Source organism: Pseudoalteromonas sp. Of7M-16 (genome assembly GCF_022347805.1).
Lineage (GTDB): Bacteria > Pseudomonadota > Gammaproteobacteria > Enterobacterales > Alteromonadaceae > Pseudoalteromonas > Pseudoalteromonas luteoviolacea_F.
Window position 1 is genome coordinate 230,685 of the sequence record NZ_JAKRFY010000004.1, and the last position, 57,671, is coordinate 288,355.

Annotated in this window: 52 protein-coding genes (2 of these 52 cut by a window edge); 32 read left to right on the forward strand and 20 right to left on the reverse strand. The window is 40.5% G+C overall.

The window, feature by feature from the left end; all coding sequences use genetic code 11:
* The 6 genes from MHN81_RS06190 to MHN81_RS06215 form a co-directional block, all read left to right on the forward strand.
* Positions 1–309 carry the 3' portion of an alpha/beta fold hydrolase gene (locus tag MHN81_RS06190; protein ID WP_023398024.1) on the forward strand. The gene continues 519 nt to the left of window position 1, outside the view, so the window shows 309 of its 828 coding nt (coding positions 520–828); the start codon falls outside the window, past its left edge; it ends in the stop codon at positions 307–309.
* A gap of 66 nt (positions 310–375) precedes the next feature.
* Positions 376–759, forward strand: coding sequence for a hypothetical protein (locus MHN81_RS06195; protein WP_239425298.1), 384 nt, complete (start codon positions 376–378; stop codon positions 757–759).
* A gap of 24 nt (positions 760–783) precedes the next feature.
* Positions 784–1,218 (forward strand): hypothetical protein, encoded by a 435-nt coding sequence (locus MHN81_RS06200; RefSeq protein WP_239425299.1) that lies wholly within the window; start codon positions 784–786, stop codon positions 1,216–1,218.
* Positions 1,219–1,455: 237 nt separating this feature from the next.
* Positions 1,456–1,698, forward strand: a complete 243-nt coding sequence (locus MHN81_RS06205; RefSeq protein WP_023398021.1) for a hypothetical protein — start codon at positions 1,456–1,458, stop codon at positions 1,696–1,698.
* A gap of 503 nt (positions 1,699–2,201) precedes the next feature.
* Positions 2,202–2,378, forward strand: a complete 177-nt coding sequence (locus MHN81_RS06210; protein WP_023398020.1) for a hypothetical protein — start codon at positions 2,202–2,204, stop codon at positions 2,376–2,378.
* A gap of 145 nt (positions 2,379–2,523) precedes the next feature.
* Positions 2,524–3,525, forward strand: a complete 1,002-nt coding sequence (locus MHN81_RS06215; protein WP_239425300.1) for a hypothetical protein — start codon at positions 2,524–2,526, stop codon at positions 3,523–3,525.
* Positions 3,526–3,721: 196 nt separating this feature from the next.
* Here MHN81_RS06215 and MHN81_RS06220 read toward each other — a convergent pair whose 3' ends face one another.
* Entirely contained in the window at positions 3,722–3,937 is a 216-nt protein-coding gene (locus MHN81_RS06220; protein WP_023398018.1) for a helix-turn-helix transcriptional regulator, read from the reverse strand.
* A 2-nt stretch (positions 3,938–3,939) separates the two neighbouring features.
* Positions 3,940–4,455 (reverse strand): DUF2975 domain-containing protein, encoded by a 516-nt coding sequence (locus tag MHN81_RS06225; RefSeq protein WP_239425301.1) that lies wholly within the window; start codon positions 4,453–4,455, stop codon positions 3,940–3,942.
* Positions 4,456–4,598: 143 nt separating this feature from the next.
* Between MHN81_RS06225 and MHN81_RS06230 the strand changes: the two genes are divergently transcribed.
* Complete coding sequence (locus tag MHN81_RS06230) at positions 4,599–6,656, forward strand: S9 family peptidase (RefSeq protein WP_023398016.1); 2,058 nt, start codon at positions 4,599–4,601, stop codon at positions 6,654–6,656.
* Positions 6,657–6,982: 326 nt separating this feature from the next.
* Positions 6,983–8,500 (forward strand): hypothetical protein, encoded by a 1,518-nt coding sequence (locus MHN81_RS06235; protein WP_023398015.1) that lies wholly within the window; start codon positions 6,983–6,985, stop codon positions 8,498–8,500.
* A gap of 59 nt (positions 8,501–8,559) precedes the next feature.
* On the opposite strand, the gene MHN81_RS06240 is transcribed toward MHN81_RS06235, so the two are convergent.
* Positions 8,560–10,218: a tannase/feruloyl esterase family alpha/beta hydrolase gene (locus tag MHN81_RS06240; protein ID WP_239425302.1), complete on the reverse strand. Its 1,659-nt coding sequence runs from the start codon at positions 10,216–10,218 to the stop codon at positions 8,560–8,562.
* 224 nt (positions 10,219–10,442) lie between these two features.
* On the opposite strand from MHN81_RS06240, the gene MHN81_RS06245 reads away from it, so the two are divergent.
* Positions 10,443–10,826, forward strand: coding sequence for a hypothetical protein (locus MHN81_RS06245; RefSeq protein WP_155250718.1), 384 nt, complete (start codon positions 10,443–10,445; stop codon positions 10,824–10,826).
* Positions 10,827–10,958: 132 nt separating this feature from the next.
* On the opposite strand, the gene MHN81_RS06250 is transcribed toward MHN81_RS06245, so the two are convergent.
* A complete protein-coding gene (locus tag MHN81_RS06250) occupies positions 10,959–11,099 on the reverse strand; it encodes a hypothetical protein (RefSeq protein ID WP_023398012.1) in 141 nt (46 codons plus the stop codon).
* A gap of 890 nt (positions 11,100–11,989) precedes the next feature.
* On the opposite strand from MHN81_RS06250, the gene MHN81_RS06255 reads away from it, so the two are divergent.
* From MHN81_RS06255 to MHN81_RS06265, 3 genes are all read left to right on the forward strand, one after another.
* Positions 11,990–13,669: a patatin-like phospholipase family protein gene (locus MHN81_RS06255; protein WP_023398011.1), complete on the forward strand. Its 1,680-nt coding sequence runs from the start codon at positions 11,990–11,992 to the stop codon at positions 13,667–13,669.
* A gap of 542 nt (positions 13,670–14,211) precedes the next feature.
* The gene (locus MHN81_RS06260) at positions 14,212–15,069 is read left to right on the forward strand and encodes a hypothetical protein (protein ID WP_239425303.1); all 858 of its coding nucleotides are present in this window, start codon (positions 14,212–14,214) and stop codon (positions 15,067–15,069) included.
* A 460-nt stretch (positions 15,070–15,529) separates the two neighbouring features.
* Complete coding sequence (locus tag MHN81_RS06265; RefSeq protein ID WP_023398009.1) at positions 15,530–15,895, forward strand: hypothetical protein; 366 nt, start codon at positions 15,530–15,532, stop codon at positions 15,893–15,895.
* A 386-nt stretch (positions 15,896–16,281) separates the two neighbouring features.
* Here the strand turns inward: MHN81_RS06265 and MHN81_RS06270 are convergent, their stop codons facing one another.
* On the reverse strand, positions 16,282–17,592 hold the full coding sequence (locus MHN81_RS06270) for a DUF5690 family protein (RefSeq protein ID WP_239425304.1): 1,311 nt from the start codon (positions 17,590–17,592) through the stop codon (positions 16,282–16,284).
* A gap of 111 nt (positions 17,593–17,703) precedes the next feature.
* Positions 17,704–18,417: a UTRA domain-containing protein gene (locus tag MHN81_RS06275; RefSeq protein ID WP_023398007.1), complete on the reverse strand. Its 714-nt coding sequence runs from the start codon at positions 18,415–18,417 to the stop codon at positions 17,704–17,706.
* A 207-nt stretch (positions 18,418–18,624) separates the two neighbouring features.
* Here MHN81_RS06275 and MHN81_RS06280 point away from each other — a divergent pair, with 207 nt between their 5' ends.
* From MHN81_RS06280 to MHN81_RS06290, 3 genes are all read left to right on the forward strand, one after another.
* Positions 18,625–20,979 (forward strand): TonB-dependent receptor, encoded by a 2,355-nt coding sequence (locus tag MHN81_RS06280; RefSeq protein WP_239425305.1) that lies wholly within the window; start codon positions 18,625–18,627, stop codon positions 20,977–20,979.
* Positions 20,980–21,310: 331 nt separating this feature from the next.
* Positions 21,311–22,378 (forward strand): alkaline phosphatase D family protein, encoded by a 1,068-nt coding sequence (locus MHN81_RS06285; protein WP_239425306.1) that lies wholly within the window; start codon positions 21,311–21,313, stop codon positions 22,376–22,378.
* A gap of 419 nt (positions 22,379–22,797) precedes the next feature.
* Positions 22,798–23,391 (forward strand): pentapeptide repeat-containing protein, encoded by a 594-nt coding sequence (locus tag MHN81_RS06290; RefSeq protein WP_239425307.1) that lies wholly within the window; start codon positions 22,798–22,800, stop codon positions 23,389–23,391.
* A 196-nt stretch (positions 23,392–23,587) separates the two neighbouring features.
* On the opposite strand, the gene MHN81_RS06295 is transcribed toward MHN81_RS06290, so the two are convergent.
* From MHN81_RS06295 to MHN81_RS06305, 3 genes are all read right to left on the reverse strand, one after another.
* Positions 23,588–23,776 (reverse strand): hypothetical protein, encoded by a 189-nt coding sequence (locus tag MHN81_RS06295; protein WP_023398003.1) that lies wholly within the window; start codon positions 23,774–23,776, stop codon positions 23,588–23,590.
* 458 nt (positions 23,777–24,234) lie between these two features.
* Positions 24,235–24,411 carry a hypothetical protein gene (locus MHN81_RS06300; RefSeq protein WP_023398002.1) on the reverse strand — a complete coding sequence of 59 codons (177 nt, stop codon included), beginning with the start codon at positions 24,409–24,411 and terminating at the stop codon, positions 24,235–24,237.
* A gap of 141 nt (positions 24,412–24,552) precedes the next feature.
* Entirely contained in the window at positions 24,553–25,476 is a 924-nt protein-coding gene (locus MHN81_RS06305; RefSeq protein ID WP_239425308.1) for a GGDEF domain-containing protein, read from the reverse strand.
* 306 nt (positions 25,477–25,782) lie between these two features.
* Here MHN81_RS06305 and MHN81_RS06310 point away from each other — a divergent pair, with 306 nt between their 5' ends.
* The 7 genes from MHN81_RS06310 (at position 25,783) to MHN81_RS06340 (ending at position 36,838) form a co-directional block, all read left to right on the forward strand.
* The gene (locus MHN81_RS06310) at positions 25,783–27,252 is read left to right on the forward strand and encodes a PPC domain-containing protein (protein WP_239425309.1); all 1,470 of its coding nucleotides are present in this window, start codon (positions 25,783–25,785) and stop codon (positions 27,250–27,252) included.
* 2,444 nt (positions 27,253–29,696) lie between these two features.
* Complete coding sequence (locus MHN81_RS06315) at positions 29,697–31,208, forward strand: S8 family serine peptidase (RefSeq protein WP_023397998.1); 1,512 nt, start codon at positions 29,697–29,699, stop codon at positions 31,206–31,208.
* Positions 31,209–31,244: 36 nt separating this feature from the next.
* Positions 31,245–32,024 (forward strand): Hint domain-containing protein, encoded by a 780-nt coding sequence (locus MHN81_RS06320; RefSeq protein ID WP_239425310.1) that lies wholly within the window; start codon positions 31,245–31,247, stop codon positions 32,022–32,024.
* Between the two features lie 89 nt (positions 32,025–32,113).
* Complete coding sequence (locus MHN81_RS06325; protein ID WP_239425311.1) at positions 32,114–32,638, forward strand: hypothetical protein; 525 nt, start codon at positions 32,114–32,116, stop codon at positions 32,636–32,638.
* A gap of 88 nt (positions 32,639–32,726) precedes the next feature.
* On the forward strand, positions 32,727–33,506 hold the full coding sequence (locus MHN81_RS06330; RefSeq protein ID WP_023397995.1) for a hypothetical protein: 780 nt from the start codon (positions 32,727–32,729) through the stop codon (positions 33,504–33,506).
* A 62-nt stretch (positions 33,507–33,568) separates the two neighbouring features.
* Positions 33,569–35,029 carry a hypothetical protein gene (locus MHN81_RS06335; RefSeq protein WP_239425312.1) on the forward strand — a complete coding sequence of 487 codons (1,461 nt, stop codon included), beginning with the start codon at positions 33,569–33,571 and terminating at the stop codon, positions 35,027–35,029.
* A 159-nt stretch (positions 35,030–35,188) separates the two neighbouring features.
* A complete protein-coding gene (locus MHN81_RS06340) occupies positions 35,189–36,838 on the forward strand; it encodes a hypothetical protein (protein WP_239425313.1) in 1,650 nt (549 codons plus the stop codon).
* A gap of 60 nt (positions 36,839–36,898) precedes the next feature.
* Here the strand turns inward: MHN81_RS06340 and MHN81_RS06345 are convergent, their stop codons facing one another.
* Entirely contained in the window at positions 36,899–37,528 is a 630-nt protein-coding gene (locus MHN81_RS06345) for a hypothetical protein (RefSeq protein ID WP_239425314.1), read from the reverse strand.
* A 112-nt stretch (positions 37,529–37,640) separates the two neighbouring features.
* A complete protein-coding gene (locus MHN81_RS06350) occupies positions 37,641–38,066 on the reverse strand; it encodes a GNAT family N-acetyltransferase (protein WP_239425315.1) in 426 nt (141 codons plus the stop codon).
* 274 nt (positions 38,067–38,340) lie between these two features.
* Here MHN81_RS06350 and MHN81_RS06355 point away from each other — a divergent pair, with 274 nt between their 5' ends.
* Complete coding sequence (locus MHN81_RS06355) at positions 38,341–40,281, forward strand: RecQ family ATP-dependent DNA helicase (protein WP_239425316.1); 1,941 nt, start codon at positions 38,341–38,343, stop codon at positions 40,279–40,281.
* Positions 40,282–40,350: 69 nt separating this feature from the next.
* Here MHN81_RS06355 and MHN81_RS06360 read toward each other — a convergent pair whose 3' ends face one another.
* The 3 genes from MHN81_RS06360 to MHN81_RS06370 form a co-directional block, all read right to left on the reverse strand.
* Entirely contained in the window at positions 40,351–42,366 is a 2,016-nt protein-coding gene (locus MHN81_RS06360) for a TonB-dependent receptor (RefSeq protein WP_023397989.1), read from the reverse strand.
* Between the two features lie 139 nt (positions 42,367–42,505).
* Positions 42,506–43,843: a sensor histidine kinase gene (locus tag MHN81_RS06365; protein WP_239425317.1), complete on the reverse strand. Its 1,338-nt coding sequence runs from the start codon at positions 43,841–43,843 to the stop codon at positions 42,506–42,508.
* Entirely contained in the window at positions 43,830–44,525 is a 696-nt protein-coding gene (locus MHN81_RS06370) for a response regulator transcription factor (protein ID WP_023397987.1), read from the reverse strand. Before MHN81_RS06370 ends, MHN81_RS06365 begins: the two co-directional genes overlap by 14 nt.
* Positions 44,526–44,765: 240 nt before the next feature.
* Here MHN81_RS06370 and MHN81_RS06375 point away from each other — a divergent pair, with 240 nt between their 5' ends.
* From MHN81_RS06375 to MHN81_RS06390, 4 genes are all read left to right on the forward strand, one after another.
* Entirely contained in the window at positions 44,766–45,872 is a 1,107-nt protein-coding gene (locus tag MHN81_RS06375) for an SGNH/GDSL hydrolase family protein (protein ID WP_239425318.1), read from the forward strand.
* 308 nt (positions 45,873–46,180) lie between these two features.
* Entirely contained in the window at positions 46,181–46,678 is a 498-nt protein-coding gene (locus tag MHN81_RS06380) for an SRPBCC family protein (protein WP_023397985.1), read from the forward strand.
* Between the two features lie 32 nt (positions 46,679–46,710).
* Positions 46,711–47,565, forward strand: coding sequence for an AraC family transcriptional regulator (locus tag MHN81_RS06385; RefSeq protein ID WP_023397984.1), 855 nt, complete (start codon positions 46,711–46,713; stop codon positions 47,563–47,565).
* A 120-nt stretch (positions 47,566–47,685) separates the two neighbouring features.
* Positions 47,686–48,603: an SDR family NAD(P)-dependent oxidoreductase gene (locus tag MHN81_RS06390; RefSeq protein WP_239425319.1), complete on the forward strand. Its 918-nt coding sequence runs from the start codon at positions 47,686–47,688 to the stop codon at positions 48,601–48,603.
* Positions 48,604–48,641: 38 nt separating this feature from the next.
* Here MHN81_RS06390 and MHN81_RS06395 read toward each other — a convergent pair whose 3' ends face one another.
* From MHN81_RS06395 to MHN81_RS06405, 3 genes are all read right to left on the reverse strand, one after another.
* Entirely contained in the window at positions 48,642–48,779 is a 138-nt protein-coding gene (locus MHN81_RS06395) for a hypothetical protein (RefSeq protein ID WP_239425320.1), read from the reverse strand.
* 173 nt (positions 48,780–48,952) lie between these two features.
* Positions 48,953–49,558 (reverse strand): hypothetical protein, encoded by a 606-nt coding sequence (locus tag MHN81_RS06400; RefSeq protein ID WP_239425321.1) that lies wholly within the window; start codon positions 49,556–49,558, stop codon positions 48,953–48,955.
* A 127-nt stretch (positions 49,559–49,685) separates the two neighbouring features.
* Positions 49,686–50,015: a helix-turn-helix transcriptional regulator gene (locus tag MHN81_RS06405; protein ID WP_023397979.1), complete on the reverse strand. Its 330-nt coding sequence runs from the start codon at positions 50,013–50,015 to the stop codon at positions 49,686–49,688.
* A gap of 165 nt (positions 50,016–50,180) precedes the next feature.
* Here MHN81_RS06405 and MHN81_RS06410 point away from each other — a divergent pair, with 165 nt between their 5' ends.
* Positions 50,181–50,513, forward strand: a complete 333-nt coding sequence (locus tag MHN81_RS06410; RefSeq protein ID WP_239425322.1) for a helix-turn-helix transcriptional regulator — start codon at positions 50,181–50,183, stop codon at positions 50,511–50,513.
* 432 nt (positions 50,514–50,945) lie between these two features.
* Here MHN81_RS06410 and MHN81_RS06415 read toward each other — a convergent pair whose 3' ends face one another.
* Positions 50,946–51,401: an NfeD family protein gene (locus MHN81_RS06415; protein ID WP_239425323.1), complete on the reverse strand. Its 456-nt coding sequence runs from the start codon at positions 51,399–51,401 to the stop codon at positions 50,946–50,948.
* Positions 51,402–51,404: 3 nt separating this feature from the next.
* Entirely contained in the window at positions 51,405–52,358 is a 954-nt protein-coding gene (locus MHN81_RS06420) for an SPFH domain-containing protein (RefSeq protein WP_023397976.1), read from the reverse strand.
* Between the two features lie 209 nt (positions 52,359–52,567).
* Here MHN81_RS06420 and MHN81_RS06425 point away from each other — a divergent pair, with 209 nt between their 5' ends.
* The gene (locus MHN81_RS06425) at positions 52,568–53,188 is read left to right on the forward strand and encodes a class I SAM-dependent methyltransferase (protein WP_239425324.1); all 621 of its coding nucleotides are present in this window, start codon (positions 52,568–52,570) and stop codon (positions 53,186–53,188) included.
* 36 nt (positions 53,189–53,224) lie between these two features.
* Here MHN81_RS06425 and nudB read toward each other — a convergent pair whose 3' ends face one another.
* Positions 53,225–53,665, reverse strand: coding sequence for a dihydroneopterin triphosphate diphosphatase (gene nudB, locus MHN81_RS06430; RefSeq protein ID WP_080672546.1), 441 nt, complete (start codon positions 53,663–53,665; stop codon positions 53,225–53,227).
* Between the two features lie 689 nt (positions 53,666–54,354).
* Here nudB and MHN81_RS06435 point away from each other — a divergent pair.
* The 3 genes from MHN81_RS06435 to MHN81_RS06445 form a co-directional block, all read left to right on the forward strand.
* Positions 54,355–55,401 carry a tetratricopeptide repeat protein gene (locus MHN81_RS06435; RefSeq protein ID WP_239425325.1) on the forward strand — a complete coding sequence of 349 codons (1,047 nt, stop codon included), beginning with the start codon at positions 54,355–54,357 and terminating at the stop codon, positions 55,399–55,401.
* Between the two features lie 74 nt (positions 55,402–55,475).
* Entirely contained in the window at positions 55,476–57,362 is a 1,887-nt protein-coding gene (locus MHN81_RS06440) for a M6 family metalloprotease domain-containing protein (RefSeq protein ID WP_239425326.1), read from the forward strand.
* Positions 57,363–57,662: 300 nt separating this feature from the next.
* Positions 57,663–57,671, forward strand: partial view of an SDR family oxidoreductase gene (locus MHN81_RS06445; protein WP_023397971.1) — the 5' end (the start) only. Its footprint extends 1,005 nt past the window's final position; only the first 9 of its 1,014 coding nucleotides appear in the window; its start codon is at positions 57,663–57,665; its stop codon lies beyond the right edge, outside the window.

Consider the following 57,671-nt stretch of genomic DNA (forward strand, 5'->3'; position numbering starts at 1 on the left):
GCAGCCTATTCATCCCCTTGGATTGCGAGGCCTTTGGTCCGGGCTATCTTTACCGAACCATATATTGCGGCGGATTTAATTTCTGATATTGAGCTGCCAATGTTAATTGTTCATAGCACGAATGATAAGATTGTACCTTTTCATATGGCACAAACGCTTTATGCTAATGCCAACAGCGAGAAGCAGTTATGGGAGATCCAAGGTAAGCATGTAGCCGGGCTGATTGATTTACCTCAGGAATATATTTCCAAAGTGAATGAACTGCTGTTGCTTAGTCACCGCAGAGCAACGCACAAAGCAAGCCACTGAATACAGACGTTGGTGTTTAAGCACTTATGATATTTGTCGAATGTGAGAATAGCTGCGAAGGAAATTATGGTTAGGTTTTTAATTTTTGTATTGATGCTTTGGCCATTGTCTGCTGTCAGTTTGGACATTAGTTGCCCTACAGCAGAGCTGGATCTGTCTAAAATCGATCATCGAATATTAAGCTTAAAGGCCAGTAATAATGGCAAGCGTCAAACAAGTTACACGGTTACTTTTCCTGCAAAGTTTAATGCATACACGGCAAGTAGCGCTCTATTACAGGTAGGTGATAAAGTTGATTGGCAATTGTTAGCGCCACTGGCGCTTGAGCAGGCTTTCCATAGTGATGAAGAGCTTTCTGTTTACGTAGCGGCTTCATCATCGTTTTCACAGCGCAAGTATGTGCAGATAACATATGGCTCATGTCTTTCTCAAACTATTGAGTTACCATAGTCTTTGCTTATATTAAGGTCTTTTATGTTAAAAATGAGTGTCCGCTACTCGTGCTATCAAAGTCTTTGGCTTCCAAGTGTGTTATTCATATTAACTTTTTCAAACTTAGCATTTGCAATTGATTGCTCATTTGAAAAATACCAAAAAAGCTATAGTGTAGAGTCTGCGAAAAGTGATGCGACTGCTAGTTATGAACGTGATGGCGTGATGTTCATTGCAGTAGCAAATGGTTTTGTTCCAGAGCGTCCCGGGTTTGGACATATAGTTTTGTCTAAGTGCTTGATACTAGATACTAAGTGGAAGACACTTTGGGTTGGGGCTGACAGTAGCGAATGTACAAACAAGCATCAAATGGTTGAGCAAGCTGTTGACTATGCTTTGCGTTTTAACCAGCAAATGCTCAAGCATGCGAGCACCAGTAACGTCTACAAATGTACAATACAAGGTACTCAACGTTAGCAATCATCATGCAAGCAAATTGTTTAATACGATTTGGTTAAGTCAGATTAGGTATAACACAAGCGCCATTTTCCTATGTAATAGCTTAAATGCGAGTTCTCGATTAGTCTATTTAGGTGGCATTTCCGTTTATAGGTTAAGTTACTAAATTGCTGCTCTTATCCAAGGTGCTAAAAGTGACTTAAAATAAGAAAAGATGACTTTGAGGCGCAATTTAATATTTCAGGAGTGATGAAAATGGTAAAAGCGCTACGAATGGTAAGCGTATTTTTGATTGTATTGGGCGTGTGTTTATTTTTGGGAGATTTTCTTCCGGTGAATTTAACCGCATTGGAGGGGGACGATTTATATATGAAAATTGTGCCCGATGATACATTTTCCATTGTAAGTTATCGACTTTCTATTTTAATCACGGGCGTTGTGGTCTTTATGGCTCTTAAGCTTAAAGACGCACTGGACGTTAGAAGACAAGGTGAGTAATACACGCTCTGAGCACCATATTGCCCATTACACTCAATTGGAGTGCGCAATAACATATCGATGGCTGAGTAATTATCAAGTAAATATAATAATCAAATGGTTAAATGTGCTTTGTGTACGCTAGCTGCTTGCGTAAAACACCGCTATTGAACAGACACTTCGGGACGAATTTTAAGAGCAAATTGCGTCTGTTACAAAATGTCGAGCAGGACTTAAATAACTACAGAGATAAATTATGCCGTAACGTAGAGACGACGAGCATAGACGAATGAAGACAGGTGTAGCTACTTATTACACTGCTTCAACAGGAGTTCTTGGCCGGGCTTTTTCTGTGTATTAAGGAAGTATTACTCTCAAAGCTCCCCTCAATTCGCTCGCTTATACCAATTGCAAACATAAGCACCATGCGATTATAAATCGTTCGTTTTGTAGCTTGTTTTCCACTCAGTAAAGCGTTATAAAGTTTTATACATTGTTGTGTTACTTGCAGTAAGGATATTTAAATGGCTGAAAATGAAAATAACAAAGCGATTAAACCAAGTAATATGGGACTAGCAATTGCGATGGGGGCAGGTGTCGGCATTATTTTTGGTGATGTGATTTTTGATAGTGTGGGCGTCGGCATTGCCGTTGGAGCTGGTATTGCCATCGCGCTTAGTCGCTTCAAAAGAGCAACATGAAGTAAACTAGATAAAATTTAGAAACCTCCACATACCTAGCTATGCAATCAGAACGGAGCTAACTGGACAGCTTTTTACCACTAATATGGGGTTTTTAGCTTTAACATTCAGATAATCAGAATAATAAAAAACTAAAGGGAACTATATGAAGTTTGTGCTACCGCTATTACTTTTCTTTTTTATGCCTTTGGTATCAGCTAAACCACTCACTCCTGGCTATTTTTTAAAGTGGGATAGTGACCATACTGAGCGTGAAATTCGCCCTGTTTACCCCATTGATGAAAAAGAGATAGCTAATTTCAAGGTGTATAAGGTAGCGGTTGAAAATGCAAAGCCATCGAGCGTTTGCTTTTACGCATTTTCAAAGCCGAGTGATAAATCTAGTTTTGGCGCACATTGTATGCGCTTTACTTACAGTGACTCAGGAATAACACGGTCATTTTTTAATGTTGCTGGGGAGCAGGTGGTCAATCACGAGGGGGTACACACGGTAAAGTACCTTTTTCAAGGGAACAAGTATCCTCTCTTGCGCCGACATTTAGATGTAAAAGGCCAACTGAAAGAGAGCTCGCTAGGGGTAGCAGAATACCGTTTTAAAAGGGACTCCAAAGGCAGACGGATCAGCGAGATAAGGTTTGATGGAGCAGGAAACGTTGTACCTGAACACAACGGATTTTATGAAGCTAGGTTTGCTTTTGATAACAATGACTACGCAACCTATCGAAAGGGATTTGATAAAAATGGGCACATTATGGAAGGGCCAAATGGATATGCGACAGCGTATTTTTGGTTTGATGAAAACGGCACATTTTTAAAAGAAGAATTCCGAGATACTAAGGAAAACTTAGTATTGGGACCAAGCGGTTTTTTTGCCAAAATTGTCTATGGTGGCATTGATGATTCTGGAAATTGGCACAAAATTTCACTCTATGACGAAAAAGATCAGTTAGTGAGTAACTATGCTGCATACGCTATCGCCAAATATGACAGACTTAACCAACGGGAATCGATTACATACTATGACGCTCAGATGAAAGTTGCACAAAATAACCGTGGTGTTGCTAAGTATCTCTACAAATATGATTCGGAGCACAACCTTATCAAAAGAGAGGGGTACTCGGCCACAAACGAATTGGTGACTCAATAAAAGAGCTAGATGAGAAATTATCGAGCGATAATAAGGTGCGGCGGTATTAGCCTACGTGCGTTAACGCCAAAGGACACTAGTTTAGCTAAGGCTAACAAGTGCTCTTTGGCGTTCGAATTCAGCTTCAATAAGTCACGAATAAAAAATATTCACAACATGCGAAAAGTCGCAGCAGTTTTGCGCGATAGAAGGCTAATTAGACTTCATCTTTCTTGTTGAAAACCAATATATCGCCGGGCTGACAATCGAGGTAATTGCATATCTGGGCAAGGGTTTCAAAGCGTACCCCTTTGACTTTCCCTCGCTTTAACAAAGATAAATTTGCTTCCGTGATGCCAATGGCTTTGGCTAGTTCTTTTGATGAAACTTTACGCATTGCCATGACTACGTCAAGGTTAACGATTATCTCCATAGTTAGATAAACTCCTTGTTTTCATCTTCGATTTCTTTTGCAGCTTTGAGCAGGTACGCGACAATTGCCAATAACCCCAGTGTAATTAGCTCCCCAAAATCAATCGTCAATACAACTTCGGCATCACCAAACATCGCTTTGTGCCAAAATCCGATCCCTAAAGTCAGTGCTATGTAGTAAATAGTTGAGGCAATTTTTAGCAAGATAAAATTAATAAAACAGCGAAAGCACTCGTGACTAAAAAACTGCCCTTGCTCAAATAGCGAAAGTAACTTGCAGACCCAATAAATGGCCGCAACGATAAAAATTAAGATGGGTGCGCTAAGTACAAACAAGATGAGTTGACTTATTTGCTCAGACTCCCACATCACCATAAACAATTCACTATCGAAATAGTTGATCTGGTTATTAACCGCGACTTGGTACAAGTTGAATACTAAAACCAAAAGCGTGACTGCAATAACGGCTATGCGAATAGCGCCACTTCTTCTCTGAATTTTTTCGATTGTCTGCGACATGAATGCTCCATGGTCTACCTCGTTATCTGGTGAGAATCATATCACACATAAATTAATTTCTGAAAAAAAGTAAAAAATTATCGTTTTACAATAATTTTATTTCATGTAATGATGTTTTCAATGTTACTGAGGAGCACACAGTTATGCAAAAGAACCAATCGCTATTTAAAACCGCACTAATCAGCGCAGCAATCAGCTCAAGTGTTTTACTCGCTGGATGTCAATTTACAAATGTGTTTGAGCAATCGACCGCTGTTCAAACACCGCAGGCTCAACAGTTAGTTGAATTAGAAAGCTTGTTTAGTTCAGAGCAGATCAGCCATGTTTCTTTATCAAATGATGGACAGTGGATAGCTTTCCTACAAATGAACAATGGAGGAAAAAATATTCATCTGGTTCGCCAAGGTAAAGGGCTTGAAAGTGCTGTGGCACTGACTTCATTCGAGGATGGTGTGGATGGGTTTGTATGGTCAGATAACGACAATGAGATACTGTTTAACAAAGACTTTGAAGGCAATGAAAATGACCAAATATTTACGCTACGCTTTACGCCAAACAACCTACAAGCTAAACCAGCAGTTACTCGACTGACGCATAATGACGACGTTGACTATACATTCATTGCGCAAGTAAAGAACAATCCGAGCAAAATCGCAGTGCTGGCAAATCATATCAGTAGTCAAATGGATGTATTCCATGTAGATATTAAAACTCAAGCTGTGCAATTGGTGCAAAAAAATGATATTTCGTTTTATACCGCAGAGCTTGATGATAATGGCTATGCAGCTGTAGCTGCAAAACTCAATCCAGACAATTCAGTGACTGTCTACAAACGAGCCAATGAGGGCTGGTCAAAAGTATTCCAATCGGAGGTTGGTGAAAATGTCAGTGTGATCAGTTACGACCATAGTAATAACCGAGCATTTATTTCTGGCAGTGTTCAAGGTAGAGATAAAAAAGAGTTACTAGAGCTAGATCTTGCCACAAACAAATTAAAAACAGCGCATAAAGATCCGCAAGACCAATCAGATTTACATCATGTTGTCTTTGATAAAACAGGTCAACCAATGATTGTTTCGTATTATGGTGGACGACTGCGCAATTATCCGATTGATGGTAAATCGTCTAAAACATTGAACAAAATTAAAGGCCACTTAGAAGGCGAATTTGATGTTTTAGTTGAAAAAATAGAGCACGATAAAAACCAGTGGTATTTAAAAGTGTCATATGCCAACAAACCGGACGAAAAGTTTGTATATAACACCAGCAAAGATACTTTGACTGATTTGCTTAATCAAGCGCCGACTTTTGATCCAAACTTGCTGGGAGAAAGGCAGTCTATTACCTATAAAGCGACAGATGGCCTTGAAATTCAGGCCTACTTGACGCTACCACTACATGGCAAAAAGAATCTGCCTACGATTGTTTTGCCTCACGGGGGGCCATGGGCAAGAGATGAATGGGGTTACTCGAGCGATTACTTTGTGCCGATAGCGCACTTCTTTGCAAATCGCGGGTACGCGGTGTTGCAGCCAAACTTTAGGAGTTCGACCGGTTTTGGCAAGAAGTTCATTGAGTTGGGCAATCGAAACTGGGGTACGGGCGCCATGCAACAAGATTTGACAGATGGTGTAAACTATTTGGTAGCACAGGGAATTGCGGATAAATCACGGGTGGGGATAATGGGCGCCTCTTACGGTGGTTATGCGGCATTGGCCGGTGCAACATTTACCCCTGATGTTTATAGTGCTGTGATTTCTTATGTTGGTCCTTCAAGCATCACGGCCATGGTAGAGTCTTTTCCTGAGCATTATAGGCCTTACATGGGAACGGTTTTTGCCAGTGTTGGTGATCCCCTAATTGATTCAGATAGACTAGATATGGAGTCACGCTCTCCGATCAATTTTGTTGATAAAATCACAACACCAATTATGTTGATCCAAGGTGCAAATGATCCGAGGATCCCTCAATATCAATCAGATACGATTGCAAAAAAGCTATATAAAACTAATCGTCCAGTTGAGTATATTCTGGCTAAAAATGAAGGACATGGGTTTAGACAGCAAGACAATAAGCTTGCATCTATCGTTGCTATGGAGGCATTTTTCGCCAAGCACCTAGGTGGTAATAAGTCTGTCTCAGTGAGCTCTAAAATTAGTGAGCACTTAACATCGCTTACGGTTGATGTGAGCAAACTTTAAATAGATTCATATACAAAAAACACGCGTACGCAAATTTGAGTGCGCGTATTTTTTTGCTGACTTCAAAATGCTTCGTTATGACAATTGCATATCTAGCTTTATTTATCGAGGTTTGTCTTAAATTATTCGTCTTAATTTACCCTCCTTTGCTTGATTCACTCTGTAACAATTTGTAATACTTTTCCGTTGGAATGAGGTTTATGCTCAGCTTGGGCTGGAAAACTGAGCTTAGTAAATGAGGGCGATATGTAATGCGGCTCAACAAAGTATAGGTATAACATTACAAAGTTATGTGAGTATTCATTTGTCATACAAGGAGCAAGTAATTGAAGAAAAAATTATTTAAACCAGTGCTTTGTGCGCTGTATTCAGGGCTAATATTGGCAAGTGTCGTCAGTCATGCTGAAACGAAAATTCCGGCAGATGCTGATCAAACTTGCGTGGTTTCGAATACAGATCTAAAGCAATGGTTTGCAAAACGGAAAATCTCAAAGGGTGGGCTCGTTAAGCCCGCTGATAGTTTAAACTCAGTTTTCTCTGAATCTGAGAGTAAGGATTGTGATTTTTATAAATGGGGAGCACAAATGTTTTTGTGGCTTTCTTCTCCCGTTGAAAGTACTTATGTGTTTGATGGGCCGTCATTTTTTGATGTCGTTCAAAAGACAGAGAGTGATAAAGACAAGTTTCCTTTCAAGCTAAAAAAAAACAGCTTGAATAAAATTAACAATAACTATTCCATTCGTACTTTAAAGCAGGACGATCCGTTTGGCAGTACAGGTCAAGCAGGAGGTAAGGGGGTACTGCTTTCTCAGCAGGCATCATTGACTTACTATGGAATTAATGTCAACGACGTGTTTGCCTCTTACAGAACTGGTCAAGCGCAAGGCAAATTTAAAGGGACTGAAATTGAATATGAATTCCCAAATACAATCGAAGGGCTAAGGCGAGTTGAAAAATTTGCTGGCCGTAGGTTTAAAGATGGTCACACTTTAGCTATGGAGATTAAAACATCATGGGTGGATGCCAGTACTGTAGACGCAAGTCGATATTTAGTTATTGATGCAAAGGTACCTAATTACGATAAAAAAAGTACAACCAAATGGGCCTTACAAACGGGTGCCGTAACCAAGAGATTGGCTCTCGTAGGTATGCATGTTGTCGGCACTGTGAATGGCCACCCTGAAATGGTTTGGGCGACATTTGAACATTTAGATAACGCGCCAGACCAAGTGTATTACTATTTCAACAAAGAAAGAGAGTATGTAAAGCAAGAGTTCAACGCTTCTGGCGATTGGACATTTGCGAAAAGCAATACAATGGCCAGTACAGAAGTTAAAGAGTTTCAGGTTGTCGCTTCTGATAAGTCCGAATGTGGTGTTAATCAAAAGTGCAAAAGTGGTGATATCGTCGCAAAAGCGAGTGTGATTCAAGAGAATAATGTTATCCGGCAGAATCCTTGGGGCAGTGCACCCGATGATGCTCATTACTCTGTTGTAACGAGCAATACCGATTTAATCTCATTGAACCATTCAATTTTGTCTTTGTTGAAAGGGGTGGGTGATGTGCGTGCGAATTACTATCTAGTTGGCAGTATTTGGACCGCTACTGGTCAAGTCCCTGAAAATGGTGACATCCCTACAAATCCGAAAGACAATATTTTCCAAGGTGCATTGTTATTATCTAATGCCACGATGGAAACGTTTCATCAGGCTCCACCCAGTCCAACAAACAGTGATGGCCCTGTTAATTGTTTTGGATGTCACAATGATCGAGGAAATAAGAAAAAAAAATTTAATGTGAGCCGTATATTTAGCAAATTGGAGCCTTTAAGTATTGATAAATAGCGACTTACAAGTAATAACAAATAACGACGCACCTGCGTCGTTATCTGTTATTTAATCGATTATTTTAAGAAACCCGGTCGATAGCTGGTCGCTTTATTTGGATCTCCCTTCCCATCATATATTGCTTGCAATGGATAGGGGTAGACAGGGTGCTCTTTGAACACGCTACCTTGTGAGTTTTCTTTTTGCGTCAGCAAGCTATCTGGTGCGACACCGCCAATTATCCAAGACTCCAAAGCGCTGATGGCATCAAATGTGGCGTTACCTGGGCCGTCAACACCGCAATGGAGTACGCCGGGCAATAGAAACAGACGGGCAAAATCACGGACTTCTTGATTGTGGCTTTGCATAAACTCATCAACATCTTCGTACCAATCTATCGTCGCATAGGCTGGAATAGCAGCATCTGACCAACCGTGTAAAACGAGCATTTTTCCGCCACGCTCTTTGAATGCACGTAAGTCAGGATCGTTTGCATCCATCAACTTACTGATGTGGGAAAGATTTTCTGTTTCATCTTGATATGAAAAGTCTCGCCAGTTGTAGTCGACATCAAGCGCTTCAGGATAGGCAATATACTTTAAATATTCAGTTGCAGCATAGTAGTGAAAAGGCATAAGCTGCGACAATTGCGGGGCAACCCATCCCATCCATTCGGGTTCAGAGCCGTAAGGTAATCCACCATAAATGACATCCCCTTGTGCGTTTTTAGATGGCGCATACAAGGCTTTTACTGCCTCCACTTGTTGCTGGGATAAACACCCATTTACTTGCCCGTGCGGGCAAGCCAGTGTCTGAGGATTAAAATCGCATAATCTGGGGTCACTGATAATCCCGTCCTCGAGCCCATCTTTGCCATCACAGGCAGCCATAACTGCATTGGCTATCATAGGAATGTCCTGTGGAGATAGAATGGGTCTGTCTTTGTGATCTAAAATAGCGCGGGCATTATCCATGCAGTTAATCAGGTTAACGTCGGTATAGTTTATCGTTGGGCCTCTTGCTATGACGCCATCAAAGTCATTGGGGTAGCGCTTTGCTGCCATAACACCTGCATGACCCCCTTTTGAACATCCGGTTATAAACGAATACTGGGGCTGCGTGTGGTAGTATTTTTCGATGATGGCCTTGGCGGCAACTGCAACAACATGGTTGGCGCGATAAGCAAAGTCAATTTTGAGCTGTTCATTATTTCTTGCCCATTTACCATCAAAGCCGTATGCAGTGTGGCCACCATCGTGGCTCATTGTGGCGTAATGTCTAACTATGCCTGCCATTGGCGGGTAGGGGCTGACATCACCACAAAAGCCCATACAGGCATTGAGTAAATATTTTTGATTCCAAAGCTCACGTGCTGGTAAGCGAAGCTCAAAGCGAATTGTTGGCGTAACATAACCGCGCACAAGACAATGATCTGGTAGCGTTTTATGAAACTTAGGAATTGGCGCGCCCATAAGTCGGCTGTGTTTATATGCCCATTCGGACTCGCTCGGGCTCATTTCATACCCTTTCACAAAGCGTGACTCAATGACATTGGTTGCTGCTTCTCCGCGTTCCAATTTGGCAAAATCATCAAAGCGTAGTGACATACAAGCGCGTTCTTCAGCGCTTATTTGAACACCTGTTTGAGCCGCAAACGCGTGAATTGAAAACCCATTGAGGCAGGCTAACCCTAGCAAAGGCCAAGTACGACTAATTAAGTTAGATATTTTCGACATTCCCATTTATCTCCTTTCAACGGTTATGCAATTGATAATTATTATCAATTGAGTGTCGGATTGTCTTGTATTCACAATCGAAACTCAAGAGTGCGACGTCGTTATTCGTAAATTTATTGATTTAGGCTGTGTAGATTGTATTTAATAGTGACATTGACAGTTGTGAGAACACACTGAAAGCTTTGCTTGCTGTCTGAGAATTTACAAAGTTGATGGGTGGATCATTGATTGATTTAATTGTGAGCTGGATTTTTATAGCGGCTGCCATAATTCTAATTGTGTGGGCTGCATGGATATATCAACGGGAAAAGGTATTTATTAAAAACGGCAGGTTTTGCAAAAAACATCAATTTGTCGTTGAATGTCTAGAAATATCAGAGTTAACTAAAATAAGTTACCACTATCATGCAATTGTTGGGTTTGTTGCTATTTGGGAGTTGGTGGATAGCCAAGGCAATAAGCTAGTAATTGACGGGCGTGCAAAAGATGTATGGCAGGTCATGTCTGAGTTACAGCACTTTTTGCCTGAATTTACTTTGGAAAATTTTGATAGCGCCTTTGCCAGTGGGGATATCGTCGACACGTTAGAAATATGGCAACAACAATAGTTCGATTCTAAGTTTTTGAGTTGGAAGCTTTTTTGCTATCTTTTACAAAGAATTGGGAGACACCTAATCCAAATTGAACATGCCCACGCTTTAAAGAGCTTGAGAAAGTGCCTTCCTAATTGGGTTCTGGTTTTAGCTTTCTTTTGACTCTTTTTCTTTCAATTTTTTGTCTTGGTCAAAGTGCCACTTAACGGCGAAAAAACCTGCTATGCCAAGTGCGATGACTTTGACTGCCATAAAAATATAAGGGAAAGAATCTGACCAATGCTCCATCGCATATCTCCATGCTATTACTTTTCAATTTCTACAATGAGGAGCGATGCCACAGGGCTGCTTTTTAGTATCCAGTTAGGCCTGATTATGTGGAACTCTTACGGCTCCACATCTCGAAGGATGCTAAAACTGAGAACTTTGACAATTTCATGTAGATCTTATTTTCCTTTACTTAGGATTGATACAGATCATAGAAAGTCGCTCACCGCGGTAATATATTCCATTCAGGATCTGCTTGTCAATATAATAATTAGAACGTATAGAATGTTTAGTAAATATTGAAAGTTCGTGTTTGCTACTCTTTTACGCAAGTACTTTCTTAAGCAATTTTAGTCAAGTTGCCAGTTAGCTAAGTGATACAGATACTTTAAAAAGGGTAGCTGAATAGCTCGTTAGACTGTGGAACTCAGCCACCAAGCCTTGCAATAGGGCCGGTTGGGTAAATCGTTTACCTGTTGTACGAACTGTAGACTTAAATTTTGTTCGAAAATACACGCCTAACTTGGACTCCTAAATAAAAGTGACCGCACTTATGTATTTTTCATCCGTTAAAAAACAATAATAATCTTTGCCAGTATCTATCACTTTTGATATTTATTTAGTGCTCAGAAAAACCAGCCTGCAACGATGCTCTGTCATCAAACACCTATTGCTAAGATGAAATAAAATTAAGTAAATAGGCGTCCCCCCTCACACTGAGTTCACGGCCAAAACGATGTAATACACCGTAATACCGAGCCATTTTACCGAGTGCTAATTTCTAGATTATGTGGAAATACAGCTGTGGTGATCAAATCACACTCAACAGTGCGCTTGTGAAGGTGGATGAGAATAGCCATCGGCTATCAGCGCTTTCTTGCGTACTTCATTGAAATATGGAGAGAAGAGATATGAGAGACAAGGTATATGGCGTATTTAATGGTGGTGGCGCAAAAGGAGCTGCTTTTTCTGGCGCGGTACAGGCAATAGACTCTGAATATGATTGGGCAGGGGTTGCTGGCACATCGGCAGGCGCGATTACTGCTGGACTCCTTGCTGCTGGTTACACTGGAAATGAGCTTAAGGATGTGGTTGGCAATCTGGACATGATAAAGCTCATGGACATTGCGAAGTTGGGGGATGTTCAACAAGGCGTGACACGTTGGATAGATTGTTTAGATGTAGATCTAGGTACTCAGCTGCTACTTAAAGTCGATCCTTTGATGCTGTGCTCTGAAGAGGAGATTGCATTCAAGAAAAAGTACCATGCGATATTCAATGAGCTAAGAGAGCACCAACAGTCAGCAATCGACCTGCCGATTGAAGTGAATATGAAAACATATTGGTTTACCAAAATCATAGCCAATCAAATAGCCAAAACGGTCCAAGGCCAATTTGATATCGATGAAGAAGCATTGACCGAAAATATTCATATGTTGTTGTTCTTTAAAGGAACTGGTTATTTTGACAGCCAAGGAGGTCCAGGAGAAAAGGCTGTACGAGTTGCATTACGCGAGTTAATTTTGGGGTTGCTCAGGAAAAAAGACCTACCTGAATTTATTCTTGAGAAGTTAGAAAACGAAGGGAACGAAGACAACTTGTTGTCTTCATTTTTAAGCTTGTATTATCACGGTGGCTTGTTTGAAGGTAAGGCATTTATTCACGAGATGGAAACACTCTTACAGAATAAACTGCGTACAAAAGAAGACAAGGACTTAAATAATCCAGTTACCTTTGGTGAGCTGCCGCTAGAGTTGCACGTGATGGCAGCGGATATCTCTGCTAACCGTCTAGTTCGTTTTCCTGAAGACTTGTTGGACTATGGCTATCAGGATAATCCTGAAAAAGAGCACTATTACATGGACTTTTCTGTGGCTGAAGCGATACGAGCAAGTATGAGTATTCCTCTTGTTTTTCAAACGGTTTTACTAGAAAACCCACAGACAAATGAACTACACCAGTTAGTCGACGGAGGTATGTTATCTAATTTCCCCGTGGCGTCTTTCATTGATGACAATGATGATATTCCAATTTGTGGTTTCAAGCTGGGAGAGGAATCTCACTTGGTTGCAAGGAGTCAACGTATATTGCCTTTTATACTGGCCCATGTGAATACCTTAACCGATGCACACGATAAGTTTATGGAGCACTATCTACGCAACAAGCTGGTTGTGAATGACATAAGTTTAACAATGCAGATTGACGATCCTGAAGTAGTTCAGCAAAAACGTATTAAACTTGCTGAACAAAAGGCCGAATTGGATAAAGACATAGCAGTTCTTGATTCCGTAAAAAATCAGCTTATTAATAAGTTTAACGCGCTATCGCAGGGTGATAGTGATGCGCCCCTTTTTAACCAACATATCGATGCAATAGAGCAATCAATAAATGAACTGCAAAATAAGCTAGACGCATTGCTAGAAAAGCCTGTAGAAGACAAGCAATGTGGTACATTAGATTTTGATTTAACTGAGGCTCAAAAAGCACGGCTACATGAAAATGGTGAGCGCGCGGGTGAACAAGCGCTGTTCAACCTTAAAGCTTTATTTGATTCTCGAAAAGCCAAAGGGAGTAGGGTCGACATTGGTTAATTGCTTCATTTGCTGGTGTGGAGTCAATTCAGGGGGTTGGGTTTACGCTAACTCCCTGTTAGTTAGATAGTGCTTAAACGTTTGGTGCCAAGAGTTGTCTCTGGTGATATTTTGAGATTGCCCCATGAGTGGGGGTAGGCTTGTCCATAGACGGCAATTGGAAAAGTTTGAGCGCCTTCAAGCAATAGCGCAGAGCAAAGGGACAAGCTTCACAAAACATTTTGTCTTATTGTAAAAAACTTCTAGATAGCTGATATATAAGTTTGGAGGCAAGATTCATCCCTGAGTTTTTAAATAAACTCTCTAATTGGTTTCAGTTGTAATGGTTCTAGTTACATAACCCCACCACCAACCTGTATAAATTATGAATAATAGGTATTTAGAGCTCTTTATTTAGTAAAAGAAGTTTGCCGTCTGTAGTGTCACGTTATTGATTGTAAGTAACTGTTATAGCTTCTATCTATCCAAGTTTTCCGTTGTTAGCATGCTTTCCATTAAACGCACTAAACATAAAATGAACTTCATCGAAAAGGACAATTAGAATGAAAATTAACTTAAGCCGCTTTTTAAAACTATCAGCATGGATAATTGCCGCTTGTTCTGGATCTGCATTTGCTCAGAGTGCTCCGTTATCTTGCTACTGGCAGCTTGATAATCAAAATGAATTGGGCACATGGGAAAGCCAACTTTGCAGCAATCCAGTTGATGCAAGTAAACCAGATATACTAATCGCAAACCGAGTGAATATACCCAGTCATAGCCTTTGTACTATAAGTTGGTATGACGGTTATCGAACGGAATTGAAGGGTATTGTTCAGGTTTCTGGATCTAAATCAGCTTGTTATAGTTATTCAGCTACCTTTCAACCGGCACCCCAAACACAGGTTGTTGATGGTATAGAGGAAACACTCTTAGATTGCAGCTGGGAAAAAGGGGAAAGCAACTTTCATCGTTTGTATTGCAAAGATATCAAAGGCCAATTAGTCAACCACCCGGTAGCCACGAAAATACAAGCCAGTGATTCCAATCAGTGTGCAATGTACTTTAATAGTAGTGCGCTAGACTTGTTTGGTGACGGGAATGCGGTGGTTGAAGCGCCGCCTTCAACTGCGTGTGATACAGATCCTATTTATTTTAGACCTTACCCTAAAAAACGGATTGTGGACGGGGTTGAAGAGGTTTTACTGCAGTGTACTTGGCAAGGAGAAGACGAGGGACTGCAAGTTAAATTATGTACAGATGTTGGCACTTTGGGTAATGACGTTGCTGTCGCAGTAAAGATGAATGGTACCGTACAGTCTTGGCTCTCGACAGCAAATAGAAACCTTAAAAATGGGCAAATTATTGAGGCCCACGCACTTAATTCATTTAATCCTCCCCTTTACTTTAAAGTAAATTAAATACTCATATTCATAATGCGGTGTGTGCATGCATTCCGCATTTTTATGGGGTTGATTTTATTAATTCATTAATTTTTTGGCTTGAATTTTTTTAAGTTTTTGTTTTTTAATGGCTCTAGTTTGGTGTTTTGGATTTTATTAAATTAATTGTTTTTGCTGGTTTTTTGTTGTTTTCCTTTCTGGGTTTTTTAGTATATTCTCATTGTAATCACCTTTTTAAAGGGTTTGATGTTCTGCCTTGTCTTCCTTTGGTATTTTTGTGAAGGTTTTAAATGTGACTGTGGTTGGAGCAGGTTTTAGAATGGATTAATTTAATCAGGTGAGTGTTATTTGAAGGCTGTTTCTAAAATGAGACAGGTGGATTCTATTTGTAACATAGCAGTTAAATCGAGAACAAAGTAGCTCAATATGTTAGCACATCCCATCATTATGGGTGCTAGGCACAATTAGGAATATGGACATGAATATTAAAAACGCTTTGGGAATTATAGTCTTAGGTACTGGCTTCAATACGCTTGCGGCAGATGAAATCGGACTTGAGCTAGGAGTAAGCTCTCACATAATTGAAGTTAAAAGTACAAATGTTGTTTCTATTCAATCGTATACGAATGGAACCGTTACAGTTATTACTGGTAATCAACTTCTTGGTCCAAATTCTTGTAACAGTAGAGCCAAGTATATAATTCCAGCCTCTGAGACTGGTATCGATATTACACTAAGCGTTTTATTGACTGCTAAAACCACTTCACAACCAGTCACATTATATTTGCATGGGAGCGAGTGTAGTTCCGGTTATCCAAAAATAACAAGCGCAGTATTGGAATGATTCTGGAGGTTATTTTGTAGATGATACTGTTTTTATAACTTGCTTTATGGAGATGGTTAAATTGGTGGTCTGTGTTTTTTAAATTTGTTGGTTTTTTTGTTTGGGTTTATTTTTGATTGTATTTGTTGATTGACTTTTTGATATCGAAAATTGGTTTTTATAAAGGGTGTGTAATGTTGTCTTTAAACTGTTTTTAAATTATATTTAAAGTGCATTGCTAATGGCTCTTGTTGCTAATTAATAAAGGTTTGTGTAAAACCACTTTTTCATTTTGAAAATAAGCTGTCTTCAAGTGAAAAGCTGATGAGCCCGACCTATTTATTGGTTTGAACTTATCAACTTTGTTTTTAAATAAAAAGTATCTTAGGGTAAATGAAGTCCACTGACTAATGGGGTTGTGCTATTTTCATACAGTGTTTAAGCGATTTTTCTTTGTATATAAAGTAACCTAATGAAATAAGCGTTAATAGCGCGCCTATTGCCCCGGTTACAATTCCCAATTCACATAGAATAGTATTCCAGTCGGAGAGGTTACTGCTTAAACCATGATAAATCATCACTGCAACGGTCCCTAAATACCCAAATGAATCAGCTAAGTAAGTTAGGAAACCCACATTGGCGGGGCGATTAAATGTTGCGATAAGTCTCTCAAACAAGGTTGTTGTGAAAGGTACATAAGCTAAGTACAAACCAATGCCATTTAATATCATCCAGCTGACAGGGTTTAGGTTACTAAATTGGTATGCAATAGAGCTTAACAGTGTAATTGTAAAGCCAATAAAAATCAGTAAGTGATTGATGATCATGGCGGTGTGATTACATCTAATGAGCTTTAAAAGCGCGATAATCACTAAGACAACTAGTGCAATCGGGAGCTCAGTCATGGTGAATAGCACTGGCGAACCTTCGAGGCCAGTGGCTTTGAACACGTCGGCGGCAAAACTATCTCGTAGATCACGTAAAATAGTTAATAGAATATAGCCGACAATCAACATCGTAAGACCAAAACCCAGCAGTTTTAGCAGTGCTATACGATCGGCTTTCGTCATTGGCACGCGGGCAGATCGCGCGTCAATATCATCTTGGTTGGGAGGAGGGACTTGGTCGAGCATCCATACCGTGATGCATAACAATGGTAAAAACACTGTCGCAGTAACAAATGGCATCCAAAACTCGGTAATACCGAAGTCTAAAATAAGAATACTAGCGAGGCTTTTTACTAAACCGGACGCAATAATTAAACTAGCGCAAAGCCCTGCTGCCAATATTTCTGTGACTCTTCTACCTTCTAAATAGCTAAAAATTATCCCCCAAACCATGCCTAAAGGCAGGCCATTCAACACCATAAACAATGCATTCCATGGCGCAGGTGCAATAGCAAACCCCAGCAGTGCAATCCAAGCGACTAAAACTAAGAAAATGATGGTTTTTGCGCGACCGTGATTATGTAGCTCAGAAATCACTTTTATGCCAATGAACTTGGACAGTGCATAGCCCAAGATTTGAGCTGTCAGATAGAGAGTTTTTAGCGATAAACCTAGCCAAGTTACGCTTTGAAATAAGCCCACAGCAACGGGTTTTCTGAACCCATACATAAAGGCATAAGTACTACACGCAGCAATGATTGTATAGACACAAAATAGTACTGTACTAGAATCTATATGGGTACGAATTTGCTTGCCCAAGTGACCGAACATTAGACACTCTAATTGGTACGCCCTTTTTTGGTATGTACCAATTGGTGGGCTGTTTCGAATTTGGAAAGTGTAAATTGGCTTTGTGTCAGTTGTTTTACAAGGCCTTAATTTCTAAAAATGTAGTTTGGCCTTGTTTTCTATCATTAGCGCATCGTGACGCCAAAATTCACGATCAAATTCAAAAGCTATACCATCTTTGTCTCTCACGATCCGTGTGACTTTGAGGCCGAGCGCGCCATCATAAGTATCTAACAATTGTGCGATCGGGTTGAATAAACAGCATGACTCGACAGTAACATCATATAAAACATTATGTTGGTGATAGGTATTCTTGAGTAAAATGCTGATGGATAATGACAAGTCATGTTTATCAATATCAGGTAAGTGTTTATTGCTAAAATTGAGGTTTTCAACGACCACAGCTCTTCCGTCGACTGAGCGTACGCGCAAAATACTCGTTAAACTGGTGCGGGCATCTAACTCAAGTGCTGCTGCTATTTCTTTACAGGGTTTCAATTTTTTTTGCTCTACTAATTTAGTACTGGGCTGAAACCCTTGCGCAGTGGTGTATTGCAAAAATGAAGTATGTTGCATTGGATCATATTTTAGTTTGCGAGGACACACAAACCAACCACTGCGATTCTTTCTATATATCAACCCCATATGCTCAAGTTGTCCAAGGGCTTGGCGTAGTGTAGAACGAGCAACGTCATAGGTTGCGCAGAGCTCTCGCTCTGATGGCAAGCTACCTGTGAGGTGTTGTTCAATGATCTGTTGGCTAATGGCTTCACGCACATGGGCATAAGCGAAACAAGCATTGCTCATAAGTTATCAATTTTTTATCTGCATTTTATTAATTTATTGTTATCACAATACAGAGTGCTCAACAAGCCATGTTTATAGATTTAGATATTTTGGTACATACCAATTATTTAAATATTACATAATTCTGTAAAACCATTGTAATGCGCTCGAACTAAGATTTCGCCCGTTCGTATTTTTGGTATGTACCAATCACTTTCGGGAATTATAATGAAAACTTTATACTCTACAGGCTCTACAAAAATATCTATGCTCGCAATGGCTGTGGCAACAGCATTGTCGGCTCCTGTGTTGGCAGAAGATGATCAGGCTAAAGCAGATCAACAGATCGAAGAGATCATGGTCGTTGGAAAGAGTGTTTCTTACGCTAATAATGCAACGTCTGAAGAGATGTTTAAACAGCAGTCTTCCATGACCAGTGCGATGGCAATGATTGATAATCTGCCAGGTGTACTTATTAACGAAGGTGATACATTCGGATCTGATGATTGGTCAACAACCGTGTCTATTCGAGGCTTTCAGTTAAGTCTAGATGAGCAGCAAGTCGGTATTACCATTGATGGTATCTCAAATGGTAACTCTAACTACGGCGGGGGAGCTAAGGCAAACCGCTATATCGATACAGAAAATTTAATGGCTGTAGAAGTTTCTCAAGGTACTGCTGATATCGGTTCACGTTCGAATGAAGCGCTGGGCGGTACATTAAACTTCACAACTATTAACCCAGGAACGGAAAAAGGCATTGTAGCCAGCCTGTCACTAGCTAATTTTGACGCGCAAAAATACTATATGCGTGTTGAAACAGGCGAGGTTATGGATGATACCTATGGCTGGTTCAGTTATTCAAATTCGAGCAACAGTGATTGGATAACGGGAACAGCCGAGAATAAACGCGATCACTTTGCAGCTAAATTTGTCAAAGGCATGGACAGTGACTTAGAGATCACCGCTTACCTTTCGTATGACGACGTGCATGAAGATAACTACCAACGTGTATCGTTAGAGAGTTTTAAACAAAACCCAGAGTCCGATGGACTAACCGGTGAGTGGACAGGCATTCCTTATATTGATCAAGTGTATCGCCGTGGTTGGTCTACGCTACGTGAAAACCTATTTGGCTATATTGAGGTTGACACAATGATTGGTGAAGTTGAAGTAACAGCCAATGCGTATTTCCACAAAAATGAGGGCCGTGGTGACTGGGTACCACCTTATATCGTTGATGTTAATCACGATGGTGCCAATGGTCACAGTGAATTGGTGTCAGGTACGACATATCAAGGCGGCAGCTCATTAGGTAAAATTTATTTTGTCGGTGCTGATGGTAAATCCCTGACGCCTGCCAAAGGATGTGAAAGCTCTATTACTTTCCCTTATGGTGGTGCAGATGCAGAGTATGATCCTAACTGTTATGATTCAAGCGCACGCCCTGTTGGATCATATCGCAACAGTCATTACGAAAAAGAGCGTTTTGGCATAAATGCTGACCTTACGTGGGAAACGCAAATTGGTGAGTACACCAACATAGTACGTGGTGGAATTTGGTACGAAGATTATGAGCGCTCTGAGTACCGAGACTGGCACAAAATCATCGATTCAAAGAGTAGTTTTGATTTTGACCATACCCCGTATTGGATCCAGTATGACCGCACTTATCCAGTTACCACGACGATGTTGTACCTTGAAGACTCAGTGGAGATGGAAAGTGTAACAGTGCGCGCTGGCGTCAAAAAGTACTTAGTAGATTTAGATAGCCACGATAAATTCACAAGCACCAACAAGTCAGTAAATTCAGACTCCGACACGCTGTTGTCAGCAGGTGCTGTATGGTATACGCCTGTTGAAGGCTTAGAAGTATTTGCAGGTTACGCGGAAAACTTTGCGGCGATCAAAGATCAGGTCCTAGAAGCCGATGCGTCAGCACTCGGTAATATTGAGCCAGAAACAGCTGAAAATATGGATTTGGGTATTCGTTACGACAACCAAGACTTTGATGCCAGTATCACACTTTACAGCATTGATTTTGAAAACCGCCTAACATTCGTAGCGCCTGAATCTGCATCAGGCAATGACTACCTTGTTGGTACCAGTGGTCAATATATTAACACTGGGGGGATTGAGTCCTCAGGGGTAGAAGCGTCAATGACTTATTACCCTACCCAAGCTCTATCGGTATACATGTCTTATACCAGTAATGACTCAGAGTACACAGATGGTACGGTAGATATTAAAGCAGGTAATACTGTATTTGGTTCAGTTGAAGATATGGCTGTGTTGTCTTTAGATTGGCAGTCTGACATATACTCAGCCGGTCTTTCAACTAAATGGATCGGGGAGCGCTGGATGGATGCAGACAATACTCAGCGTATTGACGCCTATGCGGTGAGCGACTTATACATTGCCGTTGATTTAGACAACTTTGATTCCGCCTTAAAGGGAGCCTCTATCAGGCTTACTGTAAACAACTTGTTTGATAAGAGCTATATAGGCAGTGTTGCTGGTGGCTGGGGTGGTTGGATAGGTGCACCGCGTACTGCTGCAATTAATTTCCAAACACGTTTTTAAAGTGAGTGGGTGTGGTGTTGAAAAACACGACTAATCACAAACCCCAATGTTGTGCAGTTGAAACGGATGTTTTTATTAGTCGATAGGTTTGACCTTGTTATGTACACCGCGAAAGCACGGACCATGTTACATAACTCGCCTTAAAACTATGCTGTGCAACAAACTTCTGAGCTAGATGATTATTCATTTAGCTCATTTTCTTCTCGATGTCACAGAGTATTTGGTCACTTGACCACAATACCTAGTAACTTCCCTATTTTAATGGTGAACAGTTAGTGTGTTTGCTTTGGGGTATGAAGTTATGAGGCATAAAACCACAAGAATTTTTCTAATGATGAACATAAAACGCTTACTTGTCTTTTCCATCGCCGCATTAAGTAGCTTTTCTAGCTGCCTCTATGCTGCCAATTCGTTCGATAAAATTCTTTTTGGCTCATGCAGCCATCAAGATAAAGCGATTCCCATTTTCGATGCCATCAACCAAGAGCAAGCCGATCTATTTATATTTTTAGGGGACAATATATACGGTGATACTGAAAATATGGATGAGTTAAAAGCTAAGTATCAAAAGTTGGCGCACAAACCTGGGTTTCAGACTTTGCGACAGCGTACTCCTGTCATTGCTATGTGGGATGATCATGATTACGGCGAAAATGACGCAGGTGAAGAGTACCCACTCAAGGAGGAGTCGCGACAGATAATGCTGGATTTTTGGCAGGAGCCCAAAGGAAGCCAGAGACGCACGCGTGAATCAGGAATATATACTTCATACTTCTTTGGAGAAGGTGAGCAAAGTGTCCAAGTTATCATGCCCGATCTACGATGGAATCGACCACAACTCAACTCGGTTGGTACATTGAGTTACTGGGTGGGAAGCTTATTCAATAATAAGGGACCCTATAGGCCTGTCGATGATACTATATCTATGTTGGGAGAGCAGCAGTGGCAATGGCTTGAACAAGAGCTATTAAAGCCCGCCAAGGTGAAAATAATTTCCTCTAGTTTACAGTTGATCCCAGACTTTACGGGGTGGGAGAGCTGGGCAAACTTCCCAGCCGACCGAGCACGGTTATTTGATTTTATAGAAGCGCATCAAATAGGTGGTGTGATCATGATAAGCGGTGACACTCACTGGGGTGAACTATCAAAATATCAAACAAAACGGGGCTATCCTTTGTGGGAAGTCACGAGCTCAGGATTAACTCAAAAGTGGAAAGATGTCAGTCCAAATAAACACCGGGTTGGCGAGAGTACGTCGCAAGTGAATTATGGGTTTATTGAAATTAATTGGCAAAAGAGTGACCCTGTTATCCATTTCGGGTTAAAAGACATCAAAGGCCATATTACTCACTCCCAAAGTATGCCATTGTCGTCACTTCAATATAAAGAGAAGCTTTGAAAAGGGAGTCGCACACATGCCGACAATCGGATTTTTAATCCCTATGAAATTATTGAGATAACCGCTTATTGACTTGCTTCATTTCTAACAAAGAGTATGTTGTGCGCTGGGTAATTAATTATGTTAGCGTCAGCGGCATAAATATAGGCTTTTTGTGTGCTTGTTAATTGACTGACGTTATAGCTGAGCCAAGCGCACAGAAAAGCCATTGTAGCAATCGTCCTATCTTCACATCGGGTGAATAGAGTGATGATAATATTCATAAGTGGACATTGCACCTTTAAATAATCACCCAATCAAAAGTGAGAAAAGTGGTTATTTACCTATACATATCGAAGGCATATGACGATGGTTGCATTTCAGAATAAATCATAGAGCCCGATTTTTAATTAGACATCATTGAATACGGAGGAAGGACTTTGAATATTGGTGAAGAGTATGAATACTGGGATACAACCTTTGAACAAGAGGATTTTTCGGGAGAGAAGATAGCCTCAAAGACATTCGAGGGGTGTAAATTTCTAAGTTGTAACTTTTCTGAGGCGGTTCTTAACCGATGTACCTTTATTGATTGTGAATTTACAAAATGCAATTTAAGCATGCTAAGGATTCAGTACAGCAAATTCACCGATGTTATAATTCGTGATTCAAAAGCAATTGGTATTGATTGGACTAAAGTTGCATGGCCTAGACTCGTTTTTAGTTCACCAATTAAATTTTATGATTGCATGATAAATGATAGTTCCTTCTATGGTCTTTCATTACAGGACTTTGTATTAGATAGTTGTGTTGCTCGAAATGTTGACTTTAGGGACGGAGACTTTAGCAATGCTCAGTTTTCTCATTCTGATTTAAAAGGGTCTGTATTTTACGATACAAATCTATCAGGTGCAGATTTTTCACATGCAACCGATTTCGATATTGATATATTTAACAATAATCTTAAAAAAGCAAAGTTTGATCGCTTCGAAGCAATTCGGTTATTGGGGTGTTTAGAAATTGAACTGGTGTAAAGGGAAATATGAGAGGGAGCTTCATATAGTACCAATCACGTAAAACGCGGCGTGGTCAATGAAAAGAGAGGACTACTTAGCTGTGTATTCGTGCAGTTGGGTCCAGTGCTGATTAGTTTTGTGAGTTAAAATGGCAGTAAATATTACACTGCCAAAGCTATTAAGTGTATTAGTTAGCATTGCCCAGTAAAAAAGTTTAACAATAGATCATTGTTTCACACTCAATGTGCTGTGATGGGCAACGGCTTGTGCCGCAAAAAAGAAGGCCGGAGCAGCCTGAACCATTGGTATAACCACCCGCAATTTGGGGGGTTACTGAGTTTTCCAGTGTATTTTTATCTGCGCTTAAAAGTTTCATCTTTTTCTTAGAGATAACAAGTTTCATTTTATTCTCCTTAATTAACTTATTATCTAAATAAGGTACTAGGTGATAAGAGTTTTGTAAATATGTTAATTCCTAACGGGTTTTAGTTTAACAAGTGAGGTAGCAGGGTGAGTATTTTTATTTATGAGTATTCCAAGCTTTCTTTCGAAATATAAACAGGTTTTGCTCTGTTGCTTGTTCGAGAATTATGAGTGACAGATCCTGATATGTGACAACTATAGTTTGAGTTCGAGTATGTAAGCTATTTTAATTATATTAGCTCTATTTATAGTGATATATCGATACATAAAACGTCCGGCCTTCCACAATATTCGGAGTTATTTAATGCTTGAAATGTTCAGGGCGCAATTGCCTAGGTTGCTAATACAACAATAAAAATACTGCCAGCGCCATTAAATAGCCACAATGAATCTGGCAGTATTATTTCAAAGTATAAAAAGCGCTAAAGTATGCTTTTATTACTTAGGTACACAGCCTTGCCAGCCGCCATATGTATAGCAGATCACAGGGTTTGATGGACTACATCGTGGGTACACTGAGTATTCTCCACCTGCAACTTGTGGTGTTGCATTGTGTGCCAGTTGGTTACTCTCATTTAGTGTTTTTAGTTTTTTCTTTTTTAATTGTACTTTCATTTTTTATTTCCTTATTTGAGATAAACTGCCATTTCATGCTATTTACTTGATGACAAAAAGTAAACAAAAAGTTTTTAAATTTGGACTTTATTATTCTAATTTTAAATTAAGTTTAGAATAAAAGCATTTAAATCAGAGGGTTTAGCTATCTTTCTGTTTTTTCTTTCGTTGTGCTTTATTCTGATAAAGTGCTTGATCAGCAAGCTCCAATAGTTGCTCTACTGCTGTGTCAGCTGTTATTTCGCATACACCAAAACTCATTCCTAGAGCTACATGCTCAACAGTTAGTTGAGCTGGGACAAGGTTTTGGATGCGGGCAATAAAAGTTTGTGCAGTTTGTGCATCCATACCGGGTATAAGTAGCATAAATTCATCGCCACCTAAGCGGAACAGTTTGTCATTTTTTCGAGTGTATTGACTAATAAGCTTAACGAAATTGACCAACATTTCATCTCCGATCCCATGACCCAATTTATCATTCAATGTTTTAAAATTATCTAAATCTATCATGATGATAGAGCATGTTTGCCCGTAGCGAGTGACCCGTTCAGACTCAAGTTCAATGTTTTCGATTAAAGTTCGTCTGTTCAATGCGCCTGTTAGAGGATCCTTTGTTGCAACGCTTTCCGCAACTTGAATGGCTTCGTTATATGTTTTCACTATCACCGCCGTGAGCAACATGATCAAGCCTGACGACATGGCTGATCTCAACGCAATTTCAATATGCAGATGAATAAAGTTGAGATAGGTAATGATCAACCAAAAAGTGATGTTGGTTAAGCAGGCGATTTTAAATGGAAACACCATAAATACCCCAACTAAAAATGCGGGAAGCCATATCACAGCAATAATCGGGGACTGAAATGAAAAATAAATGAGTGTACTGCCAAGAACTGTGCTGAGTAGCAAACATTTTAAAACGCTCAACCGGCCTTGAAACAATCGCACTGCTGTGAATAGCAACGCTGAGATGACAATCACCACCGCAATTGCTAACCCATATCTATGGTCAAGTGCATATCGAATAGGGTAATAGATCAAAACAGCCGCCGTTACTATAAACAAGTAAGCAGCATAGGTTGGGTATCGGTTAATTAGTATGGGTTGTGCTTTGGTTAGCGCGCCAAAGCGTTCTTTTAGTTTGAGAATAAGAATACCTTTCGCAAAGTTACATAGCGCTTTGTATTAAGTGTAAATCACAATTTTGAATCATCAACATTGTAATGGAAGTAGAGCCAAACAAGTAGAGATGGGCGGGTTAATTCATTCTTAAATAAATGAATAAAATATATTACATATTGTATAAAACTTGTTCTATTCTTTGCTTGCTGGCACAGAAACGTGCCAGTAACTAAAGCAGAGGATACAATAATGAAGGCAAATCTATGGAAGTATGGCGCTGTGTTAGCTGCGTATTGTGCCGTCAATCAAGGTGTCGCTTGGGCGGCTAATTTAGACAAAGCATGCCAAGATCAAGACCCATTTTTAGGTAGAACAGTACAAAATGGTCAAACAGTTTGCTTACCAAATAACTCCCGTACTTATTTAAGTATTGGTAATACTAGTAATGTAAGTAGTTTTTCGATTACAACGGGGTATGGAAGTGGCGACCTTAACTTGTACGCTAAAAATGGCGGTTGGCCAAAGTTAGATGGTAGTGATCCTAGCTCCGTAAAAGCGGGTAATGGTGAATGTATTGTTATTAGCAATCCAAGTAACTATTGGAGCTATATAACAGTGGATGGTGCAAGCCAAGGAGCTTCATTGGTAGTTGATTTGGGAGCTACTTCTTGTCGGACCGTAGATAACACAATCCCTCCTGATAGGGATGATCGTTACGAGTATGACTATGTGAACTTAAAAGTATTTCGTTTCCAATTTAGTGATACGCCATTGGAGTGGAGCACAATGCTGGCGGATTTGGATAAAACAGTTCAATACTACACTGAACAGTCATACGGGAAATTTTCGGTTTATTATGATGTATCAGAACCAGTGATCACGATTAATCGGCCAAAACGAGATTTCGATAATGACTTTTTCGCGTGGCGGGCTGCATGGCAAGCCGAAGTGAAAAATCGCGGTGTTGACCCTGACAACCCAGGCAAAGCAACAGTTGTTATGATGGTGGCGCCGCAAGTCGGGAATTTCAACTCGAGTGCAGCACCACCTTCAATTAGTTTGTACCATCATACGCCAGGTGTTATTGCGCACGAGCTTGGTCACGCACTTGGCCTTAGACATGCAAAAGCAATTGAAGCTGGTGCTGGGCGAGTTATAGGTGATCATGATTATGATAAAGAAAGTTTAAATTATGGAAATGTCTATAGCATGATGGGTATGGGGGCACATTCGTTGCAATCATACAACTTGCTATATAAGCATTATTTTCGTTGGTTAACTGACAGCGATGTTCCTGTTATAAACTCTTCGGGTACATATCGTATTTATGCTTTTGATCATGCTAGAAATGACCTTGGCTATATTGGACTTAGGTTGAAATCTGGAAATGGGCTCTATACATATTGGCTCGAATATCGTACAACCAATCAAAACTACCCAAAGACAAAAGATGGCATCCTAATCAACTTACAAGGTTACTTCGAAAATGAAAAAGATGCGCGTTTTTGGAAAACCACCTCTTATTTACTAGACATGACACCGGGCTCAAAAACACCTGGGTGGTGGGGGGATGATCAAACTGATTCTGAACTAGTTATTGGTAAAAGTTATACTGACCATTGGGGAGGATTTAGAATTACTCCTACGGCTAAGGGCGGTGTAGATGGGACTGAGCGTGCTTGGATAGAGGTTAAAGTAGAGCTGCTGTCTGGCAATTAGCGTGTGTAAATTGCTTAGAGTATTAGCAAATGCTTCTAACTCGTATGAGTTAAAAACACATGATGACTAATCGTACTCTTTTAATCAGGGTTGGGTAGCTCTTAGCCCTGATTTATAAGCAGAGAGTCTCTTTGCATTTTCATCGCTTTTGGCCAATTTATAGAAAGAAAGTACGACGTCAACGATAAAATCTTTGCAGACGTAATAAGTTTAGGGCATTGGTAAAGTCGCGCCGTAACCAAACTCCTACTAAAAGTAACTTAGCAGAAAAAACCTCGCGTGCTTTGGGTCTAACCAAGTTTTTGCGAGTCGGATAAGAAAATGCGTGTAAGTAAAGTATGCCAGCATTTAAACAAAAGCATGTAGCAGCGGAAAAGCTAAGTCGCGCTTTTTATCGCATATTGTATGGGAGAATATTCATTCCGCGAAAGGCACGTAATTTACGCTATGTTTATAGGTTTAACGGTGGCATCACAAACTAAGAACTATCCAAATATCTCACTGTAGCACCCAAGTGCGGGCAAAAATTCTAATACAGCGATTGAGATTCGCCACGCAGTTATATTTCTATTCAATTTATCATTTTGAGCATAATAAAATTAAGCGATTTAGTGCTTTTGCTTGAGTCTATGTACTTTTGGTCGTTAAGCCGTTACTCGTTGGCAAGCCACGCCTCCTCAGTTGTCGAGATGCACAATTATGTTGAATTACGAACTGACGTTCTAATTCGTAGCATGAATCACTGAGCGAGTGGCCGGTTGTGATGTGCAGAGTTGCAGGGACAATGAGTAATTACAGCTAGAAGCAATTCATAATGTGTATCCAAACCTTGGATACACATTATGTAGGTAAGAACTTTTACAATTTATGAGTCGATGGCTATGCCTTAAACTCTCGCGGACGTTTGTTATATAAAACACGAGGGTGGCTGGGAGCAAAAAGACATTTATTGAATTATCGACACACTGGAGCCGTATTCAAAGTAGGGCCTAAAATCTAACGAACAAGTAAAGTGAGTGCAGCCGGTTTGTTGAGCTAGGTCGATCAGGTTCCATATCTCCCTGTGTGCATTCACAATGCCTGTGTACAGATCGTCATATTTGCTGCGCCAAATTTTTCTTTTTTCAATTCACCGCAGAGCATCGCATTCGATATATTGTGGTTCAATTATGCGTGTCAAAGCATGGAGGAAAAAGTAAATCTCTTATTGCTGGCGTGTTTTCAATGTTATACCTGCAGGAAAGTTTGTATACCAGGGCCTAATTTAGCCTGTACGACGCTCTGAGTGCATATCTAACAATACTCTCCTTGTATCATGAAGGACCCGTATTAGGGGCGTAGGCGTGAGTTCAGGGAATATATAATGTGATGGATCTGAGTTTAATTACCTAAGCTGAAATATTTATGCTTATTTCCTGATTATTAATCATATGACAAAATGCGGGGTTTATGTTTAAACCCGTGGGTTAATAGTTATAATATTCAAAAGAATGTTATTTTACCTATTAAAAATGACACCAATTCTATTCTATGGCTTTAGTTAGACTTAGTATCTCTATAACGATACTTAAAAATGTGCTCAACTTCTAAAGTTCTTCTTAGAATCATTGTGTTAGGCATCTTGTTCAACTAGTTCATCTTAATTCAAGTAATCAGAACGACTACTATGGCCGCAACTCTTTGTATAATTCATGGCGCTACCACCTCATTATTATGAACGCTTGCGAATTGACATTCTTAACACCAGTGTAATCAAAAATGCACTGATTGTACCTATAGCAGGTTTTGGTGGTAAAAGTCGTTCGCTCCATACCCTCATTAATCTAAAATTTTTAAGCTTCAAGTTTAATAAAAAAGGTACAAGATTTAATAGGAAATCACTATCAAATAGAGCTGAAAACCTCACTCAAGCTGAATCTAATAAAACAAACAATATTGAGGTCATTTTTTTTATAATTATTTGTTATGTATAAATTCATATTCAGAAAAATAAGTTTTATTCAGCATAGTTCACTAACGAATTATTATTCGTCTTATGTACCCCTTTATTTGGATTTAATTAGCTTTTTTGCAAGGTTATGGAACTTAGAGAAGGTGATTGTGGAGATTATTTGTATATTATCATTTTGTGAATGATGTGTTATTCAATTTGTTTACATTGGTGTTTTTATCCTAGTTCTTGGGTTTTTCCTTATTTTAACTATAAGTGATTGATAAATAAACTAACAAAAAATAATTGTTTTGTTAATTGGGATTGTTTTTGGCGTTTTTATGGGCGCTCTTGTTTTTTGTTATTTTGTTTTTTTGTATGTAACTATAGCGTCTCTAAGAGAGCTGAACGTTTGTATGTCTGAAGTTTGATAGTAGTGTGCAATCTATTATTTCTTAGTTTTTTAGTTGATGTGATTTCTAATTAACTTCATTTAAAATTATAAGGAAAAATCATGATTAGAAGGAAAGTAACACCACTTTTATTGAGTCTTGCACTTGGTTCTACAGCCCAAGCAGCAGAATTTTATAGCAACTCAGCTGGTACTAAAGCTGTGAAAGATAGCTATATTGTTGTGTATAATACCCCTTCAACTTTTATTAATGCTGATTTATCAGCAAGAGCCGCATTCACTACATCTTTGACATCAAAACTAAGCGCTGAATTAGGTGTCGAAGTTGAGTATCAATATGATAATTTGTCAGGTGTTGCTATCAAAGCAAACTCTGATCAACTAGTAAAACTACTTTCACATCCAGACGTGAAGTTTGTAGAGCAAAATGCGACATTTACAATCGATCCAAAGATTTCTGATGTTAGTGCTCTTCAAAACAACCCTACTTGGGGTCTGGACCGTATCGACCAAAGAGACCTGCCACTTGATAGAAAATATGTTGGTGCTAACAATGGTCAGGGTGTAACCGCTTACGTATTGGATACAGGTATCCAAAACAGCCACAATGATTTTGGTGGCCGCTCTAGAAATGGTTATGATTTCATTGATAACGATGCGACAGCTCAAGACTGTAATGGTCACGGTACGCACGTTGCGGGCACTATCGGTGGTACTGAATATGGTGTAGCTAAGGCGGTAAATTTAGTTGGCGTTCGTGTACTAGATTGCCGAGGCTCAGGTTCATACGCAGGTGTTATTGCTGGTATTGACTGGGTTGCATCAAATGCAAGAGGTCCATCTGTTGCTAACATGAGTTTGGGCGGTGGTAAATCTACAGCAGTTAACAACGCTGTAGAAAAGGCTGTTAATCGCGGTGTTACATTTGTTGTAGCAGCGGGTAACGACAGAGGTGATGCTTGTTCAAAATCACCAGCTAGTGCACCTTCAGCAATTACTGTTGCGTCTACTGATGTCAATGACGCAAGATCAAGCTTCTCAAACTACGGTAAATGTATCGATGTTTTTGCTCCTGGTTCATCAATCAAATCGGCATGGATCGGTTCTGACACAGCGACAAGAACAATCAGCGGTACATCAATGGCATCTCCGCATGTTGCAGGTGTAGCAGCTTTACACCTAGCTAAAACGCCTAATCTAAATCCTGCTCAAGTTACAGCAGCGATCAATGACAATGCATCTGCGAACAAAATCTCTAATGTTGCAGGTTCACCAAACAAACTGGTTTACGCAAAACTTGATGGCGGCCCTAGTGATGGCCTAGTTGAAGTGGTCAGTGGCAACTCTGGCGACTTTAGAACGTTCGCATTCAATGTGCCTGCAGGTACTACGAAGTTAGTAGCAAGCTTGTCTGGTGGTTCTGGTGATGCTGATTTATATATCAAGCATGGTCAAACACCTTACCCAATTGACAACGATTGCGCTTCTGAAAATCCAGGTACATCAAACGAATCATGTGTTGTTGCCAACCCGGCTAGCGGCACTTGGTACATTTCAGCTTATGGTTACAGTGCATTTAATAATGTCACTTTAAAAGCTGATGCTGAAAAATAAACTTTAGTTAAAATCAATTACAAGGAAATCTTTTTTATGAGAACTTTGACAATTCTTTTTGCTGCTGCGCTTGCGTTTTTCGCTGCTAAATCTGAAGCTACAATGGACATAGCTGCATATCAGAGCCAAGCAACAACAGATAATGCTGCTCATGGCCGTTGTGCGAAAAAAGCAGTTAATGCTACGGAGTGTGTACAGCGTATCGATTGGGCTGTTCGTGAAGGTTATATCACTGCTCGCGCTGGTGAGTGGGGTAAAGCGAATGGTTTCTACCCAGTTGTTGATTTTTATGACAGAACAGTTGGTGCTGTTTGTAAATGTGGTTGTTTCGAAGCTAGTACGCTTATCCGTGTAACTAAAGGCGGTAAAGTAGTCGATGTTGAAGCGAAAGACGTTGACAATTCATATGGCTTAGTAGCTCTTTCTAAAGATGCTTCTCTAAGCGCGCTTTCAACTGAAACATTTGAAATGAAAGCACGTACTCAAGGTTCTGAAGAATCAAAACTATATGTATTCACTCTTGAAGATGGTTCTGAGCTTAAAGTAACTCAACACCACGGTATGCTTTTAGGTGACGGTACTATGGTAGCTGCTAAAGATGTAGAAGCTGGTCAAACAATGCTTCGTGCAGACGGTGTAGAGCTTTCAGTTGCTTCTATCACTCGTGAAGCGACTGACCAAGACGTTTACAACTTTGAGACAAGTGGTGCTGAAGCTGTTAACCACATCATCATCGCTAACGACATCCTAGTTGGTGATTTAACTTGGCAGAACCAGCTTCAAGCTGAGCTAGGTCAAGTTATCGTTCGTCAATAATTTATTGATGTATAGGGAGGGCCGTTCAGGCCTTCCTTTTTTGCATTAATCATTTCTATTTTCAATCATATTAAGTTGGAATAAATGCCATGAAATCAATTTCTACAGTGCTTGGTACTGCAGTATTTCTATCATCGTTGTCGGCCCAAGCTGCGATAGATACCGCAAATTATCGTTATCAAGCCTATTTTGATAATGCGTTGTACAACAGGTGTGTGAGCAAACCTTCTGAATTGTCAGCTAGACAAAGAATAGACTGGGCTCGTAACGAAGGCATAATAACTGCTAATGCGGCTGATTGGGGGAAACAATTTAAGTATTACCCAGTTATTGATTATTACGATAAATCGATTTTTTCAATCTGTAGTTATGAAGTGACGCCGAGCTCAGCTGCGACACTGGAGAAGTTTAAGCTTTTAGCTGAGCGCTCCGATATGGGTGGACGCTGCCTTTATCGTCCTGATCCTAACCCACTTTATGAAAGAATTGATTGGGCAATATTGAATGGAAAAATTTCCAATAATGCGGGTTTGTGGGGTCGCTACAATGGTTATTATCCAATCATTGATTTCTTTGCAGAACAACTTGTAGCTGTTTGCCCCTTTGGCAGATAAAGCATTAACGAACACGCAATATAATAAACGCAATTTTACTTATGGCTAAGTGTTTGAATAAAAATTGCTGTTTAGGAGGTTACATATTATGAAGAAGGGCATCATTTTTGCTGGAGTCGCTGCTGTTGCCGCTACATTATTCTGGCTAGGTTGGAGCGACAATTTTGCAGATGGTGAGACTAATACAAGCAGCGTCGCAAATGTAGTACAGCAGGAAAATAAAAACACAGTAAACACTAACAAACTAGATGAACTAGATAAAAAGCTTACAACAGATATTGACTTAAAAATACCAAAAGCAGACCCCAAAGTTACCACAACGGAAGAGCAGCTTCTGACTGCTTTTCAACGGATGCAACTGTCTGTCGGTAAATTTAACTCTGCTTCGTTTATTAACGAAGAAATGCAAGATTTATTACATAATCCTGAAATGATAGAAATTGCGCAAAAAAGCTTGATTGATTTTAAACATGCCGAAGCCGCATTTGGTGAACAACAAGCTCTAGTCAGAGTATTTTCTATTCGTTTGCTAGATCAATTAGCGAAAGCTGGTGAGCCCGGCCCTCTTTACGAAGCAACTGGTCAGTTAGCGAGCAATTTGAGTGAGCAGCTAGCAAATGGTGAAGAAATTGAAAAACGCAGAGATCTTGATCTTGAGGACTTAGTATACGCGTCTATCTCAACTTATGATGACGAGCAAGTGATTTCATCGCCCGAAATGGTGATGATGGAACTTGGTTATTTTGATGACTTTCATAATGACGTAAGAAAAATATACGCGAATCAATTCGGTTCGATAATCAGTCGCGAAAAAAGTGTAGATGAAACAATTGAAATAGTACAAAAGCTATTCAAAAAACAGTCTTAACTTTCTGAAAATTAAATTAACTCGAATAGCCTACTCGTATGTTTCAAAAGGAGAAATTTGAAATGAGTAACACATATAAGTTTTTGCCCGCCCTGGGGTTGTTAAGTGTATTTGCTGCGCATGCGACAACACCACAACCTCACCCAGTTAAAGCTCATGCGCAACAACATATTGCGGACTCTATAGCTTGGATTGATGAACAGGGAATAAGTTGCGAGCAAAATACCAATGCGCACCCGATGTGTGACACTGTAAAGGTGTATTTTGATGACGGTGAGTATGATCCCTCCAGAACGAACTCTAAACAAACTATACTGGTGATGGATTATGGGATGGATCTTCAGACTGTTTTGCGTTACCGCAGCCGTATTAAAGCCGCCTATAAATATGACCCAGACACTCAGACATTTGTGGCAGACAACCCATCGGTCTCGATCTCTCGACTTGGTCAAAAAGTATTAAGTGATATCGATGGCTTTACATATACAGATCCAGATACAGACACTGTTAAGCCAGGCTTTTTACCTGCAGCATGGCTAGGAGACTTGGCTGCCAAGTATGTGGCGGCAGCAAGCCAAGACAAATATGATCATGAAACGGGAGTTCCGCACTTCAGCCATGGCACTAAGGTGTTTGGTTATTTAGCACAGCATAACCCTGACGCAGAATTTGTGATCATAGATACGAGTACATTTTCTCCTTTCATTATGCACAAGGACGACATTTGTAATCGTGACATAGACGCGTTTTATGTGAAAATGGAACGCGCTGCGGGTTCATTATTGAGAAATGTCATCGAAGTCAATGATATTGAGTATATAAACTACTCAGGTGGGTTCGAAAGAAGAGATGTGCAGAATGCTTGGACAAGCAATAAATGTAATGGCAGTTTAAGTAATTACAAGGCGAAAAGATTTGTTCAGAGCATTAGACCGGTATATGACAAATTGTTTAGTACCTATGGTGTTCTTGGGATCCACGCAGGGGCAGTTTCTGCAACAAATAATGAAAACCCGCTTGATGTAATTGATTATCAAAATCGCATTCGAGTGATGTCTTATACAACAGGCTCAGTAGATACTCAGATTTCACAGGATGCTAAAACTGGCTGGCAGGATGTTTTTGTTAATCATTCATCTGAGTTTGACGGTCACAAGTATATAGACATGTATGTCAACTTTGGATATGGCAGAAGCGCTTTTTGGGAGACAAATAGCACACCTAAAATGTCTTCTGATGTATACGGTATGAGATACGGCGCAGATTGGGAGTTTCCTTCATCTTCGTGGGCTGCGCCTATTGCTACTTCTTATGCAATCGCAGTACAGAGTCAAATAGAATGGGGTTTTGATCCTGCATATTTAAAGCGAACTTTAATTTCACAAGATTGTTATGATAATGGCGGGCATTTCATAAACTTTGCATTATCTGACTTTATCTATGCTGGAAATGGACGTTGTCGTTTGCAAGATCCGTTAAAGTATCGTTTAGATACACTTAACCAGCAGGGTTATTTAAAATAATCGCAGAAAAATCATTTTGTATTAAATTGTAATCGCGTAGTGCCTGTTTGATTATTCATGATATAGTTGCACCTCAAGTTGTTAAATAAGTGTTTATAAAAGGTGATTTTTGCTTTCGAGGAACAGTAAAGCAAAGATTTTTATTCTAAGGAGAGTTATATGTTTAAGAAAACAGGCGCTTTGTTATTGGGTTCGCTGTCGCTGCTTATCACAGGCTGTGGAGGGAGTGATAGCACAGAGCCTGCACCTATCGACCCCCCTCCTGTGGTGGTGCAGCCTGATCCTAAACCTGATCCTGAACCCACTCCAGACCCTGAACCCACTCCAGATCCGGAACCAGAACCTGAACCAGAACCTGAACCTGAACCAGAGCCAGAGCCAGATCCCACTGTGTTTATGGATGTTATCGAAGCGCAAGGAAAACAGCTTGTTACTGACTCTATTGCTTGGATAGACGAGCAGGGTATTGATTGCACCAATGCATCACAAAACCATGAAATGTGTGAAGTTCAAACTGTGAAATTTAGCGATGGACAATTTAATCAAGATCGAACAAACAAAACACAAACAATACTTGTTTTAGACTATGGAATGGACTTTCTTTCGGCGTTGCGTTATCGCCCCCGAGTTAAAGCTGCTTATAAATACGATCCCCAAACTAAGACATTTATCGCTGATAACCCACAGGTTAGCTTATCTAAATTGGGTGTAAAACTGCTCCAAGACATTAACAGCTTTACCTTTACAGATGGGAAATTTACCAAGCCTCAAGAGGCATTTTTACCAGCGAGTTGGCTATCAGATTTAGCTGCAAAATATAGAGAGGTGGTCCCTGATGACAGGTTTGATAGAGTAACCAATAGAGCTTTTTTTAGTCATGGCACTAAGGTATTTGGTTATTTAGCACAGCACAATCCACATGCCGAATTTGTCCTAATTGACACGGCGTCATTTATCCCATTTACACAGCATAAAGATGAGTTGTGCGCCGCTGATTTGGATACGTTTTTGGCGCATATGCAAAGTGCAGCAAGCTCGCTCAAAGCAGATATTATCGATAGCCATGAAATTGAATATATAAATTACTCAGGCGGCTTTACTTTAGAAAGTGTTGGTAATGCCTTGAATAGCAATGGATGTAATGACGCACTTGATACAGAGCAGCGGGTGCAATTTTTAAATGCAATGAAGCCTGTTTATGACGCGTTATTTGAATCACCAAATACGTTGGCATTTCATGCCGGAAACGAATTTGCAACACAAAGCCAAGATGAGCTGGACCTAATCAACTATTCTAACAGAGTACGTGTTTCCCAATACTCTACAGGTGATAAAGACACAAGTATTACCAAGGGGGGGTTATCTGGTTGGCAACAAGTATTCGTTGATAATGAAGACAGTTTTAATGGTAATGAAAGTATCGACTTATATATCAATGTTGGGTACGTGCCAGAGAATGGCACCGGTAGTCATGCAACCAATAGTACTCCAAAATTCGATCCTGATATTTTAGGGATGAGATACCAAGCGGAGATGTCGCCTTTTGGCTCTTCTTGGACAACGCCCGTTGCAACGTCTTATGCACTTTACGAGCAGGTTCGATTGATGTCTGAGACACAGAGCACTTCTTTTGACCCGCAAAAATTAAAGTCCCGGTTTATCTCCAGCGACTGTAAAGATGTCGCAGAGCTGCAAGGCCATGAGGGCTTAACAAAGTTTATTGAAAATGGGCAAGGGCAGTGCAGGGTACAAGATCCTTTAAAACACAAAGCGGATGAGCTAAACCGTATTGGCTATTTAACTAGGTAGTAACCGAGACATTTACATGGGATGAGGTGTGTTCAGCACGCTTCATCCCATGTTCGTATGTTATAGCGATTCGGCTGATTTAACTATGTGCTTAGGCTCTGAATGCCAAGAGAATCGACCATCATAAGATTGGCACTCTACTGTTGTACTTTGAGCATCCGCTAAATATATTTGATTAGTTTTTGAAGCTGGGTAGCTGAAATAGTCACTGCATTTTGCACTTTGGCCCGGGCCAATAACCACTTGAGTGCCTACTTTTATTTTACAACTTACGAGCATGTCGAGAGGTGAGTAACTCGGACAAATGATATTGTCTCTACGATATTTTGAAATGGAACCTTTTGGCTTATCAAATGTCCACCATTTACCCAGTTTTGATCCTGAATATTCGCTATTCCAAGCACGCCAAATTGTTATTTCTTTAGTGGTTACAAAAACTTGACCTTTGCATAGTCCACCTTGTTCAGCTGGCAGTACAACACCTTTTGGCATCGAAGCCTCCGGAACAGCAGTAAGGCCTGGGGGGTTGTCTATATTGCCAACACATGAAGCTGTAGACTGAGCTATCTCTTGCGTTGTTACCGAAGTAGAATTACAAGCGGCTAAAAGTAGCATACTTGATGATAGCACTGCTAAACGAACGAGCTGACTATGGGGACCCAAGTGGGCCGGTTTTTGTAATTTAGACATGCATTGTTCCTTTCTATGATAAACAAAGCCAGTTTAGTATGCCTGAACTAAAATGTATCTTTCAACCCATTACACATTCATAGCGCGTAGTTCTGGTTTGATTGTGGCCAAACTAGTTTTTAGTGAATACATGTTGTGTTTTAGACTCCGAAAACCCCAACTTTAGATAAAAATGATGTGTTTCAATGCGTTTTTCGTTGCATCTGACCCTGAGCTCGGTGTTTTGTTCAATCGCAACTTGATAGACGTGTTCGACCAATTGTTTACCAATACCTTGGTTTCTAATTTTAGGGTCAACCACCAAACCGCCGATTTCATATACCATTTTGGATGCGACACGGTGGGCTTTGAAGGCATGTATCCAACCACCGACTCGACCGTTTTGGTCAAAAACCCACACATCGTCATTGTTTGATTCAAGTAAATACTCAAGCCGCAGTTGGGCTTGTTCCATTGAAGCATTTTCGTAACCCAAAAAATTGGATAAGTAGTGAATCTGTTGTAAGTCTGTCATTTTGGCCGTGCGTACATTTGCCATGAAATACTCCTTATCAATTGCAGCTGACGTCTTTTATTACTGTTGCTTAGTGCCAGAGGATATTAGAAAAAACGGCATGATTTCAATTGGAAAATATCGAAATGCTGATGTTTGGTAGCAGAACATAAGGATCTTATGAATTTAATGATATGTGAAACAAGCTGCCACCATTACTGGTATGATATACGAGATGCAGAGATATCGAATTATCGCCAGCTAGGTCTTGAATGCCCGAGCAGGTGAGCACACCCGCCGTTTTTAATGAGACAAATAAATGCAACAAGCAGAAATACAACAAAGCTTACAAGCACACTTTGGGTTCCCCTCTTTTAGAGCTGGGCAAGCAGAAACGATTGAGCAGCTGATCAACGGGCAATCAAGCTTGGCTATTTTCCCTACTGGATCTGGCAAGTCGCTCTGTTATCAACTCACTGCATTGCATTTGCCACACCTGACTTTAGTGGTATCACCTCTACTTGCTTTAATGCAAGACCAAATCGAGTTTTTGAATAAAAAGGGTATCGCAGCTGCGAGTTTAGACTCGACACAATCGTATGAGCAATCTCAGAATGTAATGCAAGGCGTAAGAGAAGGGCAGATAAAGATCCTTATGGTGTCCGTAGAGCGCTTTAAAAATGAGCGGTTTAGAGGTTTTATCAAGCAGGTAGCAATTTCTATGTTAGTGGTTGATGAAGCTCATTGTATTTCTGAGTGGGGACACAACTTTAGGCCCGATTATTTGAAGTTGCCGCAAATTCGCAGTGAGCTTAATATTCCGTTAGTGCTGTTATTAACGGCAACTGCAACAAAAAAGGTTAAACGTGATATGGCACAAAGATTTGCCATTAGCGAAGCGCATATTGTGCAAACTGGCTTTTATCGCTCAAATTTAGACCTCAGTATTTACGGGAGTACAGAAAGCGACAAGCTACCGACAATTTTATCTTTTTTATCCAACAGGCAAGATAGCGGTATTATCTATGTCACGCTGCAACAAACTGCTGAGCAATTAGCAAAGCAATTGCAGGCGTCAGGCTTTGATGCTGTGGCTTATCATGCCGGATTAAAGGATGAACTAAGGCAGCAAATTCAGCAGCAATTTATGTGCAATGAAAAACGTATAATTGTTGCGACCATTGCTTTTGGTATGGGGATTGATAAGTCGGACATTCGGTTTGTGATCCACTATGATTTACCAAAATCTATCGAAAACTACAGTCAAGAAATTGGTCGAGCAGGGCGAGATGGGGAGCCATCTCAATGCATTACGTTGGCAAATCTAGATGGCGTGTCAACGCTTGAAAACTTTGTTTACGCAGACACTCCAGAGCTTGGCAATATTGAATTACTGATCAATGAAATTAGTACATCTACAGAGCAAGGCCTGTGGGAAATGCAAGAGCTGAGCGTATCTAAAGCCACTAATATTCGATTGTTAGCGTTGAAAACTGCCTTGGTTCAGCTAGAGCTGCTAGGCGTCTTAGAAGCAAAATATGCATTTTACGCTGACTTTCGCTTTAAATGGTTACATACAGAAAGCAAAGTACTGAGTTCGTTCGACGCCAATCGACAAACCTTTATTCAGCAGATACTTTCCCAAACTCACTTTAAAAAAGTGTGGGGAACTGTAGACATGGCTGCATTGGTAAACCTAGGTCTAGAGCGAAGTCGAGTGGTAGCAGCGCTCGATTATTTGCATGAGCAGGGTATGATCCTGCTCGAGTCGAAACGTATGATGCAAGTGTATCAAGTTGATACAGAAACATTAAACGAGCCTGATCTGGCTGTAAAACTAAGTACTTATTTCGCCGACAAAGAGCAAAGTGAAGTTAAGCGCATAGCTGCAATGCTGCGCTTTTTTGAACTGCGAAACTGTTTATCTAATAATTTGGCGCGGTATTTTGATGATGAACAAGTACCTCAGAACTGCGGTCATTGCAGTGTCTGTCGAGGAGCTAGTGCACATTTGCACTATAGCGAAGAGCCTACCTTTCCCGATGAACAACAGCTCAGAGATGATATCTATGGACTTAAAAATCACTTGACACAAATCGGGGTGGAACCAACGCCAGCCATTTTGGTGCGCTTCTTAACGGGTATGACTACGCCTTTGTCAACAGCGAACAAATTTAGGCAAAGATCGGGCTTTGGTAGTTGCAGTTTATTGAGGTACAAAGACGTTGAAAGCAAGTTGGAGAAACTTGGATTGAAATAGAGTCAGACGTTAAAATAAAAAAGAGGCCTCAATTGAGGCCTCTTTGTTCAGCTGACTAGAATTTTGTTTTTATAGTTGCCATGTAATGGTTGCGCGAATATCGCGTCCTGGCTCTGCAACACCTGTATCAATTGGGCCAAGTGCCGCATAGGTTGCATGGTCATAATAAAACTTGTCGAACACATTCTTGATGGCGACATCCAGTTTTAAGTTCTCGTTGTCCGTGATATACCAAGTTGCTTTTAAGTCATGAACACCATAGCCCACTTTTTCTGGTAATTGGGTATTGTCCCAGACATAGGTGCCAGCATCATCAAGGCGTTTAACCAGACGAGCTTGCCAAGCCAACTCTATGGAATCGGTAAGTGAATAGTCAGCACCCAAGGTTAGAGTATCACCGACAGAAGTACCAATAGACCAGTCTTGATCGGAGATTGAGGTACCTGCAAGTGCTGGGTTTATATGTGTTTTCCACTCAGGGCTACTGCTATTAAATGCCAAAGACAGTGACACTTTATCAAAACTGTAGCGGGCATTGATGTTTAGCCCTTTATTCTCTAAATCACCGACGTTACTCAGGATGTGGGCGGCCTGTGTTTCGAGATTCTTTGCGGTAGAAACGGCATCATCAATCGTCGACACAAATACGTCAGCTTGTACGACTAGGTTATCACCTAGATATTTAAATCCGACTTCGATGTTTTCAGCGACTTCTTTGCGCAAGTTTACATCATTATCATAATAGCCAAGGACAAATAGCTCTTTTACTTTTTGACCTCGAACAGCTTTTGCGTAACCTGTATTAACTGATAGCTCAGGCGTAAGTTCATAAGTTAAGTTTAAGTTAGGACTAAAGCCACTAGAGTCAAAGTTGTGACCGTTATCATCGTCTAGTTCGTAGTTGTCGTATCTTACACCTGTGCTGATCTGAAATTGATCTGTTACTTGGAAGTAATCTTGGATATAGATGCCCAACACTTTGCCTTTCTCAACACCGGATAGCTCATAGTTAGAACCAATGTCTTCTAATATTGCTTCGTCGCTTCTGTAGTCAAAGCCAGCCACAATTTTGTGGGTGTTATATAGCGCAATGTTCTTTATATCAAAACCTTGTGAGTCGTATTCGGCAAAATAGGTGTTTTGAACGACAATGCCCGCTCTATTTTCACCTTCAGGGTGTGCGTGCGTGATAGAGTTTTTAGTCTGATACGCTGAAAAAGCGATATCAATGAGATCGTCCTGTGGGGCGTAAAAATAATTTAGCGTATTCGTTGTACGCTCACTTTCTTGCGGCAGAGGCAGGTTTTTACGGCTTGGGTGCCAATGAGCGCGTAGTAAGCGTGTGCCATCATCGTGGCGTACATCATGGCTTAGGCTAAATGATTGTGTGTCAGTAATATCACCACTAATTTTAGCAAAGCCAACTTCTTGTTCAGACTGAGAGTAAGGGATTTCATCACCGTTTCCATCTTCCATGTTCTCTGTGTCACGCTTGATCAGTGATACCAATGCATCAATATCGTCAGTGACTCGACCATATACGGTAGAGCTTGCTTTGAAACCTTCACTGTTGCCGTAATAGCCTAGCTTGAATAAGGCGCCAAAATTTTCATCTGGTGCAAGCAAGTCTGAGGCACTCTTGGTTTTAAATCTCAGTGCACCACCTAGCGCGCCTGAGCCAGATGTGGCGTCCCCCGCACCTGCCACCACGTCTACTTGCTTGAGCAGTTCAGGCTCAATTGATAGACGACCTTGGTGGTGAAACAAATAGCCAGCTTGCAACGCGCCATCAATACTGACATTAAGCATGGTGTCTTCTAGGCCGCGAACATAAATCTTTTGTGCGACAGGGTTCGAACCACCCACCGACACTTGTGGAAGTGATCTGAATATATCTGACAGGTCATTCGCTTGAAGTTGAGTCAGATCAGTTTGGTCGATGATCATATCGGCGTCAGAAACTTTGCCGTGAACTTCGATGATTTCAATCTTTTGTTGTTGGTTGTCGGCTAAAGTAACAGGAGAACCAAAAGTTGCAACTGCCACAGCAAGGGCGATAGATGAGCGAGAAAAACCAAACTGCATTGGTGTGTTCCTTTATCTTAAATGAAAATAGTTATCAATACGCGTGTATTATTCATGGTTCTGTCCCAAAACAAAGCACTTTTACAACTGTTACATTTGCAGTGACATTTGGTGCCAATTTATGTGACTACGGTTGGCTTTAGAGCTCAATGACGATACATAATCCGGATTTGGGTGTGTTTTGCGCGTAGATGTGTCCGTTTAGGCGCTCCATTTGCCTTTTACACAGTGCTAGACCCAAACCAAACGAGTGACTATCAGGTTGCGTATGCGAATAACCGTGACTGCGATAAAACGGTTGAAATATATCTTCTAGTTCACTCTCAGCGACACCAGGCCCATCATCTAATATTTGAATTGTGTGCTTATCAAGTACAACGGAGATATGCTTTTTGGCATAACGGCTGGCGTTTCTGAGCACATTCTCTATGACCTGACCAAGCACACGCGCGTCACTATTGTGTTGCTGTGTTTCTGGCATGTTCAGCTGAAAGTGTAAGTGTGGGGCTTCAAATTTAACTTCTTCAGCAATGCAGTCGATTAAGTCGACGAGATCAAACGGGCTATTTGCAGTGTCTGTGTGTGGGCAAAAACGTTCGTTTTCGAGCCATGTTAATGTGAGTGTATTTTCGGCCAGCTCTCTCATGGTGTGGGTGTTTTTGGCTACACGAACAAGCATATCTTGTTGGCCTAATCCGGATTTGTGGCATTCCAACGCGGTTTCGATGCGCGCAATTGGCGTTCTAATTTCATGTGAAAAATCAGCGATAAACTGCCTTTGTGCGCGGATGGTGTTAGCGGTACAGTGGGCCATTTTGTCAAAGGTTGCTGCAATTTGTTTGAACTCTGTATCGCGACTTGAGATTTTGTCTCCCACTCGGCTGTCTAAATCGCCATCGGCGAAGGCGCGAGTAGTTTGTTCAAGTTGCTTTAGGGGTTTCATGATTGCGCGATATAGCAGCCAGCAAATGCCCGCAAGGACCAAAAATGGGATAAAAAATTGCAGTACTATGTAAGTGACCTTCCAGTAATTGCCTGGACGCATATGACTGGGAAGCTGAATTAAAAAGTGGGTCTTGTCGTCGGCAAAAGGAATGTCCATCACAGGATTACGAGGGAAATATAAATGGATTTTCCAACGTACATTTCGACCTAGTGTAAACTCATCGAGATAGTATTGTTGAAGTTGGGTATCAGCCAATGGGGTCAGCTCTCGCTGCACGACCGCAGCCCAAGTATTGTGCGCTTGCTCTATTTTTTTTACGTATGCACTCAAAGCCGCCATATCACCATTTAAGAACAATTGCTCTGCGTGTTGGCCAAGTGCAATTAGCTCTTCTTGGTGTTCAACTTTGATTTGACTCATTCTGAATTCGGTGTGATTAACCAAGTAGTCAATCACACCGAACAATATGATAGAGCCAGCTATGACCAGCGCGCATAGGCGCAAAAAATAAGACGCTTTAAGGTTGAACATGCAGACGGTACCCTTTGCCATGTACGGTTGTGATCGACTCGGGGCTCAGCCCCACCGCGACTAGTTTTTTTCGAAGCCGACTCAAGTGCATATCTAAACTGCGGTCATAACGGCTAAATTGGCGTTCAAGTACACTCTGATAAAGAAATGCTTTACTGAGGGTTTCTTTGTGATTGTGAGCTAATTGCCACAGCAACTTAAACTGAATTGCTGTGATATCTAGCGTCTCTTGGTTATAGGCGGCAAGCTGCTTTTGTCTGTCCAAGTGCAAGTCAGCCAAAACAATTTCAAATGGCGTTTGTGATTGGGTATGACTTGCGTGGACACGCCTTAAAATCGCTTCTATACGCAGTACCAGCTCATCAAGGTTAAAAGGTTTAGACAGGTAATCATCTGCGCCTAAGCTGAGGCCTTTAATACGCTCTTGTTCAGCACCACATGCAGATAAAATCAAGACAGGTGTGTGTTTTATTTTTCTAAGCTGAGCCAAGATTTCATAGCCTTCCATACTTGGTAAGCGAATATCCAAAATGATGAGGTCATAATCGATAGCCAGCGCCTGACTAAGTCCTTGTTCTCCATCATGAAGACAGTCTACCTGATAGCCCCTGTTGCTAAGTAGCACACAGACTTGTTGATTGAGAGTAATGTCGTCTTCTACGACTAAAATACGGTTGTTCACAGATTTGTGTCTTCTAAAATGAGAATGATTGTATTTTAAGATTATTGTGCCTGTGTATACAATAGCGACAAGGTCGGATAGTAAACAGACGTGCGCTGTATGAGTTTTTTTCAAATGGAGTGAGATGTATTTGATTGAATTCCCAATGGCTGAAGGGGTTAACCAGCACTGGGGTATATCGCGAGGCAATAGTAACATTGGAATACAGTCTCGGATACAAACTCATTTAAGGAATGACACATGTTAAGGTTAATATCAATCAAACTGTCGCTACTGGCATTTGTGCTCAGCTGCGTCGGAGGGCTCTTTTCCAGTGCCGTATTTGCGAAGAGTTATAAGGCGACCCATCATGCCATCGTATATGAAGGGCGAGTTAGTAAACATTACAATAAAGGCCAAGTAGAGTTTAACTGGCCAGGAACACAGCTTAAAACCAAGCTAGTTGGTAAATCACTTAAAGTTACAATGGCTGGATATGGTGATCAATTTGATGTCCTAGTGGATGGTGTACTGCACAAGAAAATTGTCACAGGGCAAAATGGTAACTTTGAGGAGCACGTCGTATTTACTCAACAGGATGTAAAAACGGTAGACATTGAAATCGTTAAACGTTGGGAAAACTACAGCAATAATACCAAAATTTTAAGCTTTTCAACTGATGGCCGATTAGAGGGAATTTGGCAGCAGCAACCCCATATTTTATTTATCGGTGACTCTATTAGCGCGGGCTTTGGCAGCGAGTCAACTAAGCGCCAGTGCACGTGGAGCGAAATTGTAAATAGCAGTAATGCCAGAGTGGCATTCCCTTATCTAACTGCGTCTCAGTTGGAGGCCAGCTTTACTCAAGTGTCTTATTCAGGCCTAGGTTTGATCCGCAATTGGAGCGGCAATGATCCTCACCACAATTTGCGTACTTACTTTGACAAAGTAACGGCTGTGTTTGGTGACAATAAAGCTTATGAAGATACACATCCTAATTTGGTAGTGATAGAAGTGGGTACTAACGATTTCAGTACAGATCCTCAGCCACACGAGCCTTGGGAGACGATTGAGGACGTGAAAGCAGACTGGGTTTCGACCATGGTAGAGTTTGTTAACACTGTGCGCTATCGCTTTCCCAATGCACCTGTTATTTTTATGCCAAGGCCTGCATATCCATATGACTTTATTATTCCGGCAACATTAGAGGCAAAAGCAAAACTAGAAGAGCAGGGAATAGATAAGCTGTACTCTTACACTTTTTCTTCACCATTGGAAGGGTGTATTTGGCATCCAACAACAGCTGAACATACCGATATTGCAAATAAGTTGTCGGCATTTATTCGAAACCATAATTTGTTGAACTAAAGGCTTAATCTGCCTGTTAAACCCATTAATTAGCGCTTTGTAATTGGTGGGTTTAACCACTCGAGACTTCATTTAATAATTTTGCCGCTGAGCACACTTGTATACTGCCCAAGCAAGAGTAATAAGCGTTTCTCAGAACTGAAAAAGCCGCGTTAGGGCGGCTTTAAATTCAGCTACTGATCCGCCCAAAGTGGGGGAGAGCGACGTTGCCTAGAGAAACTTGTTATTGAGATAGCAAGAAATATCAAAAACGCCTGTCTGATATTTTCTAAAGTACACCTATCAACACTACACACACAGGTGTACTTATGAAAGTAACTAAAAAAATCATCATCAACAAACCCGCTGAGCAAGTATGGCATTTAATCGCCCACGAATTTGATAAGGCGCATTTATGGATGGGTCCTATTCCGAACTCAGTGGCTTTGGGAGCAGGTAAAGGACTAGCTGGTGCGCCTATGGAAGGACGTATCTGCGACTTAAATGCAGATCCCAATGGCGCTAAAGTCAAAGAGGTGATCACAGACTATAGTGAGCAAGGTAGATATTTGGCATTTGATGTCTTACCTGTCAACAACCCTAAAATTGTGCCCATTAAGCAAAACCATGTGCATATGTCGGTGCGTTCAGTCGGCCACAATAAATCAGAGGTAACTTGGGTTGCGTCCCCTCAGCTTAAGTTGTTTGCTTACCCATTTTATCCACTGTTGAGATTGGTATTTCCGATTGCATTTGGCAAACTGCTCACTGGTTTGAAAAAATATGCTGAAGAAAATGTGCTAATGTCAGACATGGCAAGTGCTTGAGCAATTCAGTAAAGAACTTTGAGGATTATTAGATGGAGCGGTTTTTTAAGAGCATTGAATATATTGAGTCACACTTATTTGAAAAAATCAGTGTGCATGAAATTGCGACAGCCTCACATTATTCAACTTATCATTACAGTAGGGTGTTTAAAGCATTGGTTGGAGATACACCTAAAGAATACTTGCGTAAGAGGCGCTTAACATTAGCGGCAAAACGTTTGCTAACAGAAGAGGTTGGGATTTTAGAGCTGGCAATTGAGTGTCAATTTGAATCCCAAGAAGCGTTTACACGTGCATTTAAGGCGTTGTTTGATATGACGCCAGCACAATATAGAAAGATCAACGAACCATTTAGGTTATTGTACAAAAAACCAGTCAGCCAAGATGACTTGGCATTTTTACAGAATAATATCAGCATGGAGCCCGAAATTATTGAGCAGCCAGCAATGAAAATTGTCGGTATTGCAAATCAATATGATGACGGTGATTTAAGTTTGCCGAAGTTGTGGTCGGGCTTTAGACCATACAGAGATAAAATACCAAACCGTGTTGGCAGTGACTTTTTTGGTATATATGAAAACTATGAGGAATCTGAAGACACCACGCGGTTTGTTTATATATGCTCAGCACAAGTTGAAAACTTCGACGATGTGCCAGAGGGCCTTATCACACGAGAGCTTGACGCCCAAACGTATGCTCGGTTCACCCATATAGGGCCCATTGCCAAATTAGAAGAAACACTGCGCTATATTTGGGGAAGTTGGCTACCTAAAAGCAGCTATGAATATGCAGATAAACCGGACTTTGAATTACTGCCTGCTAACTTCAATGATGCCGACCCCAATAACAAAATCTACTTGAACATTCCAATAAAGCCCAAAGCCTGATCCGTCAGGCTTTTTTTTGCTTGATAAACAAGACAGCAAGAAATATCAAAAACCCGCTTAGTGCATCGATTAATCTAGTCATATAGAAGATTACATCATCATTAAGTGAAAGGTTACATCATGATCAAGCGCGTATTAATTACAGGAGCAAATGCAGGTTTAGGTAAAGAAGCAGCGAAGCAGCTCGCGGCTCGCCCTGAGGTAGAAGTTGTCTATTTAGGTTGTCGAAATCGAGAAAAAGCCTTTATTGCGCAACAAGAACTAGAGCAATTAACGGGGCGCAACATTTTTAAAATTGTTGAAATTGATGTCAGCGACACCAGCTCAGTTAAACGCGCTGTTGAGTCATTACCTCATAGTGTGGACGCATTAATCATGAATGCTGGTGGCACAGGCGGAAGGGACTTCGCGAAGTTAAACAGTGACGGCGTTACGCAGATATTTGCTGTGAACTTATTAGGGCACAGTGTATTAACGGAAGAACTATTAAAATATGGCAAGCTGACTCAAGTTGCTGTGTATGCGGGCTCGGAAGCTGCTCGTGGCGTGGCTGAAATGGGCATGCCACGTCCCAATCTAACCACCTCGTCAGTGGAGGAATTTACGACCATTTGTGACGGCTCTGCGTTTTCGAAGAATCAAGATGCAACCGCACATTATGGACCAATAAAGTATATGGGGGCGCTTTGGATGTCTGCCATGGCCAGACGACACTCGCATATCAAGTTTATTACCATGAGCCCTGGGGCAACCACTGGGACTGAAGGGTTTAACACATTACCTGTGATCAAACAGTACGTAATGAAAGGTATGATGCAAGTAATGTTATGGCTGGGTAAGGTGCATCGCGTTGAAGAGGGCGCTGGACGTTATTTATCAGCTATTTTTGATACTCAACTTATATCAGGTCAGTTCTATGCCAGTAAAAAAGGACTCACTGGCGTGATTGGTGAGCAACACCTTTTGTTTGCAGACTTAAATAATGAGCAATATCAGGATAATGCGCTGCAGGCGATTGAACGGTTTGGTGCTAAATAGAATAAAACGCCCACAATACGTGGGCGATATATTGATGGCTATTTAGTAGGTAAGTATCCGTCAATACGCTGCTGTTTAGGGCCGGTGCCTTTACCGATGCATCCTGCACAGATCTGTTTGAGCAGTTTTTTGTCATTAATTCGGTATTTTTGTTGCTTTATCTTTGCGTTTTTCATAACCAGTCCTTTATTCGCTTTTTATGGCGCAATATATTTCGCCTTTGTATCGGGTGATTCAGTAAGCGTAATGTGGATTACGCGCTATTAAACTGATCGCCAACTCGCTATTAATATAATCATCAACTAATTGATAAAAAATACCCGCTAAGTGTGCTTGCTTATAGCTTGCTTCATTCTTTTTCAACTGGGAGTTCTTCTTCTGAGCGATGAGCGTACACACTGGCGAACAAACAGATACTAGATAAACCAAGTAAAATAGATTTATAAATTTCAATATTATAATACATATGGGTTATACCCCAAAGGTGGCTAACTTGCTCTTCCGGAAAGCCAAGCCTATCTAAATTGCGGATGAAATTCTCACCTAATGCGTATAGATCTACAAAGCAAAAAAGTATGAAAATGTAAAATAAGCTATTCGCCATATCAAATAGCTTTGGCTCTTCTCTCAAAAAATAAATAGCTGACTTTCTGCAATACAAGCAGATGCATATATCAAATATTAATGCGAAGGAAAAATAAAAAATGTTTTCAGTAAAACCCGTATATTTCCCGTATACAAAGTTATCCAATATTACTGTTGCAATGAGTTCTATTAGCATAAACAGTAAAAGGTATAGCAAAAAGACACTCATTTTAGGTAAATGAGTGGTTTTATAAAAAGCCAAAGACAAGCACGCTATAAATATGATTGTTTCATAAATGGGTGCCTTCATGCTGTAAACGGCAAAACCAACCGCGATAAATATAAGCAATAGCTTAGTAAATGGTTTCACTCAACCTCCTTGGAATTCATCTGGAATAATCGTTACTGGCGGATAGTCAATGGCTACGCTTTGCTGTCTAGGCCCTGAACCTTTACCTGTGTTACTACCGGCATAAACCTGTTTAAGCTGTTCTCTATTATTGATCAGATGTTTTTGTTTTATTTTCGTGCTTTTCATCAGAGGCCTCTAATTGGGATTCTTTTTCGATACAAGCGCTATTGTACTTTCCAGCAACTCCAGCCATGGAGGCCAAAAAACCGTACACATCTATCTTACACCCATTGTGTAATTTAGTTAACACACTCTGAGGAAACTCTGAAGTACCATTAAGGTAGTTGTTCATGGTACTGCGCGATACACCTGCTTTTTTACAGCCTTTTGAAACAGAGCCTTGTTTTGCAATGAGTTCTTTCCTTACATAGTGCCTCAGCTTTTCCCCGAATTTAAACGGGTCAATTTCATCCATAACATAAACACCACTTTAAAAATTAAATGTATGTTAACTTTCTGTGTTTCTTTTATCAACAAATGTTGGTTGTGGTAGTTGTGATGAAGTTGTCCAGATTCTGGCACAGTGGTTCTGTTAAATTGTGTTTACTCATTATTTAATAAACTTTGGAAGGAAACCATCATGGCTCATCATCAAACTCTGGAATTAATAACAAATAATAATAGAAGCCTCAGGCACAATAGAGCCCTTAGGCATACTCGAGTAGTGGAATTTAAAACCAATTTGCAAAAATCAATTCGTCGACTACGAAAAAGTAAAAAATTAACACAAAAGCAGCTTGGTCATATTGTTGGTGTTGATCAGGCAACGATAAGTAATTTTGAGTGCGGCAAGACAGTCATGACGGTGGATCTCGCCTTTGAGCTTACTTTAATTTTTGGTGTTGACTTCTCCATCGAAAATAATTTGTCAGCAATAGAAAGTCCGGATGACAAGCGCGCCACTCATGGTTAATAAAAGTGATAGATCAATTGCCTGTTGGGGTAGCCTTAAGTAGTTGAATAAAAAGGGGTCAACCATGATTTACAGGCAGTTGATCAAAGGGCAACGGCTTTTGATTTACGCCTATCTATACCCAATGCTTTAGTTGCATAAAAGTAGTTCATCTAATTGGCTTAAGTTAGCGCAAAATACCAAGGGGTAGTCACAAGTGCTATATAACTGTCAGATTAAAATAAAATTGATTAAGCGGCCTTTTGAACTGGCACATAAACCAGATTAGACCGCTTTCACGTTTCTGTGGATATTAGCCATGTTCAAACCGCTTTTATTTTTTTAACCTCTTTTCTTGGCTAACAAACACTTCAAGCTTTTTATTTATAACTGCAAAGTCAAAGTTGAGAGCGGGTTACTTGAACAATAGCTACTCAGATTTAGTTGCAGGCGCTATTCCACAGGTGCAACCCAAAGTATGCCCACTGACTTTTCGACAACTTTGACATGCGTGCCTTTAGGTAAGTCAGATTTACTTTTAATTTGCCATTGAATACCTGAGTATTGGTAATGGACTTGGTTCGATTCGGTCAAGTCCTGCTCTAATGTAAAGCTAATTTCAGCAAAATCACTCTCGACGGGCTTGGTGTCTTGCTGTGCTTGCATTGCTTTTAGGGGTTTCCATAAAAGTAGCGCGAGCACCGCAGTCAACAAGCCGTTTATCCATGCTGCATTGAGTAAGTTTGGCTCGACCAAACCAAAGTACATGAATGAACCACTGGCAATCAGTGACAGACCTAGAAAAAACAACACAAATGTTGAAAACCCTAGAATGATCACTTCAATACTGAGTGCTAATAAGCCAAAAATAATTAAAGCTTGGGGTAAGTTTTCTGTGAGATAGGTCATGTATTACCCATTCTTTTGACTGTTTAAGGTGTTGATTATCGACATGCCCTGAGCAACCAGTGAACTGGCATCTGTTCCATTGTCTGGCAGCAGTACAACTGAAGACTCTTTAGCAATCGCTTCTTTTGCTGCAATTGCCTTGGTTGCCAAATCGAGTTGAATGGCTTTTTGACCTTCTTGTGTATTAGCGGCTTCACCCACTTTTCTCAAGGCATCTGCTTGAGCTTCTGCAACGGCAATAATGGCTTTTGCTTCACCTTCGGCCTTTAATATTTGCTCTGCTTTTTCAGCTTCTGCTGCTAAAACCTGAGCTTGTTTTTTACCCTCTGCAACGTTAATTTCGGCCTGACGATCGCCCTCTGATTCTAGGATTTGTGCACGTTTAACACGTTCTGCTTTCATTTGTGCTTCCATGGCTTCCATGACTGAATTGGGCGGCACAATATCTTTGATTTCGTAGCGCAACACTTGAATACCCCACGGTTCTGATGCGGCATTAATCGCAGTCACAATATTGGTATTTAACATATCTCGTTCTTCAAAGGTCTTGTCCAGCTCCATTTTACCCAATTCACTACGCATAGTGGTTTGAGCTAACTGTGTGACCGCGAACACATAGTCATCGACCCCATATGTTGCTTTATACGGGTCGAGCACTCTGAAATACAAGACACCATCGACTACTAAAGAAATATTGTCGCGCGTAATCGCGGATTGAGAAGGGACATCGGTTGCTTGTTCTTTCAAGCTTCTATCAGCCGCTACTTGGTCAATAAAGGGAATTATAAAATTCAAACCCGCTTCTTTTGTTGATTGGTATTTACCAAAACGTTCAATTATCCAGGCGCGATTTTGCGGTACAAACTTAATTGAGCCTTTTAAAAGTACAATAACAAAAATAAGTAAAACGGCTTCAATGGTAAAAAGAAAGTTCAGTATCGTTGTAACTGGGTCCATAAGATTCGAGTCCTTTTATTGCTAGAGTCTTTACAATAGCATGATGTTGTTAAGAGTAAAAATAGCCCACCTTTTGTGTTGCAAACGGTATTATTTTATATGGTTAAACTACATAACAAATTAACGAGTGTTAATTGTCATTATTTTGTTATACAGGTTACCTATCATAGATACTAAAAGCAGATACAATCAAATGGGGCCTTTGTACCATGACCGCGCAGTACTACGAACAAAACGCATTGAAGCTAGCACAGATATACCAGACAGACTGCTTTGAATCATTACACGCAAATTGGCTTACCCACCTTAAACCCTATCTAGTTAAAGAGCATTTGAGCTTCCTAGACATTGGTGCCGGTGCAGGCAGGGATGCTAAGTTTATTGTCGAGCAAAATAGAGGCGCAGAAGTGGTCGCCGTTGAGCCTGTTAGCTCTATTAATCGATTAGGTCAGGCTTATACACGAGAGCTGCCGATTATTTGGTTTCGTGACGAGTTACCTCGTCTCGTTAAAGTGAAAAAGCAATACGATACCTTTGATATTATTTTGGTAAGTGGGGTGTTCAACTATCTTGATAGCCATGCTTGTATTCAAGCGCTTTTAACTATTAGGCAATTGCTTAAACCTCAGGGGTTGTTAGTGATCAAGTTGCGACACTGTACTGACGAGCAGCACCTTGAGCTTCGAGGTCTCACTAATTTTGATACCGAAACGCTTGTAACTATGGCACAAAGTGCTGATTTAAGTTTGGAGTTTATTACTGATAAAGAACAGGATGCTCAGGGACGTGCCCACACAACTTGGCAAACACTGCTGTTTAGGCCAATATAAATTGGCTTTTCAACATGTAAAATAAAGGGCTGCTCATTACAAGCCGAGAATTTCTTTTTTGTTACTTGCTGACCATGCAGTATTTGCTGCATCTTTTTGGTTTAGCCAAATATAGTCTGTATGCTCTTCGGGGCACAATTTGACTGCAATATCGTTTGGAACACAAATGCTAAAAACGTGTTCTGAATTGATTTTTGCACCGCTTTCATAACGATGTCGCCATTGAGGGCGAATTTCATATTGATTAATAACGTCATGAGCTACTATTTCAAGGCCTAGAGCATGCGCATCAATACCGGTTTCTTCCTTTAACTCACGGTAGGCAGTGGCCAATGGTGCTTCACCTCTATCTATACCTCCGGTAACTGATTGCCAAAACTCAGGGTCGTCTTTCCTTTGCAGCAATAGAAATTGTTTATTTTGATTGTATATAACGACAAGAACAGAAAACGGTTGGCGTAACATTTCTTTTTCCATGGATATAGGTACCAGATTATTATACCAAGTGATACGTATACGAGGGAGTGCTTGGGTTCATTTACAAAGCAAAAAAAAAGGCAGGCTATCGCCTGCCCAATCTCCAATAGCAATAATCTTTGCCAAGGAAATACCCAATAAACCAACATCCTTATCAGTAAGCTCTACTTCTCGGGAGTTCTAGGAGTTACTTAATTAATTAAGTGGTGTCTCCAAAGGAACAACTTCATCCTACATGGATGTTTTCAAAATGTAAACCATTTATGATGAAAAACTTCATATGTAACTTAAATGCACCTTTTGTTTTTATTTGTTGTATTTTTATGCGTTTTTTCATATGGGTTTAAAAACTTCAATATTTACAATGTTATATGGGGTTGTGATTTCTATTGTTGATTTTAGTAGTTTTATCGGGTACTTTCTTTTTTTATTTAATTTATTGATTTGTATGGTTAATAAAAACCAATAAATTTATTCATATGATATTTTCATTCCAAAATGTTAAATAATTGTTTTTTGATTGTGTGTTCCAATCAAATTTTGTTGTATGCATTGCCGGCTAAGCTGTGGCTTGTTGAAAAGAAAGTAATGTGATGAATGCCATACATGTGAGAAATTCTTAGCCCAAGCTTGGTTTTCATTCTGTTCTATACCATGCTTAGACTGGGGTGGAAGAAAGTAGTGGCGTTATGTTTATAGCAGGTTTGTTGTCGGTAGTGGTTGTGATGTCACCAAGCGAAATGTTCATGACCCTCAATAAAATAAAAGAGCTCAATAGTCAAAACCCGCAACAAGCCGCGTATGTATTTAGTTCGATACAATCCAGATTACCTAAAAAGCCTAGTCGCGGATTATTAGAGCTCTATCTTGTCGGCTTGGAGTCGGGTGTTAGAGTCAATGATGCTGCTATCGTACAGTATATTGTGTCTATATTTGAACGTGATAGTTGGCAAACTGCTATAGAGGGCGCTGAGCTAGATGTTGCAACGGCAGTGGCAATCTATCACAGGCGTATTCACGACTACAGCTATGCTGAGAGATTGAACGAATGTGCTATTTCGTATGCGGTCGACCCTAAAGAGTTTAGCCGCGTTGCTAACAATATGGCTGTCGTATATCGATATAGTGGCCAGCCACAAAAAGCGGCAAACATTCTAAAAGAGTCTTTAATGTTGGCTGAAGACAGAGAGGTTATAGCGAATATCAAGAATAACCTGGGCAACATTTATTTTGACCAAGAAAAGTATCGCCATGCTCAACTTATGTATATTCGCGCATTTCGATTTCATTCTGAAATGGGGCAGTCAGCTTATGCCGCTGGGACTGGGTTAAATTTACTCAACACGCAAATTTTTTTAGGTGACTGGAATAGCTTCACGCGATTTCGCAGTTCAGTTGCTTTAGAAGTTGAGCAAAGTGGTCAACCTGCTTTCAAATTGTTTTTCATGTGGCAAAATTACCTGTATGAGTACATTAATTCAGGTGTTGATCTCACCAGTGAAAGAGTTCACGCATTAATTGAATCAATCCCAATATTGCTCAAGAGTGAACTAGGACCCTCTCTCCAGTTTTATTCAAATCTTTTAAAGCGTGAAGAATTAGCTCATGCATTGCAAAAAGAGCTTAAAAAAACACCTGATATCAAACAAATAAAGTCTCCAACTGGAAAAAGAGTTAAGCTTGGAAGGCTATGCTCTTCGAGGATCATTGCAAAAAAATACTTCTCTGACCGTTAATATGAATTGAATTTGGTTAAAAAAAGGTCAATAATTCAGTTTCCGTATCAGGAAAACTTGTAAAGGAAACTATAATGAAATTAGTAAGAAACATTGCTGCGTTGTCTTCAATCTTATTGCCAACGCTATCTATTGCCGCAATTCCCTATCAAAACGAAGAATATCAGTTTACTCAGCCCAATGGTGAAGTTGTCTCTGTCTTTTTACAGGGTAATACCTATTATGCAGAGCAAAGAACACGCTCAGGCAAGCTGGTTATATTTGATGACAAACTCAAAGGGATGGCTTATGCATCAGTGAATAAGGCAGGAACAGGTCTTGTCTCGACAGGGGTATTAGTTTCAGATTTGGACGAAGCGAAAAGTGGGATAGTAAGTATTGCCTCAGGCCCAGAAGCTGGATTATCAAAAGAAGCTATTCAAGCATTAGTAGAGCAGAAACAAAGTGAATTGCTACCAGCTCTTGAAAGTCCACTACTTGTCCGTACGCAAAGCACAGATGTGTCGGCACAGGTGACCGGTCAAATCAAAGGGTTGACGATAATAATCGATTTCCCTGATGAGCGTGGAACCATATCTAAATCGCAAGTAGAGCGCTTTTTAAATAATCAAAGCTACACTGAGTTTGGTAATGCGCAATCAGTACGTGGTTACTTTTTAGAAGTATCGAATAACAAGCTTGACTACACCAACACGGTCACAGCGTATTACACAGCGAAAAAGAACAAAGCTTATTATGCTGATTCTAGCCTGAGCTCAACGGTGCGTTCGCAAGAGCTTATTAAAGAAGCGTTGGATTGGCTGGAGTATCAGCAAGGATTTGATTTTTCTACTTTATCTACTAATGGTAGTAGTCAGATCCGCGGTTTAAATATCTTTTATGCTGGTAATTCTGATAGTGCGTGGGCTAAGGGGCTATGGCCTCACATGGCAAGATTGAGCCCTAGGTTTTGCGCTGATGGAGTGTGTACGGATCGATATCAAATTACGGATATGCGTGCGAGCCTTTCAATAGGTACGTTTGTACATGAGTCTGGGCATTTAATTACAAATTGGCCAGATCTGTATGATTATGATGGCAGTTCTCACGGATCTGTGGCCAGTTATGGGGTGATGGGTTTTGGTGCAATAGGTACCACCAATAAATTTAGACCGACACCGCCTGTTGCGCACTTTAGAGCGATTGCAGGGTGGGATACAGTAACAGAGCTTAACCCAGCTGTAGATGCGAATGCACCGACTGGTCGTTTAAGTCATACATCAGGCAGCCATACATCTTATAAGTGGACCAATCCAAGTAATCGAAACGAAGCGTTCTATATCGAGGCAATCCACAAATCAGGTCAAAATAAAGAGCAGCCTAGCCAAGGTTTGGCAATTTGGCACGTAGACTCTAAGGGCAGTAACTCTAACGAGTGGTACCCATACATCCAAATGGAGCATGCAGATGGTAATCGCGATCCTGAAAATAAAGTAAATCGCGGTGATAGCACGGATCTTTACGGAGCCGCTGGTGAATTTAGCAGCGTCCTGCCGAATAGTTTGTCGTCACGAGGCACAAATGCATTGTGGTGGAATGGGTCTGACTCTGGGCTATCTATATCAGGTATCTCAGATCCTGCACAAACCATCTCATTTGATTTGGATTCGTCTGTTGTTGAACCTCCAAAAGGTGAGACTTATCGCGGAACACTCGCCAATAAAGCCCAACAGATCCAACCTAATGGCAGCTGGTTTCAGTATGCAGGTGGTGTCATAAAGCTTGATCTAAATGGCCCAAGTAATGCGGACTTTGATTTGAAATTAGAACGCTGGCAAGGTGGTAGTTGGCAAAGAGTCGCTATTTCTGAAACGCCCACGTCGGTAGAATCGATTTCTTACAATGCGACAAGTGGTTACTACCGTATTATTGTTTATTCTTACGAAGGTGCTGGTGACTATACGTTAGTTGTAAATAAATAAGGTGTTATACACTTAGCTCACAATCAACAGTGGATCTTGACCGCCCAAGGCAGGTCCACTTTGAATATTTAACGCTCATATTCCTGTCTCAATATTTTTTGCACATTTCCTTGTTACTTCAATAATCGGTTGCTGCAACTTCACTTTATTTTTGTGTGATAAAGGTAAACGAATTTCAAAGGTTAAAATTTAGTAAAATATTTGTTTGATCTGAAATTGAAAATCATTATCATTATTACCCGTAAAGGGGACTTTGTAGTTTAGCGTGCTTTTTACACACAATATGATTAAGGAGTAATTATGTCTCGT

What these genes read in the sequence shown, in the direction of transcription:
- MHN81_RS06195 (WP_239425298.1), top strand. Translation starts at nt 376, where the DNA reads ATGGTTAGGTTTTTAATTTTTGTATTGATGCTTTGGCCATTGTCTGCT.
- MHN81_RS06200 (WP_239425299.1), top strand. Translation starts at nt 784, where the DNA reads ATGTTAAAAATGAGTGTCCGCTACTCGTGCTATCAAAGTCTTTGGCTT.
- MHN81_RS06205 (WP_023398021.1), top strand. Translation starts at nt 1,456, where the DNA reads ATGGTAAAAGCGCTACGAATGGTAAGCGTATTTTTGATTGTATTGGGC.
- MHN81_RS06210 (WP_023398020.1), top strand. Translation starts at nt 2,202, where the DNA reads ATGGCTGAAAATGAAAATAACAAAGCGATTAAACCAAGTAATATGGGA.
- MHN81_RS06215 (WP_239425300.1), top strand. Translation starts at nt 2,524, where the DNA reads ATGAAGTTTGTGCTACCGCTATTACTTTTCTTTTTTATGCCTTTGGTA.
- MHN81_RS06220 (WP_023398018.1), bottom strand. Translation starts at nt 3,937, where the DNA reads ATGGAGATAATCGTTAACCTTGACGTAGTCATGGCAATGCGTAAAGTT.
- MHN81_RS06225 (WP_239425301.1), bottom strand. Translation starts at nt 4,455, where the DNA reads ATGTCGCAGACAATCGAAAAAATTCAGAGAAGAAGTGGCGCTATTCGC.
- MHN81_RS06230 (WP_023398016.1), top strand. Translation starts at nt 4,599, where the DNA reads ATGCAAAAGAACCAATCGCTATTTAAAACCGCACTAATCAGCGCAGCA.
- MHN81_RS06240 (WP_239425302.1), bottom strand. Translation starts at nt 10,218, where the DNA reads ATGTCGAAAATATCTAACTTAATTAGTCGTACTTGGCCTTTGCTAGGG.
- MHN81_RS06250 (WP_023398012.1), bottom strand. Translation starts at nt 11,099, where the DNA reads ATGGAGCATTGGTCAGATTCTTTCCCTTATATTTTTATGGCAGTCAAA.
- MHN81_RS06255 (WP_023398011.1), top strand. Translation starts at nt 11,990, where the DNA reads ATGAGAGACAAGGTATATGGCGTATTTAATGGTGGTGGCGCAAAAGGA.
- MHN81_RS06260 (WP_239425303.1), top strand. Translation starts at nt 14,212, where the DNA reads ATGAAAATTAACTTAAGCCGCTTTTTAAAACTATCAGCATGGATAATT.
- MHN81_RS06265 (WP_023398009.1), top strand. Translation starts at nt 15,530, where the DNA reads ATGAATATTAAAAACGCTTTGGGAATTATAGTCTTAGGTACTGGCTTC.
- MHN81_RS06270 (WP_239425304.1), bottom strand. Translation starts at nt 17,592, where the DNA reads ATGTTCGGTCACTTGGGCAAGCAAATTCGTACCCATATAGATTCTAGT.
- MHN81_RS06275 (WP_023398007.1), bottom strand. Translation starts at nt 18,417, where the DNA reads ATGAGCAATGCTTGTTTCGCTTATGCCCATGTGCGTGAAGCCATTAGC.
- MHN81_RS06280 (WP_239425305.1), top strand. Translation starts at nt 18,625, where the DNA reads ATGAAAACTTTATACTCTACAGGCTCTACAAAAATATCTATGCTCGCA.
- MHN81_RS06285 (WP_239425306.1), top strand. Translation starts at nt 21,311, where the DNA reads ATGATGAACATAAAACGCTTACTTGTCTTTTCCATCGCCGCATTAAGT.
- MHN81_RS06295 (WP_023398003.1), bottom strand. Translation starts at nt 23,776, where the DNA reads ATGAAACTTGTTATCTCTAAGAAAAAGATGAAACTTTTAAGCGCAGAT.
- MHN81_RS06300 (WP_023398002.1), bottom strand. Translation starts at nt 24,411, where the DNA reads ATGAAAGTACAATTAAAAAAGAAAAAACTAAAAACACTAAATGAGAGT.
- MHN81_RS06310 (WP_239425309.1), top strand. Translation starts at nt 25,783, where the DNA reads ATGAAGGCAAATCTATGGAAGTATGGCGCTGTGTTAGCTGCGTATTGT.
- MHN81_RS06315 (WP_023397998.1), top strand. Translation starts at nt 29,697, where the DNA reads ATGATTAGAAGGAAAGTAACACCACTTTTATTGAGTCTTGCACTTGGT.
- MHN81_RS06320 (WP_239425310.1), top strand. Translation starts at nt 31,245, where the DNA reads ATGAGAACTTTGACAATTCTTTTTGCTGCTGCGCTTGCGTTTTTCGCT.
- MHN81_RS06325 (WP_239425311.1), top strand. Translation starts at nt 32,114, where the DNA reads ATGAAATCAATTTCTACAGTGCTTGGTACTGCAGTATTTCTATCATCG.
- MHN81_RS06330 (WP_023397995.1), top strand. Translation starts at nt 32,727, where the DNA reads ATGAAGAAGGGCATCATTTTTGCTGGAGTCGCTGCTGTTGCCGCTACA.
- MHN81_RS06335 (WP_239425312.1), top strand. Translation starts at nt 33,569, where the DNA reads ATGAGTAACACATATAAGTTTTTGCCCGCCCTGGGGTTGTTAAGTGTA.
- MHN81_RS06340 (WP_239425313.1), top strand. Translation starts at nt 35,189, where the DNA reads ATGTTTAAGAAAACAGGCGCTTTGTTATTGGGTTCGCTGTCGCTGCTT.
- MHN81_RS06345 (WP_239425314.1), bottom strand. Translation starts at nt 37,528, where the DNA reads ATGTCTAAATTACAAAAACCGGCCCACTTGGGTCCCCATAGTCAGCTC.
- MHN81_RS06350 (WP_239425315.1), bottom strand. Translation starts at nt 38,066, where the DNA reads ATGGCAAATGTACGCACGGCCAAAATGACAGACTTACAACAGATTCAC.
- MHN81_RS06355 (WP_239425316.1), top strand. Translation starts at nt 38,341, where the DNA reads ATGCAACAAGCAGAAATACAACAAAGCTTACAAGCACACTTTGGGTTC.
- MHN81_RS06360 (WP_023397989.1), bottom strand. Translation starts at nt 42,366, where the DNA reads ATGCAGTTTGGTTTTTCTCGCTCATCTATCGCCCTTGCTGTGGCAGTT.
- MHN81_RS06365 (WP_239425317.1), bottom strand. Translation starts at nt 43,843, where the DNA reads ATGTTCAACCTTAAAGCGTCTTATTTTTTGCGCCTATGCGCGCTGGTC.
- MHN81_RS06375 (WP_239425318.1), top strand. Translation starts at nt 44,766, where the DNA reads ATGTTAAGGTTAATATCAATCAAACTGTCGCTACTGGCATTTGTGCTC.
- MHN81_RS06380 (WP_023397985.1), top strand. Translation starts at nt 46,181, where the DNA reads ATGAAAGTAACTAAAAAAATCATCATCAACAAACCCGCTGAGCAAGTA.
- MHN81_RS06385 (WP_023397984.1), top strand. Translation starts at nt 46,711, where the DNA reads ATGGAGCGGTTTTTTAAGAGCATTGAATATATTGAGTCACACTTATTT.
- MHN81_RS06390 (WP_239425319.1), top strand. Translation starts at nt 47,686, where the DNA reads ATGATCAAGCGCGTATTAATTACAGGAGCAAATGCAGGTTTAGGTAAA.
- MHN81_RS06395 (WP_239425320.1), bottom strand. Translation starts at nt 48,779, where the DNA reads ATGAAAAACGCAAAGATAAAGCAACAAAAATACCGAATTAATGACAAA.
- MHN81_RS06405 (WP_023397979.1), bottom strand. Translation starts at nt 50,015, where the DNA reads ATGGATGAAATTGACCCGTTTAAATTCGGGGAAAAGCTGAGGCACTAT.
- MHN81_RS06410 (WP_239425322.1), top strand. Translation starts at nt 50,181, where the DNA reads ATGGCTCATCATCAAACTCTGGAATTAATAACAAATAATAATAGAAGC.
- MHN81_RS06415 (WP_239425323.1), bottom strand. Translation starts at nt 51,401, where the DNA reads ATGACCTATCTCACAGAAAACTTACCCCAAGCTTTAATTATTTTTGGC.
- MHN81_RS06420 (WP_023397976.1), bottom strand. Translation starts at nt 52,358, where the DNA reads ATGGACCCAGTTACAACGATACTGAACTTTCTTTTTACCATTGAAGCC.
- MHN81_RS06425 (WP_239425324.1), top strand. Translation starts at nt 52,568, where the DNA reads ATGACCGCGCAGTACTACGAACAAAACGCATTGAAGCTAGCACAGATA.
- nudB (WP_080672546.1), bottom strand. Translation starts at nt 53,665, where the DNA reads ATGGAAAAAGAAATGTTACGCCAACCGTTTTCTGTTCTTGTCGTTATA.
- MHN81_RS06435 (WP_239425325.1), top strand. Translation starts at nt 54,355, where the DNA reads ATGTTTATAGCAGGTTTGTTGTCGGTAGTGGTTGTGATGTCACCAAGC.
- MHN81_RS06440 (WP_239425326.1), top strand. Translation starts at nt 55,476, where the DNA reads ATGAAATTAGTAAGAAACATTGCTGCGTTGTCTTCAATCTTATTGCCA.